Source organism: Nocardiopsis quinghaiensis (genome assembly GCF_008638365.1).
Taxonomy (GTDB): domain Bacteria; phylum Actinomycetota; class Actinomycetes; order Streptosporangiales; family Streptosporangiaceae; genus Nocardiopsis; species Nocardiopsis quinghaiensis.
Genome location: NZ_VWVU01000004.1, coordinates 1 through 56399, shown reverse-complemented (window position 1 = coordinate 56399; position 56399 = coordinate 1). Strand labels below are relative to the sequence as shown.

General features: G+C 70.8%; 54 protein-coding genes, 1 rRNA gene and 1 pseudogene (1 of these 56 running past the window's edge). 28 read left to right on the top strand and 28 right to left on the bottom strand.

What is annotated here, in order from left to right:
* The 7 genes from trxA to FYX01_RS10940 all read left to right on the top strand — a co-directional run.
* Positions 1-244 carry the 3' portion of a thioredoxin gene (trxA, locus tag FYX01_RS10970; RefSeq protein WP_150240234.1) on the top strand. Its footprint begins 140 nt before the window's first position, so 244 of the gene's 384 nt are visible here — the last part of the coding sequence; its start codon lies beyond the left edge, outside the window; its stop codon occupies positions 242-244.
* Positions 245-695: 451 nt separating this feature from the next.
* On the top strand, positions 696-1568 hold the full coding sequence (gene pstB / locus FYX01_RS10965; RefSeq protein WP_150240232.1) for a phosphate ABC transporter ATP-binding protein PstB: 873 nt from the start codon (positions 696-698) through the stop codon (positions 1566-1568).
* Positions 1569-1655: 87 nt separating this feature from the next.
* On the top strand, positions 1656-2447 hold the full coding sequence (locus FYX01_RS10960) for a response regulator transcription factor (RefSeq protein ID WP_150240230.1): 792 nt from the start codon (positions 1656-1658) through the stop codon (positions 2445-2447).
* Positions 2448-2850: 403 nt separating this feature from the next.
* Positions 2851-3984 carry a phosphate ABC transporter substrate-binding protein PstS gene (gene pstS / locus FYX01_RS10955; protein ID WP_150240228.1) on the top strand — a complete coding sequence of 378 codons (1134 nt, stop codon included), beginning with the start codon at positions 2851-2853 and terminating at the stop codon, positions 3982-3984.
* A 118-nt stretch (positions 3985-4102) separates the two neighbouring features.
* Positions 4103-5110: a phosphate ABC transporter permease subunit PstC gene (pstC, locus tag FYX01_RS10950; RefSeq protein ID WP_150240226.1), complete on the top strand. Its 1008-nt coding sequence runs from the start codon at positions 4103-4105 to the stop codon at positions 5108-5110.
* Positions 5107-6009 (top strand): phosphate ABC transporter permease PstA, encoded by a 903-nt coding sequence (gene pstA / locus FYX01_RS10945; protein WP_150240224.1) that lies wholly within the window; start codon positions 5107-5109, stop codon positions 6007-6009. Before pstC ends, pstA begins: the two co-directional genes overlap by 4 nt.
* A gap of 169 nt (positions 6010-6178) precedes the next feature.
* On the top strand, positions 6179-6397 hold the full coding sequence (locus FYX01_RS10940; RefSeq protein ID WP_150240222.1) for an EF-hand domain-containing protein: 219 nt from the start codon (positions 6179-6181) through the stop codon (positions 6395-6397).
* Between the two features lie 46 nt (positions 6398-6443).
* On the opposite strand, the gene FYX01_RS10935 is transcribed toward FYX01_RS10940, so the two are convergent.
* Entirely contained in the window at positions 6444-7175 is a 732-nt protein-coding gene (locus FYX01_RS10935; protein WP_150240220.1) for a spermine/spermidine synthase domain-containing protein, read from the bottom strand.
* A gap of 86 nt (positions 7176-7261) precedes the next feature.
* On the opposite strand from FYX01_RS10935, the gene FYX01_RS10930 reads away from it, so the two are divergent.
* Positions 7262-8077, top strand: coding sequence for a MerR family transcriptional regulator (locus FYX01_RS10930; RefSeq protein WP_150240218.1), 816 nt, complete (start codon positions 7262-7264; stop codon positions 8075-8077).
* 91 nt (positions 8078-8168) lie between these two features.
* Here FYX01_RS10930 and hisG read toward each other — a convergent pair whose 3' ends face one another.
* The 3 genes from hisG to FYX01_RS10915 form a co-directional block, all read right to left on the bottom strand.
* Complete coding sequence (gene hisG, locus FYX01_RS10925; RefSeq protein ID WP_150240216.1) at positions 8169-9023, bottom strand: ATP phosphoribosyltransferase; 855 nt, start codon at positions 9021-9023, stop codon at positions 8169-8171.
* Between the two features lie 70 nt (positions 9024-9093).
* The gene (locus FYX01_RS10920) at positions 9094-9357 is read right to left on the bottom strand and encodes a phosphoribosyl-ATP diphosphatase (protein WP_014913038.1); all 264 of its coding nucleotides are present in this window, start codon (positions 9355-9357) and stop codon (positions 9094-9096) included.
* Between the two features lie 172 nt (positions 9358-9529).
* Positions 9530-10375, bottom strand: a complete 846-nt coding sequence (locus tag FYX01_RS10915; RefSeq protein WP_150240214.1) for an SDR family NAD(P)-dependent oxidoreductase — start codon at positions 10373-10375, stop codon at positions 9530-9532.
* Between the two features lie 114 nt (positions 10376-10489).
* Between FYX01_RS10915 and FYX01_RS10910 the strand changes: the two genes are divergently transcribed.
* Together FYX01_RS10910 and FYX01_RS10905 are read left to right on the top strand one after the other, a co-directional pair.
* Positions 10490-11197: a class I SAM-dependent methyltransferase gene (locus tag FYX01_RS10910; RefSeq protein ID WP_150240212.1), complete on the top strand. Its 708-nt coding sequence runs from the start codon at positions 10490-10492 to the stop codon at positions 11195-11197.
* A 501-nt stretch (positions 11198-11698) separates the two neighbouring features.
* A complete protein-coding gene (locus FYX01_RS10905) occupies positions 11699-14068 on the top strand; it encodes a trehalase-like domain-containing protein (protein WP_150240210.1) in 2370 nt (789 codons plus the stop codon).
* Between the two features lie 451 nt (positions 14069-14519).
* Here FYX01_RS10905 and FYX01_RS10900 read toward each other — a convergent pair whose 3' ends face one another.
* From FYX01_RS10900 to FYX01_RS10880, 5 genes are all read right to left on the bottom strand, one after another.
* A complete protein-coding gene (locus FYX01_RS10900) occupies positions 14520-15290 on the bottom strand; it encodes a glucose 1-dehydrogenase (protein WP_150240208.1) in 771 nt (256 codons plus the stop codon).
* 81 nt (positions 15291-15371) lie between these two features.
* Entirely contained in the window at positions 15372-16226 is an 855-nt protein-coding gene (locus tag FYX01_RS10895; protein WP_150240206.1) for a helix-turn-helix transcriptional regulator, read from the bottom strand.
* Between the two features lie 144 nt (positions 16227-16370).
* The gene (locus tag FYX01_RS10890; RefSeq protein WP_150240204.1) at positions 16371-16883 is read right to left on the bottom strand and encodes a hypothetical protein; all 513 of its coding nucleotides are present in this window, start codon (positions 16881-16883) and stop codon (positions 16371-16373) included.
* A 325-nt stretch (positions 16884-17208) separates the two neighbouring features.
* Positions 17209-17403 carry a DUF397 domain-containing protein gene (locus FYX01_RS10885; RefSeq protein ID WP_150240202.1) on the bottom strand — a complete coding sequence of 65 codons (195 nt, stop codon included), beginning with the start codon at positions 17401-17403 and terminating at the stop codon, positions 17209-17211.
* Positions 17339-18211: a helix-turn-helix domain-containing protein gene (locus tag FYX01_RS10880; RefSeq protein ID WP_150240200.1), complete on the bottom strand. Its 873-nt coding sequence runs from the start codon at positions 18209-18211 to the stop codon at positions 17339-17341. Before FYX01_RS10880 ends, FYX01_RS10885 begins: the two co-directional genes overlap by 65 nt.
* Before the next feature lie 282 nt (positions 18212-18493).
* On the opposite strand from FYX01_RS10880, the gene FYX01_RS10875 reads away from it, so the two are divergent.
* Together FYX01_RS10875 and FYX01_RS10870 are read left to right on the top strand one after the other, a co-directional pair.
* On the top strand, positions 18494-19057 hold the full coding sequence (locus tag FYX01_RS10875; RefSeq protein ID WP_150240198.1) for an ATP-binding protein: 564 nt from the start codon (positions 18494-18496) through the stop codon (positions 19055-19057).
* 7 nt (positions 19058-19064) lie between these two features.
* On the top strand, positions 19065-19484 hold the full coding sequence (locus FYX01_RS10870; protein WP_150240196.1) for a hypothetical protein: 420 nt from the start codon (positions 19065-19067) through the stop codon (positions 19482-19484).
* Between the two features lie 122 nt (positions 19485-19606).
* On the opposite strand, the gene FYX01_RS10865 is transcribed toward FYX01_RS10870, so the two are convergent.
* The gene (locus tag FYX01_RS10865; RefSeq protein ID WP_150240194.1) at positions 19607-20203 is read right to left on the bottom strand and encodes a GNAT family N-acetyltransferase; all 597 of its coding nucleotides are present in this window, start codon (positions 20201-20203) and stop codon (positions 19607-19609) included.
* A gap of 179 nt (positions 20204-20382) precedes the next feature.
* Between FYX01_RS10865 and FYX01_RS10860 the strand changes: the two genes are divergently transcribed.
* The 5 genes from FYX01_RS10860 (at position 20383) to FYX01_RS10840 (ending at position 26990) form a co-directional block, all read left to right on the top strand.
* On the top strand, positions 20383-21498 hold the full coding sequence (locus FYX01_RS10860; RefSeq protein ID WP_150240192.1) for a winged helix DNA-binding domain-containing protein: 1116 nt from the start codon (positions 20383-20385) through the stop codon (positions 21496-21498).
* Positions 21499-21821: 323 nt separating this feature from the next.
* Positions 21822-23489, top strand: a complete 1668-nt coding sequence (locus FYX01_RS10855; RefSeq protein WP_150240190.1) for a hypothetical protein — start codon at positions 21822-21824, stop codon at positions 23487-23489.
* A 122-nt stretch (positions 23490-23611) separates the two neighbouring features.
* Entirely contained in the window at positions 23612-24412 is an 801-nt protein-coding gene (locus tag FYX01_RS10850; RefSeq protein ID WP_150240188.1) for a DedA family protein, read from the top strand.
* Positions 24413-24624: 212 nt separating this feature from the next.
* Entirely contained in the window at positions 24625-26025 is a 1401-nt protein-coding gene (gene lpdA / locus FYX01_RS10845) for a dihydrolipoyl dehydrogenase (protein WP_150240186.1), read from the top strand.
* Between the two features lie 227 nt (positions 26026-26252).
* The gene (locus FYX01_RS10840) at positions 26253-26990 is read left to right on the top strand and encodes a hypothetical protein (RefSeq protein ID WP_150240184.1); all 738 of its coding nucleotides are present in this window, start codon (positions 26253-26255) and stop codon (positions 26988-26990) included.
* Between the two features lie 97 nt (positions 26991-27087).
* Here the strand turns inward: FYX01_RS10840 and FYX01_RS10835 are convergent, their stop codons facing one another.
* From FYX01_RS10835 to FYX01_RS10825, 3 genes are all read right to left on the bottom strand, one after another.
* The gene (locus FYX01_RS10835; RefSeq protein WP_150240182.1) at positions 27088-28689 is read right to left on the bottom strand and encodes an OmpA family protein; all 1602 of its coding nucleotides are present in this window, start codon (positions 28687-28689) and stop codon (positions 27088-27090) included.
* A gap of 290 nt (positions 28690-28979) precedes the next feature.
* Positions 28980-30326, bottom strand: a complete 1347-nt coding sequence (locus FYX01_RS10830; RefSeq protein ID WP_150240180.1) for an MFS transporter — start codon at positions 30324-30326, stop codon at positions 28980-28982.
* 482 nt (positions 30327-30808) lie between these two features.
* Positions 30809-32053: an MFS transporter gene (locus tag FYX01_RS10825; RefSeq protein ID WP_150240178.1), complete on the bottom strand. Its 1245-nt coding sequence runs from the start codon at positions 32051-32053 to the stop codon at positions 30809-30811.
* Positions 32054-32242: 189 nt separating this feature from the next.
* Between FYX01_RS10825 and FYX01_RS10820 the strand changes: the two genes are divergently transcribed.
* From FYX01_RS10820 to FYX01_RS10810, 3 genes are all read left to right on the top strand, one after another.
* Positions 32243-32728 carry an Lrp/AsnC family transcriptional regulator gene (locus FYX01_RS10820; protein WP_150240177.1) on the top strand — a complete coding sequence of 162 codons (486 nt, stop codon included), beginning with the start codon at positions 32243-32245 and terminating at the stop codon, positions 32726-32728.
* A 197-nt stretch (positions 32729-32925) separates the two neighbouring features.
* A complete protein-coding gene (locus FYX01_RS10815; RefSeq protein WP_150240176.1) occupies positions 32926-33810 on the top strand; it encodes an amidohydrolase family protein in 885 nt (294 codons plus the stop codon).
* A gap of 43 nt (positions 33811-33853) precedes the next feature.
* Positions 33854-35425: a long-chain-fatty-acid--CoA ligase gene (locus tag FYX01_RS10810; protein WP_150240173.1), complete on the top strand. Its 1572-nt coding sequence runs from the start codon at positions 33854-33856 to the stop codon at positions 35423-35425.
* Between the two features lie 74 nt (positions 35426-35499).
* On the opposite strand, the gene FYX01_RS10805 is transcribed toward FYX01_RS10810, so the two are convergent.
* Positions 35500-36294, bottom strand: a complete 795-nt coding sequence (locus tag FYX01_RS10805) for a VOC family protein (protein WP_150240171.1) — start codon at positions 36292-36294, stop codon at positions 35500-35502.
* Between the two features lie 557 nt (positions 36295-36851).
* Between FYX01_RS10805 and FYX01_RS10800 the strand changes: the two genes are divergently transcribed.
* Positions 36852-37283, top strand: coding sequence for a DUF5946 family protein (locus tag FYX01_RS10800; protein ID WP_150240169.1), 432 nt, complete (start codon positions 36852-36854; stop codon positions 37281-37283).
* 92 nt (positions 37284-37375) lie between these two features.
* Here the strand turns inward: FYX01_RS10800 and FYX01_RS10795 are convergent, their stop codons facing one another.
* The 8 genes and pseudogenes from FYX01_RS10795 to FYX01_RS26605 all read right to left on the bottom strand — a co-directional run.
* A complete protein-coding gene (locus FYX01_RS10795) occupies positions 37376-37861 on the bottom strand; it encodes a hypothetical protein (RefSeq protein WP_150240167.1) in 486 nt (161 codons plus the stop codon).
* On the bottom strand, positions 37858-38187 hold the full coding sequence (locus FYX01_RS10790; RefSeq protein ID WP_150240165.1) for a plasmid mobilization protein: 330 nt from the start codon (positions 38185-38187) through the stop codon (positions 37858-37860). Before FYX01_RS10790 ends, FYX01_RS10795 begins: the two co-directional genes overlap by 4 nt.
* Before the next feature lie 73 nt (positions 38188-38260).
* Positions 38261-38512: a Smr/MutS family protein gene (locus FYX01_RS10785; RefSeq protein WP_150240163.1), complete on the bottom strand. Its 252-nt coding sequence runs from the start codon at positions 38510-38512 to the stop codon at positions 38261-38263.
* A gap of 49 nt (positions 38513-38561) precedes the next feature.
* Positions 38562-39017 (bottom strand): GNAT family N-acetyltransferase, encoded by a 456-nt coding sequence (locus FYX01_RS10780; RefSeq protein WP_150240161.1) that lies wholly within the window; start codon positions 39015-39017, stop codon positions 38562-38564.
* A gap of 102 nt (positions 39018-39119) precedes the next feature.
* Positions 39120-39971: a class I SAM-dependent methyltransferase gene (locus tag FYX01_RS10775; protein WP_150240159.1), complete on the bottom strand. Its 852-nt coding sequence runs from the start codon at positions 39969-39971 to the stop codon at positions 39120-39122.
* A 10-nt stretch (positions 39972-39981) separates the two neighbouring features.
* Positions 39982-40806 (bottom strand): SURF1 family cytochrome oxidase biogenesis protein, encoded by an 825-nt coding sequence (locus FYX01_RS10770; protein WP_190394272.1) that lies wholly within the window; start codon positions 40804-40806, stop codon positions 39982-39984.
* A 128-nt stretch (positions 40807-40934) separates the two neighbouring features.
* The gene (locus FYX01_RS10765; protein WP_150240157.1) at positions 40935-41981 is read right to left on the bottom strand and encodes a chaplin; all 1047 of its coding nucleotides are present in this window, start codon (positions 41979-41981) and stop codon (positions 40935-40937) included.
* Positions 41982-42597: 616 nt separating this feature from the next.
* A pseudogene (locus tag FYX01_RS26605) lies at positions 42598-42872 on the bottom strand (catalase); the annotation flags it as partial.
* Positions 42873-43308: 436 nt separating this feature from the next.
* On the opposite strand from FYX01_RS26605, the gene FYX01_RS10755 reads away from it, so the two are divergent.
* On the top strand, positions 43309-44436 hold the full coding sequence (locus tag FYX01_RS10755) for a CapA family protein (RefSeq protein ID WP_150240155.1): 1128 nt from the start codon (positions 43309-43311) through the stop codon (positions 44434-44436).
* A gap of 33 nt (positions 44437-44469) precedes the next feature.
* On the opposite strand, the gene add is transcribed toward FYX01_RS10755, so the two are convergent.
* On the bottom strand, positions 44470-45528 hold the full coding sequence (add, locus tag FYX01_RS10750) for an adenosine deaminase (RefSeq protein WP_150240153.1): 1059 nt from the start codon (positions 45526-45528) through the stop codon (positions 44470-44472).
* Positions 45529-45680: 152 nt separating this feature from the next.
* Positions 45681-47138: an aldehyde dehydrogenase (NADP(+)) gene (locus FYX01_RS10745; protein ID WP_150240151.1), complete on the bottom strand. Its 1458-nt coding sequence runs from the start codon at positions 47136-47138 to the stop codon at positions 45681-45683.
* 385 nt (positions 47139-47523) lie between these two features.
* On the opposite strand from FYX01_RS10745, the gene FYX01_RS10740 reads away from it, so the two are divergent.
* The 3 genes from FYX01_RS10740 to FYX01_RS10730 all read left to right on the top strand — a co-directional run bounded on the left by FYX01_RS10740 (position 47524) and on the right by FYX01_RS10730 (position 49956).
* On the top strand, positions 47524-48114 hold the full coding sequence (locus FYX01_RS10740; RefSeq protein WP_150240149.1) for a TetR/AcrR family transcriptional regulator: 591 nt from the start codon (positions 47524-47526) through the stop codon (positions 48112-48114).
* Positions 48108-48983, top strand: a complete 876-nt coding sequence (locus tag FYX01_RS10735) for an alpha/beta hydrolase family protein (RefSeq protein ID WP_150240146.1) — start codon at positions 48108-48110, stop codon at positions 48981-48983. The genes FYX01_RS10740 and FYX01_RS10735 overlap by 7 nt, the downstream gene beginning before the upstream one ends.
* A gap of 349 nt (positions 48984-49332) precedes the next feature.
* The gene (locus FYX01_RS10730; RefSeq protein WP_150240143.1) at positions 49333-49956 is read left to right on the top strand and encodes an HD domain-containing protein; all 624 of its coding nucleotides are present in this window, start codon (positions 49333-49335) and stop codon (positions 49954-49956) included.
* 18 nt (positions 49957-49974) lie between these two features.
* Here FYX01_RS10730 and FYX01_RS10725 read toward each other — a convergent pair whose 3' ends face one another.
* From FYX01_RS10725 to FYX01_RS10715, 3 genes are all read right to left on the bottom strand, one after another.
* A complete protein-coding gene (locus FYX01_RS10725) occupies positions 49975-50733 on the bottom strand; it encodes a sulfite exporter TauE/SafE family protein (protein WP_150240141.1) in 759 nt (252 codons plus the stop codon).
* A gap of 162 nt (positions 50734-50895) precedes the next feature.
* Positions 50896-51819, bottom strand: a complete 924-nt coding sequence (locus tag FYX01_RS10720; RefSeq protein WP_150240139.1) for an SPFH domain-containing protein — start codon at positions 51817-51819, stop codon at positions 50896-50898.
* Between the two features lie 448 nt (positions 51820-52267).
* A complete protein-coding gene (locus FYX01_RS10715; RefSeq protein ID WP_150240137.1) occupies positions 52268-53053 on the bottom strand; it encodes an ABC transporter ATP-binding protein in 786 nt (261 codons plus the stop codon).
* Between the two features lie 56 nt (positions 53054-53109).
* Between FYX01_RS10715 and FYX01_RS10710 the strand changes: the two genes are divergently transcribed.
* The 3 genes from FYX01_RS10710 to serB all read left to right on the top strand — a co-directional run bounded on the left by FYX01_RS10710 (position 53110) and on the right by serB (position 56014).
* The gene (locus FYX01_RS10710; protein ID WP_150240135.1) at positions 53110-53913 is read left to right on the top strand and encodes a hypothetical protein; all 804 of its coding nucleotides are present in this window, start codon (positions 53110-53112) and stop codon (positions 53911-53913) included.
* A 139-nt stretch (positions 53914-54052) separates the two neighbouring features.
* A complete protein-coding gene (locus FYX01_RS10705; protein WP_150240133.1) occupies positions 54053-54691 on the top strand; it encodes a DUF1707 SHOCT-like domain-containing protein in 639 nt (212 codons plus the stop codon).
* Between the two features lie 90 nt (positions 54692-54781).
* Positions 54782-56014 (top strand): phosphoserine phosphatase SerB, encoded by a 1233-nt coding sequence (gene serB, locus FYX01_RS10700; RefSeq protein WP_150240131.1) that lies wholly within the window; start codon positions 54782-54784, stop codon positions 56012-56014.
* Between the two features lie 261 nt (positions 56015-56275).
* On the opposite strand, the gene rrf is transcribed toward serB, so the two are convergent.
* Positions 56276-56391: ribosomal RNA gene (gene rrf, locus FYX01_RS10695) — 5S ribosomal RNA — on the bottom strand.
* Positions 56392-56399: the final 8 nt, after the last annotated feature.

Genomic DNA, 56399 nt, shown 5'->3' with positions numbered 1-56399 from the left:
CACCGGCATCGTGCACGCCAAGGTGGACACCGAGGCGCAGCGCGAACTCGCCTTCGAGTTCAAGATCCAGTCCATCCCGACCCTGATGATCGTGCGCGAGCGCACCGTCATCTACAACGAGCCCGGTGCGCTGCCCGCCGAGGCGCTGGAGAGCCTGATCACCCAGGCCCAGGAGTTGGACATGGACGAGGTCCGCCAGAAGATCGACGAGCAGGGCGCCGAAGTCCAGGACGCCCAGGAGTAGACCCACGTCCCGAGTGCCCCGGACACCCCGCCGCGGTGGGGTGTCCGGGGCACTCGTGTGTCCGGGGCCGAACGCGTGGACGCCGCTCCGCGGACCGCCCGGCGGGGAGTGGGAAATCCGTCCGGACGGAACGAAAGGTCACCAACGGGTTTGAACCCGGTCACCTGTCCGCACGCGCTCCCCTCCGTGGCGGGAGGGGGCCGGAAGGGCCCCGCGGGCGGACTGGTCGGCGCCGCCGCGGTGCGGGAAGCCCTCGTCGGACCTCCTCCGGTGACGGACGGACCACGCTCGGCACTCACGGGTCCGCCGAGTCCACCGCCCACGTTCATCTCGGTCACGGGGTTCGTTCACCCGCGCTTCACGCAGGCATATTTGCATGGGACACGACCGCGCTCCGCGGCTCCAGCCGCTCCTCCTTGGCGCATGCACGTTCCGACCCGGAAGTGGCCCCATGTCTGTCAGCAACACCGCCTCCCCTCGCGGCACCGAGATCGGTCGCGGCGTCGCCCCCAGTACCGTCCGGTACAACCGCGAGGTCCCCGGGCTCGGCGACCCCGTCTTCGAGGTCTCCGGACTCTCCATCCACTACGGCAGCAACAAGGCCGTACGCGACGTGAACCTGAAGGTGGGCCCTCGTCAGATCACCGCGATGATCGGCCCCTCCGGATGCGGCAAGAGCACCGTCCTGCGCACCCTCAACCGCATGAACGACCTCATCCCCGGCGCCCGTGTCGAGGGCAGGGTGACCTACCACGGCGAGGACCTGTACGCCTCCGACGTGGACCCCATCGAGGTACGCCGCCGGATCGGCATGGTCTTCCAGAAGCCCAACCCGTTCCCCAAGTCGATCTACGACAACGTGGCCTACGGCCCGAAGATCAACGGCGTCCGCGGCAACATGGACGACCTGGTCGAGGAGACTCTGACCAAGGCCGCCCTGTGGGACGAGGTCAAGGACAAGCTCAAGGAGAGCGCGTTCGCCCTGTCCGGCGGCCAGCAGCAGCGGCTGTGCATCGCGCGCACCATCGCGGTCAACCCCGAGGTGATCCTGATGGACGAACCGTGCTCGGCGCTCGACCCCATCGCGACCCTCAAGATCGAGGACCTGATGTACGAGCTGGCCAGCGAGTACACCATCGTCATCGTCACCCACAACATGCAGCAGGCGGCGCGCGTGTCCGACCGCACGGCGTTCTTCACCGCCGGTGTGGACGACGCGGGTGACCGCTACGGCAGCCTGGTGGAGTTCGACGAGACCGCGACGATCTTCAGCAAGCCCTCCGACCAGAGGACCGAGGACTACATCAGCGGTCGCTTCGGCTGAGCCGTCCGCCGTAGCCCTGCGAGCAGGTGTGGCCGCCGAGCGGCCCGGGACCATCCCCTCCCGCTCCTTAGACGAAGTGGACCTCCCATGCCCGCGCTCACCTCCTCCACCGCCGTCCCGTTCCCGAGCACTCCGGTCGAGGACGAAGCGGTGGAGCGCCCGGAACGGCCGGAAGGGCCGCTCCGCGTGCTGCTCGTGGAGCCGGAGTCCGAGCAGTCGCACCAGCTGGTGCTGTCTCTGAGCGGGCACGACGTGGACATCACGGTGTGCGTGGACGGTGCCGAGGCGCTGCTGCGGGTGGGGATGATGCGGCCGGACACCCTGGTGACCAGCGCGGACCCGCCCGAAGTGGACCTGGAGACGCTGGTGCGGGTGACCCGGCGGGCGACGGAGATCCCCATCCTCATCGGGGTGGGCCCCGGCGACTCGCAGCGGGCGATGCGCGCGCTGGCGGTGGGGGCCACCGCCTGCGTCAGCCGCCCCTACCGGATCCCGGAGCTGGCGGCCCTGCTGCGCGGCTCCCTGCCGGGCGCGGACGGCGGCGGCCCGAACGGTTCCGCCTCCCCCGCCGCGCTGCGCTCGGGCGCGCTGGAACTGGACGCCCTGGGGCACCGGCTGTTCGTGGACGGCAACCCGGTCAACCTGGCCCTGCGGGAGTTCGGGATCATGGACTTCCTGCTCAGGCACAACGGCAGGGTGGTCAGCCGCGAGGAGCTGTGGACCGAGGTCTGGCACAAGCCGCTGCCCCCGGTGAACAACACGATCGCCGTCCACATCCGTCGCCTGCGACACAAGCTGGGCGACTCCGAGGCCCAGCCCAGATTCATCCACACGGTCCGCGGCATCGGTTACCGCCTGGACACCGCGAGCGGTTTCTGACCCCGGAGGAAAAGTACGGAGGGAAGGTCGGGGAGTATCACACAGGGTCTTCCGGCTAACGCCGGTGAGGCCCGTTGTTCATGTTGACGTCACCTTCTATTCCGACGAACGTGAAAGTGAACTGCCAGGCAAACCACCCCGTCATCTTCGTTGCCGGAAGACAACCGTGGGACCCCCGAGGGGACGAGTGTACCCGCAGGTCATCACGGTGAGTCCAGAGCACATGACAGAACCGGACGGGGCCGGAACCACGCTGCCGTTATCCAATGGTTACCCCCATTCACCTCGCATTCATCGGGCTTCTACCAGCACGCCTCCATTTCGATGTCACCACGTCTTTCCGCGCACTTACTGTCGTTTTACGTCAGCCCGACAGCGGTGATTCAACAAGGAGAACCACGACATGCGCAACGGTCGTTCCAAGCTCGCCGTTCTGGCGGCCATCCCCCTGCTCGCGGCGGCGTGCAGCAGCGGCGGCGACAACGGTGACGGTTCCGGTGACGGGAGCGGGGGCGGCGACCTCAGCGCCTCCCTGACCGGTGCCGGCGCCAGCTTCCCCGATCCGCTCTTCCAGGACTGGATCTACACCTACTCCAACGACGTCCAGCCCGGCGTCAGCGTCAACTACCAGAGCGTGGGCTCCGGCGCCGGTGTCGAGCAGTTCCTGGAGCAGACCGTCGACTTCGGCTCCTCCGAGCAGTACCTGTCCGACGAAGAACTCTCCACCGCGGCCGAGGCCCGCGGCTGCGAGGCGGTGCAGTTCCCCGTCGTGTTCGGCGCGGTCGTCATCGCCTTCAACAACCCCGACCTGGACGGCCTCGTCCTGGACGCCCCGACCATCGCGGCCATCTACGACCGCGAGATCACCACCTTCGACGACCCGGCCATCGCCGATCTCAACCCGGACCTGGAACTGCCGAGCGACGAGATCATCCCGGTGCACCGGTCCGACAGCTCCGGCACCACCTACGTCTTCTCGCACTACCTCAGCACCGAGGTCGACACCTGGGCCGACAAGTACGGCGAGGGCAAGGAGCTCGAGTGGGCCGACGGCCTGGTCGGCGGCCAGCAGAACGACGGCGTCGCCCAGGGCATCACCCAGAACCCGGGCGGCCTGGGCTACGTCAACCAGTCCTTCGCCCAGGAGGCGGAGCTGTCCGTCGCCAGCATCGTCAACGAGGACGGCAACCCGATCGAGCCGACCCTGGACGCGACCATCGCCGCCTCCGAGGAGGCCGAGGTTCCGGAGAACTTCCAGTTCGCCATCGACGACATCGGCGGCGAGGGCTACCCGATCGCCGGCTCGAACTGGATCTTCACCTACACCTGCGGCTACGAGCAGGCCAGTGCCGACGCCATCATCGACTTCTGGACCTGGGCCCTGACCGACGAGGGCGCCCGCGACGTGGCCGGTGAGCTGGGCTACGCCCCCCTGAGCGACTCCCTGACCGACCGTGTCGTGGCCGAGCTGGAGAAGACCAACTCCCAGAACGACGCCGGTGGCGACGAGGACGCCGAGGCCGACTCGGGCGAGTAGACGCCCCTGCGGGGCCGGGAAGGCTTCCCGGCCCCGCACCCCTTCCTTCGGTCCCTTCCGTCCCCGTCCCGGGGCGAGCCGCTCTCCACTCCCCACGAAAGCCACAGAGGAGAAGCACATGTCCACCGAGGCCCCTGAGGCCCCCCAGGCCCCCGAGGACTCCCGAGGGGGGACGCTGCGGTCCGGCAAGGGGCGCCTGGCCGACCCGATCTTCAAGTGGATCGTCGCGACCTGCGCCACCATCGTGCTGGTCATCCTGGCGCTGATGGTGATCCGGACCACCAGCGAGGCCTGGCCGGTCTTCGTCAAGGAGGGCTTCTTCGGCTTCCTCCTCGGAGAGGAGTGGGTCAGCGGCAGCTCGCGCACCGAGATCACCGGTACCTACGGCGCCTGGCCGTTCATCTACGGGACCCTGGTCACGTCGGTCATCGCGATCGTCATCGCGTTGCCGCTGGCGATCATGGTCGCCGTCTACCTGACCCACCTGGCCCCGCGCCGCATCGCCAAGCCGCTGTCCTACACGGTCGAGCTGCTCGCGGCGGTGCCGAGTGTCATCTTCGGCCTCTGGGGCCTGCACTGGTTCCTGCCGAACGTGATGCGCCCCTTCTTCGCCTGGCTCGAAAGCGTCCTGGGCTGGCTCTTCCTCTTCGAGGGCCCGGTGCGCGGCGTCGGCTACCTGCCCGCCGGAATCGTGCTGGCCATCATGATCCTGCCGATCATGACGGCGATCATCCGCGAGGTCGTCGCCGTCCAGCCCGTCGAGCAGCAGATGGCCGCCTACGCCCTGGGCTCCACCCGGTGGGAGGTCGTCACCAAGGTGATCCTGCCCGCCAGCTTCTCCGGGATCGTGGCCGCCGCCATGCTGGGCCTGGGCCGCGCCCTGGGCGAGACCATCGCCGTGCTGATGCTGATCGGCGGCGCCCAGTCCTGGGGCGTCAGCCTGTTCAGCCCCGGAAGCAGCATGGCCTCGCACATCGCCGCGACCTTCGGTGAGTCCTCACCGGAGAGCCGCATCGCGCTGATGGCGATCGGTGTCGCCCTGTTCCTGGTCACGATGATCGTCAACATCCTGGCCCGTGTCGTCGTCTGGCGCCTGGGACAGTTCACGGGAGACGCCGCCGTATGAGCACCGCAACCACCACCCCTCCGTCCGCCCGGCACACCCCGCTGAGCCAGCGCCCGCCCGGCACGGGCCTGCGCAGGTTCAAGGACCGCTCCGCGTCGGTGATGCTGACCGCCGCGATGATCGTGGCGATGATCCCGCTGGTCCTCATCATCTTCGAGGTCACCCGGCGCGGCATCGGCGTCGTCAACCTCGACTTCTTCACCCAGACGGAGCCGCCGCCGAGGCGCGAGGGCGGCGGATACGCCGCCGGGTTCTTCGGCACGCTCTACATCATGGCGCTGTCGGTCCTGATGTCGATCCCGTTCGGGATCGCCACCGCGGTCTACGTCGTGGAGTACGGGCCCAACCGCATGACCTCGGCGATCCGCTTCTTCACCGACGTGATGACGGGCATCCCCTCGATCTTCGTCGGCCTGTTCGTGTACGGCCTTCTGGTGATCGGCTGGGGCGGCATGGGCTTCGGCACCTTCGCGGGCGCGGTGGCGATCGCGGTGATGATGCTGCCGATCGTCACACGGTCGGCGGAGGAGATGCTGCGGCTGGTCCCCGACGAGATGCGCAACGCCAGCTACGGTCTGGGCGCGCGCAAGTGGCAGACCATCATGCACACGGTGCTGCCCGCGGCCGCACCCGGCCTGGCCACCGGATCGATGCTGGCCGTCGCCCGCGGCATCGGCGAGACCGCACCGCTGCTGCTGACCGCGTTCGGGTCCGGCCTGCTCGTGACCTCGTTCCAGGGTGAGGCGCAGGGCGCCGTGCCGATGCAGCTGTACCGGGGCGCCACGCAGCCCTTCGAGGGCGGTGTCGACCGCGCCTGGGGAGCCGCCCTCTGCCTGTTCGCGCTGGTCCTGCTGTTCACCGTGCTCGCGCGGTGGGTCGGCTCGCGGGGATCGCGCTGAGCGGTCGCCCGGGACCGGTGTCCCGGAGGGGGCCGCGCGCCGGAGGGATCCGACGGACGCGCGGCCCCCTCCGCGTGTCCGCGGACCTCTCTCTCCGCTTCCCGAACCGGGACGTCCCCGATAGCCTTTCGCCGAGCCCGCACCCCGATTCCCTGGAGACGGACAGCAGATGCCCGACACCAACGAGTACGCGACGACCTTCGCGTTCGTCGACGCCGACAGCGACGGGCGCATCACCGCCCAGGAGTACGCCGACCTGATGCACCGCCTGGGGGACAGCTGCACCGAGGACCAGGCCCGGCAGGCGATCGCGACCATGGACGAGGACGGCGACGGGCTGATCACCCTGGACGAGTTCACGGCCTACATGTCCGACACCAGGGGCTGAGCCCGGTGGGCCCGCCTGGCGGTGACGCCGGGCGGCGCCGGCCGTGTCAGCGCGGATCGCGCGCCAGGTAGACGTTGTCGGGCACGCCTCCCCGGGCGACCGGGACCTCGGCGACCTCCACCGACGCGAACCGCTCGCGCAGCAGCTCCTCGAAGGTGGACACCGCGTTGGCGCTCCAGAAGGCCAGCACCCCGCCGGGGGCGAGCAGGCGGACGAGCTGGTCCAGCCCCGCCGCCTCGTAGAGGCGGTTGTTGTTCTCCACCACCGTCCAGTCGGGCCCGTTGTCGGTGTCCAGGCAGATCACGTCGTAGCGGACGGGCTTGTCGGCGGAGGCCGCCTTCTCCAGCCACGCCACGATGTCGGCGTTGAGCACCCGGCAGCGCGGGTCCCGGTGCACGTACTCGGCGGCCTCGCCCAGTTCGCCGTCGTGCCAGGCGATCACCTGGGGTTCGAGCTCCACCACGTCCACGATGGACACCTTGGGGTGGTCCAGCGCCTCGCGGGCGGAGAAGCCCACGCCCAGCCCGCCGATGAGCACACGGGAGCGGGAGCGGCCCGCGGGGAGCGCGGCGAGGCTGGCGCGCACCATCTCGCGCTCGGAGGTGCCGTCGCGGGTGTCCATGAGGAACAGCCCGTTGGAGTAGATCTCGTAGTGCGCGCCCGCCCGGCGCAGCACGAGGTCGCCGCCGGTCTCACCGGTCACCCTGGCCAGCGTGACCGTCTCTCCCTCGATGGCGTGGGGATCGGTTTCGGGAGCCTCTGGAGTTCGCTGGTTCATCCTCACATTGTGCCCGCGCGAATCCCCGGAACGGTCGGGGAACACCGGCTTGACCTTCCCCTCGGGGGAGGATCCAGAGTGGAGCCATGCTTCCCATCGGCACGTTCAGCCAATTCACCGGCCTCTCGGCCAAAGCACTGCGCCACTACCACTCCCAGGGCCTGTTGGTGCCGGCCAGAGTGGACGAGGAGACGCAGTTCCGCTGGTACACCATCGACCAGATCGGGCGCGCCGGGCGGATCCTCGCCCTGCGCCGCGCCGGCCTGGACCTGCCCCGGATCCGTCGGCTGGTCGACGACCCCGGCCTCGCGCCGGAGATGCTGCACCGGTACGCCGAGGACCTCCAGCGGGAGCGGCGCGAGCAGGACCGTGCGCTGGCGGAGGCGTCCACCGTCCTGGCGTGGGAGCCGGAGGTCGGGGTTCGACGCAGGCGGGCGTGCACCGCGGTCACGGCGGTGGCCTCCGAGTACGACGAGGACTACGACACGGACCGCGTGCGCGCCGACGCCTCCGCGATGGCGGACGTGCTCGGCGGTGTGGCCGACGAGCGCGGCTGGGACGTCGACGGCCGGTGGTGGAGGTCCCCGGAGCCGGTGGCGGGGAGCGGGGCGTCCCGGTTGTGCGTACGGGTGTGCGTACCGGTCGCGGCGGCGGGCGCGCCGTCGCCGCCGCTCTCCGAGGGTGTCGGGCTCGTGGAGTACGAGGAGGGAACCGAGTCGTACCTGCTGGTGCCGGGCCCCGAGACCCTCGGAAGCTTCGCCCTCGCGGTGTCCCACCTGTTCGGACACCAGGTCGAGGGGATGTTCGCCGACGTGGGAACCCTGCGGCAGGTCGATTACGACACCGGTGTGGAGTTCGCCGTCGGACTGCGCCCCCTGGACGCGGACCGTCACACCGGATGATCTTGCCCGTAGCGGCGTTGTCGGCGGTCGAGCACGCCGCTACGGGCAAGATCAACGGGAGAAAGGGCGCACAACGCTCGCGGCCGGTACGCTACAGGCGACAGGCGTAGATGTCGGTGACCAGGATGGCGCGGGCGCCGAGCTGCCACAGGTCGTCCATGATGCTCTGGGCGTCCTTGCGCCGCACCATCGACCGGACCGCGACCCAGCCCTCGCGGTGCAGCGGGGAGACCGTCGGCCCCTCCATGCCCGGGGTGAGCGCGACCGCCGCCTCCAGGCGCTCGGCGTGCACGTCGTAGTCCATCATCACGTAGTCGCGGGCGACCAGGACACCGCGCAGACGACGCAGCATCGTCTCGATCTGGGGGTCCTCCCCGGCACCGGTGGGCCGGATGACGACCGCCTCGGAGACCAGGATCGGGTCGCCGAAGGTCTCCATGCCCGCCTGGCGCAGGGTGGTCCCGGTGGAGACCACGTCGGCGACGGCGTCGGCGACACCGAGCTTGACGGAGCTCTCGACCGCGCCGTCCAGGTGGATGACGCGGGCGTCGACGCCCTCCCTGTCCAGGTAGGAGCGCAGGAGCCCGTCGAAGGACGTGGCGATCCGCTTGCCGTTGAGGTCGGACACCTTCATGTCCGCGCCGCCGGGGGCGGCGAAGCGGAAGGTGGACCCGCCGAAGCCCAGCGGGAGGACCTCGTCCACGGGGGCGCCGGAGTCGAGCAGCATGTCGCGGCCGGTGATCCCGGCCTGGAGGATGCCCTCGCCGACGTAGACGGCGATGTCCTTGGGACGCAGGAAGAAGAACTCGGTGTCGTTGTCGGGGTCGACCATGACCAGGTCGCGGCTGCTCTTGCGCTGCCGGTAACCGGCCTCGCGCAGCATCTCCACGGCGGGTTCGGAGAGCTGGCCCTTGTTGGGCACGGCGATTCTCAGCATGTCGGGCATGTTCACGGCTTTCTGTGGCTGCGGTTGCGGGGACGTCCGTCGGGGGCCGGTACGCATGGTGCGCGCCGACCTACAGATGCTTGTAGACGTCCTCAAGGCGCAGCCCGCGCGCCAGCATCAGGACCTGGAGGTGGTAGAGGAGCTGGGAGATCTCTTCGGCGGCCTGCTCGTCCGACTCGTACTCGGCGGCCATCCAGACCTCGGCGGCCTCCTCGACGACCTTCTTGCCGATGGCGTGGACACCGGCGTCGAGTTGGGCGACGGTCCCGGACCCCTCGGGGCGGGAGCGCGCCTTCTCGGACAGCTCGGCGAACAGCTCTTCGAAGGTCTTCATGGTGTCTTTCCTCGACCGGCGGATGCGCTACCAGCGTAGGCGGTCCGGCCGCCCGATGCCGCACCGGAGCGAGGATGTCTCAGCATGTGGTCGGCGGGATACGCCACACCGGGCCGCGCGGCACCGCGACGACGGGGAGGGACGGCCTGCCGGGGCTCCGCGGAACCCGGCCTCACTGGATCCTGCGGGCGGCGGCGCGCACGAGCGGCTTGGGCAGGAGGCGCAGGATGCCCGTGGCGGCCTTGTACTGGGCGCTGGGGACGACTCTGGAGCGCCCGGCGGCCCAGGCGGTCAGGGACTCGCGGACGACCCGCTCCTTGGGGACGAAGGCGAACGCGGGCATGCCGCTCTCCTGGACCTCGCGGGTCATGTCGGTGCGCACGAACCCGGGCAGGACCGCGGTGACGTGCACGCCGTACTCGCGGACCTCGGCGTCGACGCTCTCGCTCCACAGGCTGACGAACTTCTTGCTCGCCCCGTACACCGAGCCGCCGGGGTTGGAGACGACCTCGCCCGCGACGGAGGAGAGGTTGATGACGCCGAGCCCGGCCCGTGTGCGCCCCCGCCTCCGGCGGGCGATCTGCACCGGCAGGACGGCGCGTGTCAGATGGAGGACCGCGCGCACGTTGAGGTCGAGCATGGAGTCGATCTCGGCGGGGTCCTGCTCGGCGAAGGGACCGCCCTCACCGCGTCCGGCGTTGTTGACGAGCAGGTCGACGGGGGCCTCGCCGCCGCTGCCGTCGGCCGACAGGCGCTCGACGACCAGGGAGAGGCCCTCGTCGGTGCCGAGGTCGGCGGGCAGGGACTGGACACCGACCCCGTAGCTGAGGTGGAGCTCCTCGGCGAGGACTTCGAGCGCCTCGGCCCGGCGCGCCACGAGGACCAGGGAGTAACCGCGCTCGGCGAGCCTGCGGGCGTACTCCTCGCCGATCCCGCTGGAGGCTCCGGTGACCAGCGCGGTCCGGGGGTGGCCGGAGGCCTCGCCGGGGGTGTCGGAGGTGCTGACCGCTTCGCTCATACCCTCAGAGTAGGACGTGGCGGGGCGGATCCCCGAGGGTTCCCGGCCCGTCTTTTGACGGACACCGGCCGTGCCGCCTCCCCCCGGGCGGGGCCGAGGCGCTAGCGTTCGGGTATGTCCGAGACACACAGTCCTACCGGACCCTTCTCCTCCCTGAGGTTGGACGAGCGCCTGCGTGACACCCGGCTGTTCCTCAGCCAGGCGCTACGGACCTTCCACGCCACCGGTTCCATCGTTCCCAGCAGCGGTGCTCTGGCCCACGCGATGGCCGAGTACGTCCGCCAGCGACCCGAACCCGACCGGCCGCTGCGCATCCTGGAGGCGGGCGCGGGGACCGGCGCGATCAGCCGCGGGATCGCCGCGGCGATGCGCCCGGGGGACACCGCCGACCTCGTGGAGTCCAACCCCGAGTTCGCCGCCTACGTCGAGGGCCTCCTGGAGACCGACCCGGTCATGTCCAGGGTCTCCGACAGCACCAGGGTGCACGCCAAGCTCGTCAACGACATGGGCACCGACCGCTCCTACGACGTGATCGTGTCGGGCCTGCCGTTCGCGAACTTCGGCGTCGACGCCGTCCGGGAGATCCTCGACTACTACTTCGAGGTGCTCGAACCGGGAGGGACGCTGTCCTTCTACGGCTACCTCTACACCAAGGAGGTCAAGGCCGTCATCGCCCGCCGCGAGGACTACCTGCGCCAGGCGCGTACGAGCTGGCTGGTGCAGGACCGGATCGACCGGTACGGCATCGGCTCCGAGAAGGTGTTCGCCAACATCCCGCCCGCGTGGGTGCACCACCTCCGCAAGCCCGAGAAGAACGCCTGAGCCCACCCGGGCCGTCCCGCCGACGGCCCTCCCGGCCACCGGGCCCGCCACTCCACGTGGCGGGCCCTCCGACGTCCTGTGTGCTTCATGGCACGCCGCCCCGCGCCGGAGGCGGCCACCGGGGCCGGACGCGGCCGGTCCTCCGCGACAGCGGGTGATCCCGGGATCGCGCGAACCAGAGGACACGACCTTCCTGCCCTTTTGCAGCCGATTCGTGACCTGCATCACCGGAATCTGAGGTCGCAGGTACGGGCGGGACGGGGGTAGTCTCACGTTGACTTCTTGCGGACCAACTCTTTGCGTCTGGCATGACCTATTTGCCCGCACACACGTAAAAAGTTTCTGAGGGACTCGCCCCCACATCCCTGAAGTCCCGTCCCGCGCCACAAGCCCTGGGCCCACTCTTTCCACACCCACGTCAGTGTGAACCAGCACCATGCGCGCGGAATCCTACAGATCACCTATTTCCCCAGGTCATTGTGGACCAACGGAGGAGGCAACGTGACGCTCACCCAAGCGGTCGAAGCGGTTCCGGGGTTCCCGGAGAGTACCGTTCCCGCGGTCATGCCCGTGGACGTCCGGCAACGTGTCTCCGCTCTGGCCAGAACCTCGCGGCTGCTCGTCGCCTGCGACTACGACGGCGCCCTCGCCCCGATCGACCCCGCGCACGGGCGACCGCTGCCCGAGGCCCTGCGCGCGCTGCGCGACCTGGCCGACCTGCCCGGCACCGTGTGCGCGGTCATCTCCTCCCGCCCCCTGCGGGACCTGGCCGCGCTCTCGCGCCTGCCCGCCGAGGTGCGCCTGGTGGGCGCACACGGCACCGAGTTCGACACCGACCTGACCATCGGCCCCGGACACGCCGCGACCGGCCCCGACACCTCGCCCGCCGACAAGGCCGCCGCCCTGGAGCTGCTCCGCGAGCAGGTCGGGGCCAACGCCACCCTCTACATCGGCGGCGGCGACGGCGAGGAGCCCGTCTTCATGCGGCTGAACGGCGCCGACGCCGGTGTGCGGGTCGGTGAGGAGCCCACCGTGGCCCCCCACCGCGTGCCCGACACCCCGAGCGCCGCGTCCCTGCTGTCCGTGCTGGCCACCGAGCGCCGCTCCTGGGTGTTCGGCGAGCGCCCCACCCCCATCGAGCGCATGTCGATGCTCTCCAACCAGAACTCGGTCGCCCTCGTCGGACCGGACGCGCGCCTGCTCTGGTTCTGCCATCCCGAGCCCGACTCGGGCGCCCTGTTCGCGGAGGTCCTGGGCGGCCGGCAGGCGGGCGTGTTCGCCATCGCCCCCGCCCACGGCGGCCGGCCGCTGGGCCAGCGCTACCTGCCCGGCACCATGACCGTGCGCACCCGCTGGTCGCGCATGGACGTCACCGACTACCTCGCCCACGGCACCCCGCAGGGCCGCAGCGACCTCGTCAGGGTGATCGGCGGCGTCACCCCGGCGGCCGTCGAGTTCGCGCCCCGGCCCGACTTCGGCCGTACGCCCGTGCGCATCACCCGCCAGGACAACGGCCTGCTCGTGGAGGGCGCCGACTTCCCGATGGCGCTGCACTCACCCGGTGTGGACTGGGAGATCGTGCACGACGGCGTCGCCGACGTCGCCCGCGCGGTCGTCCACCCGTCCTCGGACCGGCCGGTGGTGCTGGAGCTGCGCTGCGGCACCGACTCCCTCGTGCACGGAACGCTGCCCGAGTCCGAGCGCCAGCGGATGGCCGACGAGCACTGGTCGACCTGGCTCGACGGCCTCACCCTCCCCGAGACCGCCCAGCAGCTGGCGGCGCGCAGCGCCCTCACCCTGCGCGGGCTGTGTACCTCGACCGGCGGTGTGATGGCCGCCGCGACCACGTCGCTGCCCGAGGAGATCGGCGGCGTCCGCAACTGGGACTACCGGTACTGCTGGCTGCGCGACGGCGCCCTGACCGTGCAGTCGCTGGTCTCCCTGGGCTCGACCGCCGAGGCCGAGGAGTTCCTGGACTGGGTGCACCGGGTCGTGGACTCGCTGCCCGGCCCGGAACTGCTGCGCCCGCTGTACTCGCTGCGGGGCACCAACCTGGGTCCGGAGGAGGTCGTGGAGTCGCTGTCCGGGTACGCGGGCTCGCGGCCGGTCCGGATCGGCAACCTGGCCGACCACCAGGTGCAGATGGACGTGTTCGGTCCCGTCGTGGAGCTGATCGAGAAGCTGTCGTCGGTGCGCGGCACGCTCGCCGACCGCGACTGGGACCTGGTGCGGTCGATGGCCGAGGCCGTCGCCCGCCGCTGGCACGAGCCCGACCACGGCATCTGGGAGGAGCGCGACGAGCCCCGTCAGCGCGTCTACTCCAAGGTGATGTGCTGGGTGACCCTGGACCGCGCCGTCGACCTGGCCGGGCGGTACGGCCGCGAGGTGGACCCGTCCTGGCCGGGACTGCGCGACGACATCGCCGCCGAGGTGCTGGAGCAGGGCTGGAACGAGGAGGCACAGGCCTTCACGACCGCCTACGACGGCACCGACCTGGACGCGGCGTCGCTGCACATCGGCCTGTCCGGGCTGATCGACCCGACCGACGAGCGCTTCCAGGCCACCGTGACGGCCGTGGAGGCGGAGCTGCGCAACGGCCCGACGGTCTACCGGTACCACCGTGACGACGGCCTGCCCGGCGGTGAGGGCGGTTTCCACCTGTGCACCACGTGGCTGATCGAGGCTTACCTGCTGACCGGCCGCCGCGCGGAGGCCGAGGAGCTGTTCAGGCACCTGGTGGACTGCGCCGGGCCCACCGGACTCATCCCGGAGGAGTTCGACCCGGTCACCGAGCGGGCCCTGGGCAACCACCCGCAGGCGTACTCGCACCTGGGCCTGATCCGCTGCGCCCAGTTGCTCGACCGCTTCTAGGTCGTCACCCGTCGAGGTTCCCGGGTGTCCCGACCGCCCCCGCGGATCGGGAAACCCAGGAACCTCGTCCGGCACACAGTTGCCCCACGACAACCTCTTCCAGTACGGAAGGGCACGGCCCCGGGAGGAGAGCCCGGAGACCGTGTGGGGCTCGCGGCTCCTCGCGGGAACCGCGTTCGACGCCAGGAGAACGCCGTAGTTCGTTACCTGCCCGTGATATTCGCTTCAAACCCTCTGAACGCACACGGATATCGCGCACCAGGGCCCGGCGGCGCAAAGGAGTGCGTTCGCAGAGCCCGAAGGCATACGAAACCCCTACTTATCGGGCCCGCCGTGGTGTGGAGCCCGCGCAGCCGGGCGCGCCGGGACGACCCCCCGGAGGGGTTCCCGGCGCCCCGTGCGGGCCCGCTCCCCGACCGACCGGGCGGCGGCGCCGGCCCGGCGGCCACGGCTATCCCGCCGCCATGGGGATGGAAGCGATCAGGCCGCCGTCGACGATCAGGTCCTGCCCGTTGACGTAGGCCGCCTCACCGGAGGCGAGGAAGGCGACCGCGCTCGCGACGTCGTCGGCGGTACCGAGACGGCCCGCCACCACGCCGGCGGCGACAGCGCCCTTCTGCTCGGCGGGGACGGAGGCGTCGAACATCGCGGTCTCGATATAGCCGGGGCTCACGGAGTTGACCCGGATCCCCCTCGGCCCCAGCTCCGCCGCGAGGGTGTGCGCCAGGTTGTGCACCGCCGCCTTGGTCGCCGCGTAGAGGGTGGCACCGGACATGCCGCGGTGCAGCGTCCACGAAGCGTTGATCACGATCGCCGCGTGGTCGGACAGCAGCGGGACGGTCTTCTGGACGGTGAAGAACACCCCCTTGAAGTTGACGTCCACGAGGCGGTCGAACTCGGCCTCGGTGACGTCGCCGTTGGACTGGAACGAGGCGACGCCCGCGTTGGCGAAGACCACGTCCAGCCGCCCGTACCGGTCCTGGATCCGGTCCGCCAGCGCGTCGAGGTCGGTGAGGCTCGCCGCGTCACCGCGCACCGCGAGGACGCGGTCCCCGCCGCCCAGGTGCTCGACCGCTGCGTCCAGCCGCTTCTCGTCGCGTCCGGTGATGACCACCCGCGCGCCCTCGGAGAGCAGCCTTCGCGCGGTGGCCAGTCCCATGCCGCTCGTGCCGCCGGTGATGAGAGCGGTCCTGTCGTCGAATCGGGAAGTGTCGTGTGTCATGGGAACCAACGTTCCAGCCGGAGCGCGGTACCGACAGGGCGCGTTTATCCGGTGAGCGGCACCACCAGGTTCGGCGGGCTGTCAGGCCGGGGCGCCGAGCCGGACGCGCGTCAGCCGTTCGAGCCGGTCCCCGGTCCCGGTGCCGGGACGCGGGTTGTACAGCTCCAGGTGCCAGTCCGGGCGGTCGGCCACCGTCAGGGTCGTCTTGTCGAAGATCAGGTCCCCGGCCTCGGGGTGAAGGACCGCCTTCACCGCCTGAGCGTGGTCGCCCACGTCGTGGCGGGCCCACAGCTCGGCGAACTCGGGGCTCACGGTGCTGAGGTCGTCGACCAGCCGGGCGAACTCCGGGTCGTCGGGGAAGCGCGCCGCGTCGGCGCGGAAGGCGGCGACGACGTCCGGGGCGACCGATGCCCAGTGGACGTGCACGTCGCGGTACCGGGCACTGGTGAAGAACGTGACGAGGCAGTTGTGGTCGGTGTCGCCGTAGCCGAACGCCGTCCGCGCCGCGTCGTTGACCGCGAGCAGGTTCCAGTGCCGGTCCCGCAGCATCGCGGGCCGCGGCGTCCACGCGTCGATCAGGTTCCGCAGCTCCGGAGTGACCGAGGCTTCCCGCGCCCCGCCTGCCCGTGGCGGGTTGAGGCCGGCCAGCGCGTACAGGTGCGCGCGCTCGGGTCCGGTGAGGCGCAGCGCCCGGCTGATCGCGTCGAGCACCTCGACCGAGACGTTGATGTCGCGGCCCTGTTCGAGCCAGGTGTACCAGGAGACACCGACCCCGGCCAGCACGGCGACCTCCTCGCGCCGCAGGCCCGGTGTCCGGCGCCTGCCGCCCTCGGCCATGCCGACGTCACCGGGTGTGAGTCGCGCCCGGCGGGTGCGCAGGAAGTCGCGGAGCTGCTCGCGGCGGTTCCGCGCCACCGCGGGGGATTCGCTGGTCATGCGCCATGGTAACCGCGGCCGGCTCACCGGGCGGCCGGACCGCCGGAGAGCGTCAGCCGAAGAGGTCCCCGGCCAGGTCCCGGCGTGCGGTGGACAGGTCGGCCGGGCCGCGTCCGTAGGCGCGGGGCTCCCGGTAGAGGAGGCTCACGCGGGCACCCCCCGGCGCCGCTGGTCCAGCCAGGTCCGGGTGAGCCCGGCGAGTTCGTCCCACTCGGAGGGGCCGGAGAGCAGGTCACCGGACGGTGCGGGCGTGGCCGCCCACTCCTGGACCAGGGCCCTGGCCCGTGCCTGGACCCGGGCGAACTCGCGCTCCACCTCGGTCGGCTCCGGCGCCCGTGGGGGCCGGTGTCCACGGGGCGGGGGGACCGTGGCCCGGGGTTTCCGGACACGCTTCCGTCCACTCTCGTGTCCCGGCACAACATAGGGCCGGACCAGGGCGACGCCCTCGGCCGGGACGGTCCGGCTCGGAGGGGCCGGGCGGGGCGCGGGAGCGGGCGAGGCCCCGGGAGCGGGGAGGGGGGAAGGCACGTAGCGGCGGACGCGGGTGGAGCGGCGGCGGCGACCGGCCACCGCGGAGTGGCGTCCGCACGGGGAGGAGAAGAGGCCGATCACCGGGCCGAGGGCACGGCTGAGGAGGGCAGCGCTAAACTGGCGCATGCTGGCAATCCTTGTGTCTTGAAGTGATGGAGTTGCTGGCCACGGCCCCGAGCGGTTGACGACCGCTGCGGGGTCATTGCGTGGGTTCAGTTGTGTGTTCGGGAAATATGTTAGGGGGCAGGGGTGGGTGGTGGCGACGGTACCGGTAAGTAATAGCGGATATTTCAAAAAAGATTGTTGTGGCAGACCAGAAGGAGGGAACCTAACCCACAGACCCTCGAATCATTGGTCTATATTTGCCCGAATTGATGGGATTAGCGAGCCTTTTCGGGCAACAGAAAACGGCTGGCCATAAAATCGGCCAGCCGTTGCGCTTCAGCGAAACCTAGGGGTACTGGAGCCTCACACCGCGAAGGAAGGACGCCCAGGCGTCGGCGGAGTACTCCACGTGCCCGAGGTCGCGGTTCCGGGTGTCGCGCACCAGCACGCTCCGCCCCTCCGCCACCTCGACGCAGCTACCCTGCGCCGCACTGTAGCTGCTCTTGTGCCACGGTCGATCGCCGTGATCGTGCCTGTTCATCAATGCTCTTCCCGACCTTCCTGAGCAGTTCCACGCTGGCCTCCGTCGACAGCGCCTCGGCCTGGAGAAAACCGAAGGTGGTCATGCACCTCTGCACCGTCTCCCGCTCCTCCATCAGCACCTCACCGGCCGCGTACTCGGCGGAGGCCAGCGGCGGATTGTCGGGGAAAGTGTAGATCCGGAACGGCCCGGCTGCCCCATGGTGGTGGCGGACATCCGAGGGCACGACCTGCAGGCGGATCCTGCCTCGCCCCAGGAGGTCGAGCACGCGGTCCAACTGTGCGGCCTGGGTGTGTTCGTCACCGACCACGCGACTCAGGACGAACTCCTCCACCACGACGGACACGAGCGGAGAGCATGTCTTCTCCAGGATCTCCTGGCGCTGCATTCGGGCCTTGACCATCTGCTCGACCTCGTCCTCTGAGGCCCACGGTGCCGTGTCCCGGATGGTGGCCTTGGCGTACTCGGAGATCTGGATCAGGCCGGGGACGAGCTGGCACTGGTACTCCCGTAGCTCGGAAACCCGCTGTTCAATTTCGGGGACCTGTTCGTACCAGATTGGTAGCGAATCAGGTGTATTGGCCGCCTCATAAGCGCGTTCGAACCGCCCGTTGGCGTTGAGTGCCTGGTCGAGTCGGCGGGCCTGGATCCGGGTCATCCCGCGTATGCCGTTCTCCCACGCCGAGATCTGGGCGGGAACGACTCTGGCGTACGGCGCCAGCCCCGCTTGCGTCATCAGGGCCCTCTTGCGAAGCGCCCTCAACTCGGTTCCCAGCCTGCGCCATTTCGGCCTGCCGCGTCGTTCCACCCGTCCACCCGATCAACCAGAGGAAAACCAGTTCGCCCACTCTCCTACAGGCAAACAACCGGCAACAACCAATTCACCAGTTCCTCACCAACCTGGTTGCTTTCCTGGAGTTTCGACCCGGAAGCGTTCATGGTGTTGTGCATGGACACGCGACGACCGGGCGGCAGCCGCTCTCGGAGGCGTCCGCGCTGCTCAGGGCGTGTCCGAGACCAGCGAGGCACTCTCTTCGCCCCAGGGCGGGAGATCCGGGAAACAGGGGTTCGGGTGGGATCAGTGATCCGTATGGAGCAGCGTGAAAACGTCCTGGGCGGGGACGCGGCAGAGGAGAACCAGGCCACCCGGTTGCCCCGCCGCACGACCGACCCCCGCGACCGCGCGGCGATCCTGGTGGAACGCGCGCCCGGGAACCCGGGCCACTCCCTGACCCTGGCCGGGGTGCCCGAGCAGGCCGCCGTGCTCCGGCGCCGGCTCGCCTCCGCCGCCGCGCTCCCGCCCCGGTCGGCCGAACTGGTCCAGGAACTGGCCAGCGAACTTTTCAACAATGCGGTCACACACTCGCGCAGCGGGTGCAAGGATGGGGAAGTGGCCGTCACGCTGCACCGTCTACGGGGGCGGGTACAGGTGAGGGTCACCGACCAGGGGCCGCGCGCCCCAGGAGCGGCCACGCCGCACCTGCGGCCCCTGGACACCTCCGCCGAGAGCGGCCGCGGGCTGCGGCTGGTGGCGGCACAGGCCAGCAGGTGGGGGACGCTGCACGAGGACGGCCGGACGACGGTGTGGTTCGAGCTGGACCGGCGGCCCGCCCGCGGTCGCGGCTCCCGCCCCGGCTCCGCGGTCGGGGGGTGAGGCGGCCGTGGGCTGGGACTACGCGGACGACCACGAGCGGTACCAGGCCGCGCGCCGGCTCAACAGCCGCCGCGGACGGCACTGGATGGTGATGTGGGCTCCGGCGCTGCGCGCCTACGTCGGTTTCTACCTGGGCCCGGAGGCGATGCCGTGGCTGGCGTCGCCCACCGCGGAGGGCCTGTCGGAGCGGATGGGACGGGTGGAGCGGGAACTGGCCGCCGGTGCCGCCACCGACGCCCCCGAGGGCTTCTGGAGCTGCCCGGCCCCGGGATGCCTGTGGTCCTCGGTCGGCCCCGTGCCCCACCCGTGCCCCGTCCGGGTACCCGCGCCCAGGGATCCGAACGATCCCGTCGACGGTTCGACGGGAGTCCCGTCCGCACGGCGGCCTCCGCTCCTGTCCGGTCGCGATACGCCCCACGCGCCGTGACGCTTCCATGTCAGGCGGCAGGTCGAGTCCCGTGCGTCACACCCGCGACGTCTCCGGATCACTCACCAGGCTCCCCGGCCCGGGCCGCGAACGGCCAGGGCCACGGGCGGCAGGCGCGAACCTCAGCGGAAGTTCGGGCCCTCCTCCAGGAGTTCCCGTACGCCCGGCCACTCGGCCTTGAGCACCGAGTAGTACACCGCGTCCCGTCGGTGCCCGTCGGGCATGGGGTTGTAGCTGCGCAGCACGCCCTCCTCCGTGGCGCCGATGGCGCGCAGGCCCCGGCGGGCGCGCTCGTTGAGCACGTCGGTCTTGAACTCGACCCGCTCGGCGCCCATCTCCTCGAAGGCGTGCCGCATCAGCAGGTACTTCGTCCAGTGGTTGATCCCGCGTCCACGGAACTCGCGCCCCAGCCAGGAGCTGCCGATCTCCAGGCGCAGGTCGTCCTCGGACATGTTCCCGTAGCTCGTGCTGCCCGCGACGCGTCCGCTCGCCTTGTCGGTGATGGTGAACGTCGTACGTTTCCCGTTGTCACTGGCGGCCAGGTAAGAGTAGAAGAACCGGACGAAACTCGCCTCGTCGTCCACACGGGTCACGAAGTACGTCCAGATGTCGGGGTCCATGGCCTGTTCCCGCCATCCCTCGCGGTCCGTCTCCACCAGCGGGGTGAGTATCACGTGCTCGGTCTCCAGCTGGACTCGCGACTGTTCGGACCACGACATGAGCACTCCTCCGGTATACGTCGTTATGTCCGTTGTGGATTGTAGTGTCGAGCAACGAACCGGCAGGCGGAGGGGCGTCCCTCCCGGACCACCGCGCCCACCGCTCCGCCTCCTCCCGGTGTGTCGGACCCCGCCGATAGTGTTCCCCCACTGACCGGGAGCCCTGGAGGAACCAAGCGATGGCCGCCACCGACACCGCCCTCTCCCGACGCGCGCTGAACCGCGCCACCCTCGACCGCCAGCTCCTCCTCCGGCGCGTGGACCGGCCGGTCACCGAGGTCGTCAGCCACCTGTTCGGGCTCCAGGCGCAGACCACGCACACCTGGTACGTCGGCCTCCAGAACCGGATCGAGGGCCTCGACCCCCACACGGTCGGGGGCCAGCTCACCGACGGCGAACTCGTCCGCCTCCCGCTGATGCGCTCGACCCTCCACCTGGTCACGCCCCGGGACTGCCACTGGCTGCGCCCCACGGTCCAGGACGCCATCGCCGGGGACCTCGCACGCGGCGGCCACGGGAGGGCCACCGCCGGACTCGACCTGGACGCCGTGGTCTCCATCGGTCGGGCCCTCCTGGAGCGGGAGCCGCTCACCCCCGCCGAGCTGGGCGCCCGCCTGGCCGAGCGGTGGACGGACACGCCCGCGGGCGACCTCGCGTACGTGGTCCGCTGCCTGCTCCCGACCGTCCAGGTGCCCCCGCGCGGGGTGTGGGGCGCCTCCGGGGCGCCCGCGCTCGCGCCCGCCGACGTCTGGACCGGGCTGCCCATGGACGCCGAGCCGGACCCGGACACGCTCGTGCTCCGCTACCTGGCCGCGTTCGGGCCGGCCACCGTGAAGGACGTGCAGGCGTGGTCGGGACTGACCCGGCTGCGCGGGGTGGTGGACCGCCTGCGCGAGAGGCTCGTGGTCCTGCGCGGCGAGGACGGCGCCGAGCTGTTCGACCTCCCCGAGGCCCCGCGCCCGGGGCCGGACGTCCCCGCGCCCGTGCGCTTCCTCTACGACTTCGACAACCTGCTGCGCGGCCACGCCGACCGCGGCCGGATGGTCTCCGCGGAGAACCTGAGGCGGCTCGCCTCGCGCAACGGGATGCCCCTCGCCACGGTGCTCGTCGACGGCGAGGTGCGCGGCGCGTGGAGGGTCGTCCGGGAGAGGGGAGCCGCGACCGTGGAGGTGAGCCCCTTCGCGCCGATCGGGAGCGCCGACCGCGAGGAGGCGGAGGCCGAGGGCCTGCGGCTGCTGGAGTTCCTGGCGCCCGACCGCGACAGGCACGGGGTCCGGTTCGCCGGGTCCGCCTGACCCCGCCCCGCCCGGACCGCCTCTCCCGTTCTCCCGTACCGCCTGGGACCGCCTCGGACCGCCCGAGACCGCCTCAGGTCGCCTCAGGTCGGCTCAGGCCGCCCCGGGCCGTCTTTTCCGGACCCGGTTCCAGGGCCGCCCCTGGCCGTCTCCCCCAGACCGCCTCAGGGCCCGCGCGCCGCCCGGGGCTGGCTTTCGCGGGCCGGCCCCGGTCCTCCCGACCCGCTGACACAAGTCCGATTTGCGCGGTTTTTCCCGGTGTCCACCATGGAGGCATGTAGCCAAACCTCGGACATTACGTGCGGGTATGGAAGGATTCACGAGTGACCGAAGAGTTCCGTGCCGCGTTTCAACGCGTGCTCGACACCGCAGCCAGCCAGGCACCCGACTTCCCGGCGGCCGTGCACGACGTGTTCCGGCTGTCCTCCCAGGTGCCCGTGGAAGAACTCGCCACCGCCATGGAGGCGCTGGCGCCGGTTCTGAGCGACACCGAACCCGCCGCGGGAATCGCGGCCGACCTCGCCGTCCTGGCCGGGGCCCTGGTGGAATCCGGGGCGCCCGCGGGACAGGTGGGGCTGGAGGTGCTGCGTCAGCTCGGCAGATACGGGCAGGCCGCAGCCGCGTTCATGCACGCGTGGGACAAGACGGGCGGCGGATCGCCGCCCTCGCCCAACGACGTGTCAGAGGCCGACGAGCAGCGGGTCGAGGAGGTCCTCGGGGAGAACGCGCCCCTGGCCACAGCGGGCTGGTGGACGTCGCTGCGCTACGGGCTGGCCGCCAAGGCCATGCTGGGCGACCCCGAGGTGCGCGCCGCCGTGCGCGCCGACTCCAGCGCGCTGGAGGGGCTCACCCAGATCGTGCACGCCCTCTCCACACAGCTCAGCGACTTCGTCGAGCTCAACGAGCTGCTGCGGATGGCGGAGGCGGACACCCTCCTGGTACTGGAACGGTCCTCGTGGCGGGGCTTCCGGGTCCGCTTCGACGGGATCGGCGACAACTTCCAGCTGCACACGCTGCTCGCGGACGCGCTGATCGGCAAGGAGGGCATGCGGGTGCCGGGCACCCGCCCCGACCCCCGGTGGACCGCGGCGTGCCTGGACGCCCCCGCGGACCCGCTGGCCGACGTGGTGCGCGGCGAGTGGGACCTGGTCGGCGGCGACGGCACGTGGGTGGGCAACGAGGCCTACCCCGGTGACGTCCCGGTGGTGGACGGTGAGCGCGTGCTGGTGCTGGAGCCGCAGTCGCTGACCCACTCCTGGCGCGCCGGACGCAGGCACCCGCACATCACCGGGTCGCTGGAGGTGGTGGAGGAGCTGAGCCACGGAGAGGTGGCCGCCTGGTGGTCGCGGATCCATCCGGCCGGCACGGTGCGGCATCCGATGGCGCCGCCGATCGAGCACGACGAGACCGGAACCCACCGGGCGCCCCGCCACTTCGGGGTGGCCGCGCACTTCGCCGAGGTGGACTCGGGGCCGATGTCGGCGACCTTCAAGGCCCTGGACCCGGAACCGGAGGAGGAGGTCCCCCCCGCCGGGGCCGACGCCGCTCCGAGCTGGCCGCTGGCGCAGTCGTCCTCGTCGGAGCCGTGGGGCATCCCGCTGGAGTACCAGGACGAGTCCGCCATGGCGGAGGGGGCGTCCGAGCCGAGCCCGTGGAGGACGCCGTCGGACTACCGGGACGAGCCCGCCCCGGCACGGGAGGCACCCGAACCACACCCGTGGGCCGAGCCGCCGGCCCCCCTTCCCGTTCCCGACCCCGCGGGGGCCGCGGGGCCGAGGCACGAGGCACGGCACTCCACGGAGCCGGCGGAGGACGCGGGGGCCACGGAGGCGCGGCACAAGGCGAGGCACTCCGCGAAACCGGTGGAGGACGCCGACGACCGGAGTCCCGGCGCGCACCTGCTGCCGCCCATGCCGCCGGGCGTCTCGGACAGCTGGTCGTGGGCGCCCGGTTGGAAGCGCCCCGCCACGCCACCCGACTCCTCGCGCTGACCGACACTCCCCGCCCCTCCTGCCGCATGACATGCGTCATGCCTCGGGACCCCCGGTTCTCACACCGAACCGCTGACTTCCACGACTACGAGCACAGCACCCGATCCGGGAGACTCGGTCACATGGCGACGACAGCGAACGGCGACCGCACGGGAGAGGATCCGGCGACCCGCCAGACCGAACAGCACTCCCCGCTGGGGGCCGAGGGGCTCCCCACGAAGGAGGAGCGGAAGAAGGAGGAGGCCCGGGCCGCCCTCCGCTCCCTGAAGCCCTGGCAGGGCAGGGCCACGCGGCAGGACAAGGCCCTGATGGCCACCTTCCTCGGGCTTCCCGTCTTCTTCATGGCGATGACTCCGCTCAAGCCCTTCCTGATCGCCCACCACCCGGTGCTGCTGGAGTTCGTCACCGGCAGCACCTCGGCGATCGGCGCGGCCGCGGCCTTCTCCCGGGTCGGTGAGATACCGCTGTGGCTCGTCATCGTGGCGGGCGTCTTCGGCAAGGTGAAGCTCGACTGGCTGTTCTGGTGGGTGGGCCGGCGCTGGGGCCGCGGCATCGTCAACCTCCTGGCCCCGGGGGAGAAGGCCCAGCGCTTCGCCGACGGGGCGCAGGACATGAACCCCTGGATCATCAGGACCGTCCTCCTCCTCAACTACGTGCCGGGTGTCCCCTCCGCCCTCGTCCACGTCACCGCGGGCTGGACCGGGATGCGCCTGAGGACCTTCCTGGCCCTGGACGCCGCCGGGGCCCTGCTCCTCACCGCGACCGTGGCCTCCATCGGCTACGCGGCGGGGCGGACCGGGGTCGACATCGTCCTCATGGTGGACAGGTACGCCCTCTGGGTCTCCCTCGGCATCATCCTGCTCATGGCCTTCGTCCCCGTGGTCAGGCAGAGCCGGGCGGCCAGGGCGACGGCGCGGAAGTGACACCGCGGGGAGCCGTGACCGGACCGGGAACGACCGCCTCCGGCCGGGTGTGACCTGCGGCGACCAGTCGGCACCTCGGAAAGTGGGAGCGGGAAAGCGCCTGGTCACCCACGTGCGGCGGGCACCCGACTAGGCTGGCGTTCGGCAATCCGACAACCCGGGCAAGCCGACTGCGCTGGGTGCGTCACAAACACACTCAAGGAGATCCCGTCATGGGACAGCGACACTTCGATCTGGTGGTTCTCGGCGCGGGGCCCGGTGGCTACGTCGCCGCCGTCCGCGCCGCACAGCTCGGCCTGGAGACCGCCGTCATCGAGGAGAAGTACTGGGGCGGGGTCTGCCTCAACGTGGGCTGCATCCCCTCCAAGGCCCTGCTGCGCAACGCCGAGCTGGCCCACCTGTTCCACAACGACGCCGACCTCTTCGGCATCAGGGTCGACGGGAAGGTCGAGTTCGACTTCGGCAAGGCCCACAGCCGCAGCCGTGAGGTGGCCGAGGGACGCGTCAAGGGCGTCCACTACCTCATGAAGAAGAACAAGATCACCGAGATCGACGGGCGCGGCACCTTCACCGACGACCACACGATCCAGGTCAGCGGCAAGGACGGCAACGAGACCGTCACCTTCGACCACGCGGTGATCGCGGCGGGCTCCTCCACCAAGCTGCTGCCCGGCACCGAACTCTCCGAGCGGGTCGTCACCTACGAGGAGCAGATCCTCACCGACACCCTGCCCGGGAGCGTCGTCATCGCCGGTGCGGGCGCCATCGGCGTGGAGTTCGCCTACGTCATGGCCAACTACGGCGTGGACGTCACCATCGTCGAGTTCCTCGACCGCCTCGTGCCCACGGAGGACGAGGAGGTCTCCAAGGAACTGGCCCGGGCCTACAAGAAGCTCGGCGTCAAGGTCATGACCTCCACCCGTGTGGAGTCGGTCGAGGACACCGGCCAGGGCGTCCGCGTCACCGTCAGCGGTGACGGCGGGGAGCAGACCCTGGAGGCCGACAAGCTCCTCCAGGCCATCGGCTTCGCTCCCAACGTGGAGGGCTACGGCCTGGAGAAGACCGGCGTGGAGCTGACCGAGCGGGGCGCCATCGCCATCGACTCCCGGGGCCGCACCAACGTCCCGAACATCTTCGCCATCGGCGACGTCACCGCCAAGCTCATGCTGGCCCACACCGCCGAGGCCATGGGCATCGTCGCCTCCGAGACCATCGCGGACGCGGAGACCCAGGAGATCGACTACAGGTTCATCCCGCGCGCCACCTACTGCCAGCCGCAGATCGCCAGTTTCGGCTACACCGAGAAGGAGGCGCGGGAGGCCGGTTTCGACGTCCAGGTCGCCAAGTTCCCGTTCATGGCCAACGGCAAGGCGCACGGCCTCGGGGACACGCGCGGTTTCGTCAAGATCCTCTCCGACGGCAAGTACGGGGAGTTCCTGGGCGCCCACCTGATCGGCCCGGACGTCACCGAGCTGCTGCCCGAGCTGACCCTGGCCCAGCAGTGGGACCTGACCGTGCACGAGGTCGCCCGCAACATCCACGCCCACCCGACGCTCAGCGAGGCGGTCAAGGAGGCCGTGCACGGCCTCGCCGGCCACATGATCAACATGTGACGACCCGCGTCCACGGGTTCCCGCCTCCCCCGCGGAGGCGGGAACCCGCCCCCGCAGGCGCCGTTTCCCGCGCGCGGAAGCCGCCCCGGGCCGCCGGGGCGTCCGGCGGACACACCCCGGGGACGGCCGCCACCGCGCTGGGGTCACCGGGGACTTGCTAGGTTTCCTGTGTCCCCCGCCGGAGCCCCCTCCGACCGCCCGGCACTCCCCCGACCCGAAAGCCACCCATGCGACTGATCCCGTCCACTCCCCTGTCGTGCCTGGGCACGGCCGCCGCCGTCGTCGTCATCGGCGGAGTCGTCCTCATCGGCTTCGACGTGGTCGCCCCCGACGAGTTCGACATGGACCTCAGCCTCTCCTGGGAGGACGGCTTCCCCTGGGGAGACGGCTTCTCCTGGGGGAGCGACGAGGAGGCCCCGGACGAGGAGCCCGGTGCCGGCCCGAGCCCCGAGGAGGAGCCGGCGGAGGAGGAACAGGCCGCGTCGGGCTACGGCCTGCCCGAGTCGTGCGAGGCCGCCGGCGCCGCCGAGGCCGTCGGCGACCTGGCGCCGGGAACCGTCCTCACCGAGGAGATCGGCGAGGTGGAGGGGATCGACGGCGCCGAGCAGGTGATGTGCTCGTTCAGCGACGGCGGCACCGGGCCCGGCTCCCCCTCGTTCACCCTCGTGTTCACCCAGAACGTCGACCCGAGCGCCAACCCGGACGTGGTACGGGTGCCCGGCGCGGAGGAGGAGATGAACTGGGAGGTGGACATCGACGTGGACGTGGACAACTACCACACCGACGAGGCCGACTCCCTGGGCGGCGAACTGGAGTACGTGGGCGCGGTGGACGGCTCCAGCCGCAACCTGTACCTGTCGCTGCCCGGAGACCTGTACGTCACGGCCATCGCCCACTCCGACGAGGTGCCGCGCGAGGACCTGGAGCGGGTGGTCATGCTGGCCGCCGAGCAGATCCGCGGCTGACGGGTCCGCCGCGAACGGCGGAGGGGGCCACCGGTGGTGGCCCCCTCGTGTTGTCGGGCGGGTACCTGCCAGTCCCCGGTACCTCCCCGGAGCCGCCCTAGTACCGCACCGGGATCTCCTCGAACTCGCCGAACGGGCCCGCCCTCAGCGTCAGCTCCTCAACGTCCACCGGCGGCGCGGGGAACACCGTGACCAGGTTGTAGGTGTTGCCGGGCTGGAGCATGTGCACCTCGTCGGCGAAGCTGCTGTAGCGCCCCTCGCCGAAGTCCATCTGCGCCACGTACCGCACCAGTGCGCCCTCCGGCTCCAGCAGCTGGAAGCCGCCGAGCGTGCCCTTGCTGAACTGCTCCGGGGCACCGTCCTGGATGGCCTCCTGGCCGCCCATGTCGGGGATGGTCGGCTGGTCGGTGGTGTTGGTCAGCGACACGGTGCCGATGACGTACGCGCCGTCGCGGCGCAGCGGGTAGACCTCCAGACGCACCCCCTCCAGCTCGCCCTCGGCCACCACGGACCCCGGGTCGTCGCTGTAGGGCGCGGGCCAGGTGGCGTTGCGCTGGGCGGCGCCCAGACCGTCGTCGTCGTACTCCTCCTCGGTGGCCTCCGCCGTGGTGTCGAAGACGTAGGAGAACTCCACGCGCCGGTTGCGGGCGCGGGCCGCCTCGTCGTCGGAGCCGCCCTCGCGGGCGATCGGCTCGTGCTCGCCGCGGCCCTCCACCTCCAGGGTGTAGTCGGTGCCGAGCTCCTCGGCGAGCAGGTCGCGCACGGTCTCGGCGCGCTTCACCGACAGGTCGTCGTTGTAGGCCTCCTCGCCGAGGCTGTCGGTGTGGCCGATGACGGTGATGACGGGCTCGTCGGGGTCGACGTTGTCGGCCAGGGTGGTGGCCGCGCGGCGCACCACGTCCTCGGCTTCGGAGGTCAGGTCCGAGCGGTCGAACTCGAACATGACGTCGGAGTGCAGGGAGATGATCTCGCGGTCGCCGTCACGGGTGGTGGAGGCGACCTCGGAGTCGACGAAGCTCTGCACCCAGCCCTCGTCGGCCACGGCCTCCCCGTCGGGGCGGCGGTTGGCGAAGGTGAGGTTCTCGCCGTTCGGCGGCGGGTCGTCCGGGGTGAGGTGGTCGGCCCCGTTGGGGTTCTCCGGGTCCGGCCGCTCCTCCTCCACGTCCTGGACGGGGATGCCCGTCATGGCGCCGAGCCCGCTGCCGACGAAGGTGATCTGCGCGACCTCGTCGGGAAGGCGCGGGAAGTAGCGCACGTACTCGTTGGTGACCCCGTCGTGGACCGGGTACAGGCCGTCCTGGTTGGGGCTCTCGGAGCCGTACTTGAGGCCCCCCTCGTCCAGGAACTGCCGGTAGACCCGGCCGGTGAGCGGGTCCACGAGGGTGTGGGCCATGCTCAGGTTCCGGTTCGGGCCGGAGAACTCGTCGGGGTAGCTGATCTCGTAGTACATGACGGTGTAGTCGTCCGTGCGTTCCAGACCGGTGACGGCGAAGCGCATCTCGGCGTCCTGGCCGGTGTCCTGGAAGATGCGCCCCTCGCGTACGTAGGGGAACTCCTCCTTGACCTCGGGCGGCCCCGAGGCGTCGCCGAACGTCTCCGACCACCAGTCGGATATGTCCGCGGTGACCGTGCAGCCGCTGAGCAGGAGGCTGCCCGAAACCATCAGCGCGACCACGGTGAGGGGCGTCTTCCGCGCCATGTGGGGGAACTCCGATCGTTGAGAAGACGTACGGGCAACATCTTCCTGCACCTGCGGAGTCGAACCGACCGCCCCGTCCCCTGTTGGCTGGATACGGAACCCTTGGGCAGGGTGTGTCCTGGCAGGAGCCGTGGCGGGAGATCCCCCGAGGGTTTCCCGTGCGGCCCCTCCATGTCCCCGCCGCCTTCCCCGCCCCGGCCGCCTTCCGCACCTTGGCCGCCTTCCACGTCCCGGAGGCGAGGGGTGACACGGGTGGGTGCCCGGTTCCCGCGAGGGACGAAGCCGAGGGCTCAGGCCACGGACACGTCCTCCGGCCGGGGCAGGTCCCGCATGACCGGCGAGAGGCTGAACAGGGCGGCGAGCGCCGACACCAGGGCCATCGTCAGGAAGACCCAATCGGGCCCGGCCCGGTCGAAGATCACCCCGATCCCGAGGATGCCGATCGGCTGCGAGACCAGCGCCATGAACGTGACCGCGCCCAGCACGCGTCCCTGGTAGCCGTCGGTGACCGACGCGGCGACGTAGCCGTGGAACACGGCGTTCACGCACGGCACGATGGCGAACACACAGCCCATCAGCACCCCGAGTGACATCACGTTGGGCGCGGCCAGCAGCGCCAGAGCACACACGGGAGCGGACCATGCGGCGGCGAGGAAGGTCGTCGACGGGCGCACCCACCTGACGACCAGTCCGGCGAACAGGGCGCCGACCAGACCGCCGGTCCCGGCCAGGGAGACGGTCAGCCCGATCTGGAAGTGGCTGGCGCCCTGGCTCTCGGCGGTCGCGATGAGGGCCAGCGAGGCACCCGTCTGAGTGAAGGTGAGGTTGAATCCGACGATCCACAGGATCATCGGGCGCAGGATCGGGTTCCTGGCCAGCACGGCGAACCCGCTGACCGTGTCTCGCAGGGTCCACCGCTCCGGCACCTCGCACTGGTGGCTCTGCAGGGGGCGGCGGATGAACAGCACCAGCACCGCGGACGCCAGGTAGCTGAGGGCCTCGGCGGCGAAGGGGAAGGCCCGGCCCAGGGTGAAGAGGGATCCGGTGACGGGCGCGCCGAGGGCCGTGGTGGTGAAGAAGCGGATCTGGTTCTGCGCGGAGGCCTCGGCCACCTGTGAGGCGGGGACCAACTGTTTGATGGAGGCCATCGCGACGGGGTTGGAGACGCCCATCATCGCCGCGGAGCCGACCGCGACGCCCACGACGAGGGGGAACGTGACGTTCTGGGTGACCAGGAGGGTGACGAAGAGGGCCAGCAGTGTGAGGCGCCCGAGGTCGCAGCACAGCAGGACGGCCCTGCGGTCGACCCGGTCGGCGAGCGAGCCGCCGATGACGGCGGTGATCATGGCGGTGGTGACCTGGGCGGCACCGATGACACCCGCCTGCGTGGCCGATCCCACGAGGAGGAGTGCGAGGAGGGGGTAGGCGACCTCGCCGCTCTCCTTGCCGAGCCCGGCGAGGAACCGACTGGTCCAGAGGAGTTGGAAGTCGCGGTTGCGGATGAGGGGGGCGAACTGCTCCGCGCTGTCGACCGGGGGGTCCTGACCGGGGGGTCGCGATGGGGTGGGCTGTCGTGCCGTCGTCACGACCGGCTGCCCCGTCCGCAGAACCGGACGGGAGGCCTGTCGAGGGGTCATGTCGTCATTATGCGCGCATTACCCACATCAGCGAAGCTTCGATGGTTCTGTGCTCCGTACGACGGAGATCGGATGGAAAATCCGCTCCGGAAGTGGTGTAGGCGACTGTCCTCCCAAGGGCGGGAGCGGGTGGCTCGCGGCTACTCCATGGAACCTTGCGCACCCGCTGAACAGGCACGGCGGAGGAAGCGGACCGGTGTGGGCCCTGCGTGGAGAGCCGAGTGCCACGGGCCTGCCGAGATCGGTGGGACCGGTGGGGTCCGCGAGGAAGGAAGGCGGCTGCCAGGAACGACGGTGGAGGGGATCCGGGGGCCGGCTTCACGCGTCCGGCGGGGATGGCCGGGTTCGGCCACGGGGCCCGTCCGTGACGGTCCCGTACCCGTGGCGAGCTCGTACTCGTGGCGGGGTCCGACGCCCGGTACCCGCCGCGGGTACGGGAGCACGGCGCACGGACACGCGCGGGGAGGGCGCACGGACACGCGTCAGGAGGGACGCCGCCCCGCCGCCGCGGCCTCGATGCTCCACGGGACGCGCTCGACATAGGCCACGACGAAGGCGACCGCCAGCGAGCCGCCGGCCACCAGGAGGTAGGAGGCGGTCCAGGTCCCGGTCAGCTCGTTGAGCAGGCCGAACAGCAGCGGACCGCCGAGGGCGAAACCGCTGCCCACGCCCTGCACGAACCCGGACAGGTCCGCCGCGCCCCGCGAGGTGGTGCTGCGCGCGTTGATCATCGTCATGGTCACCACGAACAGGCTGGTCCCCAGGCCCAGGAAGACCACCCACAGCGGCGTCAGCTGGGGAGCCAGGGCGATGCCCGCGTAGCCGACCGCGTACCCGGTCAGGCCGGTCGCCACGATCGGGAAGGTGTTCGAGGAGCGCAGCGTGAGCGTGGGCGCCGCCAGGCCGAACAGCAGGCTGGTGCCGACCATCAGGGAGACCATGCTCCCGGCCACGGCCGGGCTGTGCCCGGCGTCGGTGATCAGGGTGGGCAGCCAGGTGAACAGGGTGAAGACGTTCCAGGTGACCATGCCGAAGAGCAGGGCCGTCCGCCAGGCCATGCCGACCCGCCAGATCGGGCGGGCCAGGGCGGGACCGCCGTTCGGGAGGGCCGCGGCCGCCGGGTGCGGACGGCCGCGCTGGAGCGCCCACAGCAGGGCGGCGGCCAGGGCGATCACCGACCAGCAGCCCAGGGCGAAGCGCCACCCCGCGACCTCGGCGAGGGGTACGGCGACCAGCGGCGGGAACAGGGCGCCCACGTGGATGGCCACCATCTGGACGGTGCTCAGGGAGGCCAGGCGGTCGGGGAAGTACTGCTTGATCAGCGGCGGGATCACGACGTTGCCGAGCGCCGCGCCGGTGAGGGCGACGCCGGTGAGTACCAGCAGGGTGCCGGTGTCCGGGGCGAAGGCGCGCAGGGCCTGGCCGACGCCGGCCAGCAGCATGCTGAGCACGGCGGTGGACTCGGCTCCCAGGCGGCGCATGATCGCGGGAGTGACCAGGCCGAAGACGGCGAAGGCGACCAGGGGCAGGGTGCCGAGGACACCGATGACGGTGGCGGTGAACCCGAACTCCCCTCCGATCGTGGTCAGCAGGGGCGACAGGGAGGTGACCACCAGGCGCAGGTTCAGGGCCGCGCAGACGATGGCGGCCAGGGCCAGGGTGCGGCCGGTGAGGCGCGGGCGGACCGACGATCGGTCGGTGGCGGCCGCGACAGGGGAAGGTCTCATGGTAAGGACGTCCCTCGTGTTCTGCGGTGGTGCGTCATCGCACCCGAGCGGGGCCGAACGGCGGGGCGACTCTGCCTGCCTCGGAAGGATCGCTTCCAGGCGAGCCAAATACGATCTTTTCCCTCAAATGTTATGCATATAGCGGTCTGCTAAACAACATTCCGAACTTAGTACGGCTAGAGTGGCAGAATGCCTGATCTTGACGAGCTTGATACGGCGATCCTGGCCGAACTCCAGTCAGACGCACGGAAAACCAACCGCGATGTGGCCGCCGCGGTCGGCGCATCGCCCACGACGACCCTGGATCGGACCCGTGCGCTGCGGGAAAGGGGTGTGATTCGGGGCTCACTCCTGGACGTGGACCTGGAGAGGATCGGCCGCCCGGTCCAGGCGCTCATCACCGTGAGCGTGGTGAAGCCCTCGCGCCACAACATCGAGGCCTTCCGCGACTGGGTGCGCTCACTGCCCGACACCCTGTCGGTGTTCGTGACCTCGGGCAGCGAGGACTTCCTCATCCATGTGGCCCTGCCCGACAACAACAGCCTGTACGCGTTCGTCATCGACAAGCTGACCGAGCGCCCCGAGGTCGCCGACGTGCGCGCGTCGATCGTCTACGAGCACCTGCACAACCACCGCATCGCCCCGACCAACGCCCGCACCCGCCGCGGGGCCTGATCCCCGGGCGGGCTCGCGGCGTGGGCGGAGGCGGGAGCCCCCGTGCGCGGGCAGCGGGCGCGGCGGGGAGAGCCGTCCACAGGCTGGGCACAGGGGCGGTGGGCGGCGGTGACGACCTCGCCGCCCGCACCGCCGCAGTCACGCCACCCGGGTCCGCCCGTGGCCCACGACCGGACCCGCCCCGTATCGTGTCCGTTGTGACACGCGTCTCCACCAGTGCCGAGCCCGAGTCCGCCGCCGTCCGCGCGATCTGGCGGGACCTCGGCCTCCCCGGGCTCATCGACGTGCACACGCACTTCATGCCCGCCAACGTGCTGAACAAGGTGTGGGACTACTTCGACGCCCTCGGCGGCCTGTGGCCGATCACCTACCGGGGGGACGAGGACGAACGCCTGGCCCTCCTGCGCGGGTTCGGGGTCCGGCACTTCACCGCCCTCTCCTACCCCCACCGGCCCGGCATGGCCACCTGGCTCAACGAGTGGGCGTCCGGCTTCGCCGACCGCAACCCCGACTGCCTGCGCAGCGCCACCTTCTACCCCGAGCCCGGGGCCCGCGGCTACGTGGCCGCCGCGGTCGAGGCGGGAACCCGCGTGTTCAAGGCCCACCTCCAGGTCGGCCGATACGACCCGCGCGACCCCCTGCTCTCCGACGTGTGGGGGACCCTCGCCGACGCGGGCACGCCCGTGGTCGTCCACTGCGGTTCGGGCCCCGCACCGGGACCCTTCACCGGCCCGGGGCCCTTCACCGAGGTCCTGCGCGAGCACCCCCGCCTCACCGCCGTCATCGCGCACGCCGGGGCACCCGAGTACGGCGCGTTCCTGGACCTGGCCGAGCGCCACGAGCGCGTCCACCTGGACACCACGATGGTGTTCACCGGCTTCACCGAGCGCTGGGCGCCCTTCCCCGACGGGGAGCTGCCCCGTCTGAAGGACGTCGCCGACCGCGTCCTGCTCGGCACGGACTTCCCGAACATCCCCTACCCCTACCTCGAACAGCTCCAGGCCCTGACCGGCCTGGACCTGGGCGCGGACTGGCTGCGCGCCGTCCTGTACGGCAACGCCGCCCGGCTGTTCGACCTCTGACCGCCGCCCCGACCCCGCCGACGCAGAAAGGCACCACGGCACCATGGAACTCGCCCTGACCCCCCTGGAGTTCGCCCGCCGCACGCGCAGGCTGCACCCGCAGCGCGAAGCGGTGGTCGACCGGGACCTGCGGCTGACCTACGAGGAGTTCTTCGACCGCTGCGACCGCTGGTCGTCGGTCCTGCAGCGCATGGGGGTGGTCAAGGGCGACCGCGTCGCCTACATCGCCCCCAACACCCACGCCCAGCTGGAGTCCTTCTACGCGGTGCCGCAACTGGGCGCGGTGCTGGTGCCGGTCAACTTCCGGCTCTCGGCGGACGACTTCGCCTACATCGTCAACCACTCCGGGGCGAAGGTGCTGTGCGTGCACGCCGACCAGCTCGACACCGTGGACGGGGTCCGCGACCGGATGCCGGGCGTGGAGCGGTTCGTGGCCCTGGAGGGCGCGCGTCCGGGGTGGGAGGACTACGAGGCCCTCCTCGCGGAGGCCGGCCCGGACTTCACCCGCCCCGGGATCGCGGAGGGGGACCTGCTGACCATCAACTACACCAGCGGCACCACCGCCCGCCCCAAGGGTGTGATGATCACCCACCGCAACGCCTACATGAACTCGGTGGGCACCCTGCTCCACCTGAGGATCGGCATCGGCGAGCGGTACCTGTGGACGCTGCCGATGTTCCACGCCAACGGCTGGACCTACACGTGGACGGTGACCGCCGCGGCCGCCACCCACGTGTGCCTGCCCGCGATGGACCCGGCCACCGTGTACGAGCTGGTCCGCGCCGAAGAGGTCACCTGGCTGTGCGCGGCGCCCACCGTGCTGATCATGCTGGCCAACACCCCCGAGGAGGTGCGTGGCGAGGTGCCGTCCGGCGTGCACGTGGTCACGGCGGGCGCCTCGCCCGCCGCCGACACGATCGAACGCCTGGAGGACGGTTTCGGATGGACCGTCACCCACGTCTACGGGCTGACCGAGACCACGCCGTTCATCACCGTGTGCGAACCGCGCACCGAGCACGACGGTCTGTCCCCGCGTGAGCGCGCCGCCGTCAAGGCCCGCCAGGGGGTCGAGCTGATCACCTCCGGCGAGCTGCGCGTGGTGGACGCCGACGGCGCCGAGGTGCCCTGGGACGGGAGGACCGTCGGGGAGATCACCGTGCGCGGCAACGTGGTGATGCAGGGTTACTACAACGACCCGGAGGCCACGGAGGGGGCCATGGGCGACGGCTGGTTCCACACCGGGGACGCGGCGGTCACCCACCCGGACGGGTACGTCGAGATCCAGGACCGGATCAAGGACGTCATCATCTCCGGCGGTGAGAACATCTCCTCCGTCGAGGTGGAGGGAGTGCTGCTGCGTCACCCGTCCGTCCTGGAGGTGGCCATCGTGGGCGTGCCGCATGAGCGCTGGGGCGAGACCCCGAGGGCGTCCGTGGTCCTGCGCGAGGGGGCCACGGCCACGGAGGAGGAGCTCATCGGCTTCGCCCGGGACAACCTCGCGCACTTCAAGGCGCCCACGCGGGTGGAGTTCGTGGATCAGCTGCCGAAGACGGCCACCGGCAAGATCCAGAAGTTCGTCCTGCGCGGCGGCGCGTCCGCCGTGTCCCGACAGTAGCGTCGGCCTCCGCCCCTCATCCTCAGGGCGGAGGTCCCTGCCCGGCGGTGGCCCGGCCGCGGTGGTCCGCCGGATCACTCCGAAGGCGGTTGGAGCAGGACGAAACCGGCCCCGAAGGGGTCGGAGCACACGGCGAGCCGTCCCACGCCCAGAGTGTTCTCCGGCCCCGTGTACACCTGGCCGCCCTCCTCCCTCACCGTCTCCACGGCGGTGTCGCAGTCGGCGACCGCGAACACCGGGTGCCACTCCGCGGATCCGTCGGTGTCGGTCAGGCGGGCGGGATCGACCGCCATGAGACCGCCGTGCGCGCGCTCCTCGCTCTCCCCGGCCGGGGTGAGGACCGTGTACGTCCCGGACCCGTCCGGCAGGTCGAAGGCGGTGAGGCCCCATTTGAAGAGGTCGGTGTAGAACTCGCGGGATCCGTCCCCGTCGGGGGTCCACATCTCGACCCAGCACAGGCTGCCCGGCCGGTCGGCGACCTCGATACCAGGGATGGAGATGGTCTGCCAGACGCCGAAGCGGCCGCCCTGGGGATCGAAGAACTGTGCCGTGCGGCTGTAGTCCAACACGTCGAACGGCTCCACCAGCAAGGTCCCGCCGAGCCGTTCCACGGTCGGAACCGCGTCGTCCACGTCGGGGACGGCGAAGTAGACCGTCCACTCGGGACGCTCGCTCTCGCCCAGGACCGGGCTCAGCCCGCCGACGCCCGCGCCGTCCAGGCGCAGAATCACGTATCCGGCGCTGTCGGGTCCCGGGGGCACGGCCTCCCATCCGAACAGTCGCCGGTAGAAGGCCGCCGAGGCCTCGACGTCGGGTGAGGACACCTCGATCCAGCAGGGTGATCCGGGCATGAAGTCGGTGGTGATCATCGCTGTCCTCCTCCGTAGGTGCACACACCGTTACGGATTCCTTCCCTGCCTGACGGATCTTCGGGGATCGGCGCGGCAAAGTCTCACACAACTCACCATTGCCACGACCTCGAAAAACGGCGTTCCAGGAGCCCGTTCGGGGCCGCGGAAGGCGGTCGCCCCCGCACCCCGCCCCACACCCGCCCTGTGCACGCTCCGTGTACGCGTCGCCCTCAGGTACGCCCGGGAAGGGCCACGTGGATCCGGTGCGGACCGCCGTGGTGGAGGCCCTCCCCCGCGTCGAGGAACCCCAGGCGCTCGGCGCTGATCCGCTTCTGCCGCTGGTTCATGCCGCAGAGCATGGCACGAGGGGGTCCGTCGGCGCCGGAGAGGCAGGAGTACCCGGATCGCCCTCGTACTTCGGTTCGGAGAGGCAGGAGGGGAGGAAGGTCCAGGAGAACTCAGTGCCTGAAGTGGATGAACAGGCGGCCAAGATACGTGCCCGGGTTCACTTCCGAGCCGCGCGCGTCCGCGGAAATCGACTCGCCCTCCAGGGCCGCGTGCGCGAGTATCGCGGCATGGACACATGTGCACAGTGCGGAGCAGTGAGCGAAACTCCCTGCGAGGAGTTGTTCCAGCAACTGTTGGCGCTGGACCACTCCCGCCAGGAGCCGTGGGGCCCGCTGCACGGCGTCGCCGTCGCCTGTTACCGCCTCCAGCACCCGGGCTCCCTCTCCGAGGGTGCACACGAGTTCCCGCTGGAACTGCTGCGCGCCCACCTGGAGGACGGGTCCGCGGCCTCCCACAAGCTCACCGAGCGCGCCCGGCGCGGCAACTCCCACCGGGTCCACCGAGAGCGCGGGGTCCGCACCTCAACCACCCCCGAGGCACCGAGCGGGTTCGGGTTCACCATCGCCGAGGTCGCTGCGGACGGCGGTTTCCCCGCCGAGGGCCACCCCGAACGCGTCCGCGCCTGGGCCCGGGCCACCCTGACCGCCTGGTCCGCCTGACCTGCCCGGCTCAGTGCCTGAAGTGGATGAACAGGCGGCCGAAATACTTGAGTGCGCACACTTACCGACGACCCGCACGGGAGCCATGGGGCTCATACCGTGACCAGGTGGACGTCATCGGCACCGATCGCGTCCACGTACGCGGCGATGTCACCAGGGTCACTGGTGAACACCACGGCGCTTCGGTGCTTCACGGCCGTCCAGGCGACAAGGGCGTCCACCGCGTCCGGACGCCTCTTCGCGGGGAGGGCCGCCACCCCCAGGACCGCACCGATACGCCGCCAATCGGTGATGTCCGGAGCAGCCGCACACGCGATGCACTCCGGCTGTCCCGCGCTCGTGGACCGCAAGGCAGCTGGAGACGACCGGGCTTGGGGAACCGTGCACTCCTTCAGGACCGTGCTCATGGCGTGCACGGTCGCAGGATCCGGGCGCCATACCTGAGCCAGGACAGGGCCGGGGATCACGGGACGGTGCGGGGACCGTACGAGCCCGCGGTGCATCTGTACCGCCTTAGACTTACGCGCCGCCAAAGCGATGAGCATCCCCGTGTCGTAAACGGGTACGCGAGCGCTCACGCCACCTCGCCCCGGCTTCGGATCCGGGTTTCCCCAGCACCGTAGACCAGGCTCATCGCCTCGTCGACCTCACGGCGCTCATCCGCGCTCAGAGAGTCATCACCGGTCTCGTCAACAGGTCCGTAGTGCTCGGCTCGCCCTTCGGCATCGGCGATCAGCGCGTCGACTCCCGCGAACTCCGCCTCGGCCAACTCGGCATCGCCCATCTGACGGATCGCGGCGTTAACGAAGTAGGACGACACGTCCATCCCCGCACGGTCCGCGTGTGACCTGACGCGCTCGGCTTCGTCCGGGTCAAGGCTGATACTGATTCTCACCTTCGCCATACCGCAATCGTAATACGAGTATTACGCAATGTCCACCAAGCACTGAGCGTCAGGATTCTCCGTCTTCCCCCTATCAGTGACGAAAATGGATCCACAGGCGGCCGAAGTTCTTGGAGTCCTTCTCGACCCGGTGGTAGCGGGCCTTGACGTCCTTGCGGTCGAGGAACCGCAGGACCCGCTTCTTGAGCTGTCCGGACCCCTTGCCGGGGATGACCTCGACGGTCTTGGCCCCGGTGCGCTCGGCCTCGTCCATGATGTCGTTGAGGGCCCGGTCGATGTCGCGGCCCTTGTTGAAGATGTCGTGCAGGTCGAGTTTGAGCCGCACCGTGCCTCCTCCGCGTCCGATAGCCCGGATCATACGCGGGGCCCGGGACTCACTCTCCGAGGCGCAGCGTGAAGACCGTCCGGTCCACCCCCGGGCCGTCGTAGTCGGTGTGCGGTCCGGTGACCTCGAATCCGTAGGAGCGGTGGAAGGCGATCGAGCGCTCGTTGGCCGGTGACGTGACCGCCCGGACCACCGTGCGCCCCTCGGCCCGCGCCCCCTCGGTGAAACGGTCGTACAACCGGCCCGCCAGCCCTGTTCCGCGGTACTCCGGAGCCACCCCCGCGAAGTGCACGTAGGCCTCCCCGGACACGGACGGCGAGGGGAAGCCGACGAGGAAGCCCGCCAGGTCCCCCTCCGCCTCGGCGATGAGGCTGGTGGAGTGGAAGTGGTCCAGGAAGAGCCGGGGGAGGATGTGCGACACGGGGCGCTCCCACCACTCGTCGCAGACCGCCACGACGCGCGGATGGTCGGAGGGGAGGGCGGTTCGGACACGGACGTCGGCCACGCTGGAGGCTCCTTCGCTCGGTGCGCCGATGCGGCGCCTGACCCGCTATACCCGGTCGGACGCTCCCGAACAGACACGGCGGAGGGCATCCGACGGGTCCGGTCAGCCCGCCTCCGGCGGGGCCGCCCCCTTGTCCGCCGAGAAGATCGCGGTGCCGGGGAGCACCCGGCCGCGCACCGGTCCCCAGCCGCCCCACACCCGGTCCAGCCCCTCGGGCCACTCCGGCTCGACCACGTCCCGCAGCACCAGGCCCGCACGGGCGATCCCGCGCACCCAGTCGCCCACCGTGTGGTGGTGCTCCACGTAGACCGCTTCGCCGTCGTCGTCCTCCTCCACGTAGGCGCGGCGGTCGAAGTAGGACTGGTGCGCGGTGAGCCCGTGCTCGCTCGGGTCGTCCGGGAAACCCCACCGGATCGGATGCGTCACCGAGAACACCAGCCGTCCTCCCGGACGCAGCACCCGCGCGGCCTCGGCCAGGGCGTCGTCGGCGGAGGGAACGAAGGGAAAGGCCCCGAACGACGAGAACACCACGTCGAAGGAGGCGTCGGCGAACGGGAGCCGCTGGGCGTCGGCCTGCACGGTGGGCAGTGTGTGCCCGGTCTGCTCATCGATCCGGCGTGAGTGCTGGAGCTGGCGATACGACAGGTCGAAGGCCACCACCTCGCCCACCCCCTGAGCGCGCAGCCACCGGCCGCACTGGCCCGCGCCGCAGCCGACCTCCAGGACCCGGGACCGCCGGAGCCCCTCCGGTTCCCCGAGCAGCCGCGCCCCGGCCTCGGTCAACCCCTCCGGGCACCACACGAACTCGGCGTCGCCGAGGAAGGCGCCGTGCTCGGCCTGGTAGGCGTCGGCGGCGCCGTCCCACCACACACGCCCGGCGCGGGCGCTCTCCCGGGCGTCCACTGCCCGGCGCTCGACGCGCCCGGGGTCCGGATAGCCGTCCTCGTCGTGCATCGCCCCGCCCCTAGACCGTTTTCTCGGTGTTCTCGGACCTCACCGTGTCCCCGGTGTCCCCCGTGTCCCCGGCCGCCTCCGGTCCGGCGGCGGCCTCACGGGCGTCACTGATCTCGCGGCGGACGAGGAAGACCCACCCGCCGATGGCCACGAGGGTGAACACCCACCACTGCACGGCGTAGGACAGGCTCATGCCGGAGTCCGTCTCGTGCACGGCGACCGGCTCGGGCGCCGCGTCCGGCACCGGTTCCTGGCCGGTGAGATCGACGTACCCGCCGTAGACCGGATACGGCAGCCCATCGGCGATCATGTCCACGTCGACCATCATGATCTGCCCCTCGGGCAGGCCGTCGCGGTTGCTCAGCCCGGTGTTCTCCTCGGTCTCGGAGTAGTGGATGCGTCCGGCCACCTCCACGGTGCCCTCGGGCGCGGGCGGCACCTCGGGCTGGTCGAGGGCGGTCTCGCCGCGCTCGACCCACCCGCGGTTGACCAGGACGGCGGGCCCCTCCCCGGTGACCAGCGGAGTCAGCACGTGGAAGCCCACTCCCCCGGACCCGTCGCGGTTGCGCAGCAGAAGCTCGTGTCCGGTGTCCCAGGTACCGGTGGCCTCGACGGTGCGCCACCGGTCGGCGGGGTCGACGTCCTCGCCGACACCCGTCAGTTCGGCGACCGGCACGGGGTCGGCGGCGAGGTTGCCCTGTTGCAGGTCGACCGACGCGCTGCGCTGTTCCCACCGGTCCAGCTGCCAAAAGCCCAGCCAGACGAAGCTGGGCACGATCACCAGCACCAGCGCGTGGAAGGCCAGCATGCGTTGCGAGAACAGGACTTTGAGCACGTCTTCGAGGTTAGGAGACGATTCCGGCCACCTCGCACCGCCCCTTCCCATGCGGGCGAAGCCCCCCGCGCACACGTGCGGGGCCGCCGGTCCGGCGGCCCCGCGTGGATCCGGGGGAACCCCTGCCGCTACTCCTCGTCGCCCGCCGCCGCGGCGGCGGCCTTGCGCTTGCGGGCGAAGTACAGGCCCGCGCCGCCGGCGCCGACCGCGGCGATCCCGGCTGCGACCAGACCGGTCAGGGCGCCACCGGTCACGGCGAGCTGCTCGTCGGCCTGCGGCTCGGGGGAGGACTTGTCGCCCTCGGTGCTGGAGTCGTCCTCCTCGGGCTTCTCCTCCTCCGGCTTCTCGGGCTCCTCGGGGTTCTCCTCCCCGGGCTCCTCGGGCTCCTCGGGGTTCTCCTCCCCGGGCTCCTCGGGCTCCTCGGGGTTCTCCTCCTCCGGCTTCTCCTCCTCGGAGATGACCTCCAGGCAGGAGGCCTCGGACAGGCCGAGCACGGACACGGCGTTGCCGCAGATGTCGACGGCCGCGTCGACCGGGACCACGACCTGGTTCCCGCTGCCGATACCGCCGGAGCCGTCGGTGGAGACGTCACCGCCCTCGTTCTCGGAGGAGCCCTGGATGACGTTGATGATGGTGGTGCACTTGGAGCTGGAGCCGCCCAGGATGGCCACCGAGTTGCCGCAGACGTTGATGGCGGCGTCCACGGGAACGATGATCTGGTTCCCGCTGGCCACACCACCCGAACCGTCGGTGGTGGTCCTGGGCTCGTCGGCGCTCTCCTTCTCCAGGGCCTCGACCACCTCGACGCACTCGGACTTGGAGATACCGCCGACGGAGGCCGCGTTGCCGCAGGCGTCGATGGCGGCGTCCACGGGAACGATGATCTGGTTCCCGCTGGCCACACCACCCGAACCGTCGGTGGTGGTGTCGCCCTTGCCGCTGGCCTCGTAGAGGACCTCCGAGACCTGCGTGCACGTGGCCTTGGAGATGCCGAGGACGGCGATCGAGTTGCCGCACAGGTCGGCCTCGACGTCCACGGGCACCACGACCTGGTTTCCGCTGCCGATGCCGCCGGAGCCGTCGGTGGAGGTGTCGGCGAAGGCCGCCGCGACGGGGGAGACGACCAGCCCCGCCGTCATGACGGTGGCGAAGGAGTAACGGAGTGTGTTGCGCATGTGCGGATGTGACCTTTCGCGGATACAGCCTGGGGATCGCGTCGGTTGTGACGCTGTGCCGTGGCGGACCGGTGCCCGCGTCAGTGGACGCGGCCCCGTGGACCACGGGCGGGGCGGGTCCGTCACCGGAGAAAACGGTGCAACGGCGGGGTGACCCGCGTGTGTGGAGTCGCGTTCCGGTTCGAAGTACGTTCCGTGGAACCGCCAACGGACCGAACGTTAGCAAGCCACTGGAGGTTCGCATGCGTTTTCGGAAAATGCCCTTCTCCGCTGCAAATACTCTTGGTTACCATACATGCACATATTGAGATGAGCACAGCTCACAGGAGTGACACAAGCAACACACGGCAACTGAATCAACACCCAAGGTGTCAAAGCGAAAAGAAATTTTTCCGGGTAAACCAGCCAAACGAACCAACGAAGCAGGTTCGTATATTCACTTCGCTGCCTTCGTCGAGCACTGTGAACTCGATGTCGGACTTTCCCTTCATGCGGAGAACGTCCTTTATGCCTGAAATACGATTAAGGCCCGAGAAACGAAGACCCCGGCCGGGTCAGACTTGTGGAGCTCGTACGCCGAGCGCACGGTCTCACCGGCGACGTGGTACTCCGAGCCCTTGTCCGGGCTCATCGCGACACCGGGGACCAGGTGGGAGGGCTCGAAGGCGGCCTGCTCGGTCTCGGCGAAGTGGTTCCGCGGGTTCCTGTTGGGGACGAACCGGCCGATGGTGATCTCCGGGTGGTCCTCGTGCGGCCACACCTTGGTGGGGTCGAACGGGTGAACCTTTAGCCGGCGGCGTCCTCGAAGGGCATGACCTGGACGTCGACGGTCCAGCCCGGGTGCTCGCCCCGCTCGATGGCCTGCCACAGGTCGCGGCGGTGCGCGTCCGGGCGGAGGCCGGCGGCGTCGCCCATGCCGCACAGCGGCACAGGAAAAAGATTGGAATGGCTCAAGAAAACGGGTCGCCCCAGTCTGCGCGGCCCCGCTTGCCGCCCATATGGACCCCCCAACCACGGGCATTCACCCACACCACACGCATCACCGCCCATACCAAAGGCAGCAAAAGCGCTGGTCATGTGCGCGTACCCTGGACCCGGCGAGCCGTCCCCCGCCAGGCCCGGCGGACCGTCCCGGCCGACGCGCCGTCGGTGCCGAGACCCGGTGCCCGGACTGCTCGACACCACATCGAACGCCCGCGTCCATTCCCGGTGACGGCTCAGGATGCCCTTCGGCATCCATCCAGTCACGACGGCCAACCGGAAACGTGTGACATGCGTCCTCACACCAGGACATGCCCCCCGTTTCCCCCGCCCTACTGGAGCATGCATGCACCCTGTATCCACGCGTCCCCGCACCCGTACGACGCTCTCGGTCAGCGTCGCGGCCCTCATACTCCTCCTCGCCGCCTGTTCCTCGGGCGAGGAGGCCTCGGACCAGAACGAGGGCGCGGCCGCTCCCAGCGACGAGGCCACCACCCCGGCGTCGCCCAGCACCGACCCCAAACCGGCCGGTGAGCCCTTCACCGTCGCCTTCGGCGGCGACGTGATGTTCGAGGGCGTCCTCGAACCGCGTCTGGCCGACCCCCAGACCGCGCTCGGCCCGATCTCCGAGCAGCTCTCGGCCGCCGACCTGGCCATGGTCAACCTGGAGACGGCCGTCACCGAGGGCGGCACGCCCGCCCCCGGCAAGCAGTACGTGTTCCGTGCGCCCGCGAGCTCCCTGGACGCCCTGGAGGCAGCCGGTGTGGACGTGGCCACCATCGCCAACAACCACGGCATGGACTACGGCGTGGAAGGCCTGACGGACACCCTGGAGAACGGTGACGCCTCCCCCGTCCAGCTGGTCGGCGCCGGGCGCGACATCGAGGAGGCCTACCGGCCCCACGTCTCCGAGGTCAACGGCCAGAGCGTCGCCATGTTCGGCGCCGCCGACGTCCTGGACGACCACCTCATCGACGCCTGGACTGCGGGCGAGGGCAAGCCCGGCATGGCCTCCACCAAGGGCGAGATGAAGCAGCGGATGCTCACCGCGGTCTCCGAGGCCGCCGCCGAGCACGACAACGTGGTGGTCTTCCTGCACTGGGGCCTGGAGGGCGCGCACTGCCCGCTCCCGCACGCGCCCACCCTCGCCGAGGAGCTGATCGAGGCGGGCGCGTCCGCCATCGTCGGCGGCCACGCGCACGTGCTGTCCCCGGGCGGGTTCATGGGCGACTCCTACGTGCACTACGGGCTGAGCAACTTCGCCTTCTACAACTTCAGCGGCCCCACCGCCGAGACGGGCGTGCTCACCCTCACCTTCGACCAGGGCAGCGTGACCCAGGCCGACTGGGCCCCCGCGCAGATCCAGGGCGGTGTCCCCATTCCCTACGAGGGCGCCGCGGCCGAGCAGGCCGAGCAGACCTGGCTGGACATGCGCACCGAGTGCGGGCTCCCGCTGACCGACTCGCCCGCGTAGGCGGTCCCGCGCGGGGAGTTCCTCCGAGCTCCGCTACCGCGGCGAGGAGGTCCCCGACGCGGCGACCCCGTGACGCGCGGCGACGTCCGCGATCTCGGCCAGCAGCCTGTGGCGGCGGGCCACCCCCAGGTAGGAGGCGTGCACGCCGTTCGCGGCGAGCCGGACCAGGTCCGCGGCGTCCAGGCCCAGCCGGTGGGCGGCGCGGTACTCGTTGGTCAGGTCGGTGCCGAACATGGTGGGGTCGTCGCTGTTGAGGGTGACCAGCAGCCCGGCCTCCAGCATGCGGGGCAGCGGGTGGTCCTCCAGCCGCGGCACCGCACGCGTGCGCAGGTTGGAGGTGGGGCTGACATCCACGGGGATCCGCCCCTCCGCGAGGCGTTCGACCAGGGCCCGGTCCCGCATGGAGTCGATGCCGTGGCCGATGCGCTCGGCGCCGAGGGCGTCCAGGGCCTCGCGCACCCGCTCCGGGCCGCCGTGCTCACCGGCGTGCGGCAGACTGGCCAGTCCGGCGGCGCGGGCCCGGCCGAACACCCCGGCGTACTGCTCCAGCGGGGTCTCCACCCCGCCGACGCCGAAGCCGACCACGCTGGGCGGCGCCTCGCGCAGGACCGCGTCCACGGTCGCCTCTGCGCTCTCCAGCCCGAAGTCGGCGGGGAAGTCGGGGATCCACCGCAGCTGGATTCCGTGCTCGGCCTCGGCCGCGCGGCGCGCCTCCTCGATGCCGTCGAAGACCACGCGGGCGGGCACCCCGCGCATCAGGTGGGCGTAGAGGCTGACGTGAACCTCGGCGTAGCGCACGTTCTGCGCGGCCAGGCGCTCGGCGACCGCCGACACCAGGAGGGCGAAGTCCCCCTCCTCGCACAGGGTCCGCACCGAGGCCAGGTAGACCTCGACGAAGTGCGGGAAATCGGTGAAGGCGTACCAGTCCCGGAGCTCCTCCAGGCCGCCGGGGACGTCCTCCACCCCGTGTCTGCGTGCCAGCTCGAACAGGGTGTCGGCGGGCATCGAGCCCTCTAGGTGGACGTGCAGTTCGACCTTGGGCAGCTCCCTGACGAGGGCCTCGACGTCGGCGGGGATGGCGTGGATGTCCATGGCGCGAGGCTACGCGCGCGCGTGCACCGCCCCAAAGCCGTTTCCGGCCAAGTTCACGGCCGTCCGTCAGAAGCCCCGTCGGAACCCCGCCGGAAGCCCTCCGGGAGGGGAGGGGCCGGGCGCGCGCCCCGGCGCGCCCGGCCCCGTGGCGGTCAGACGGAGGGCGCGCCGCCGTTCACCCGGCGCGGCACGCCGAGCGGGTTGTCGTCGCGCAGCTCCGGGGGCAGCAGCGACTGCGGGACCGACTGGTAGGTGACCGGGCGCAGGAAGCGCCGGATCGCGGTGGTGCCCACCGAGGTGTGCAGCGGCGCGGTGGTCGCGGGGTAGGGACCGCCGTGGGTCATCGCGTAGGTGACCGCCACCCCGGTCGGCCATCCGTTCCAGAGCACCCGTCCGGCCAGGGACGCGCCCAGGGCCAGCAGAGCGGGCGCGATCTCGTCGTCCTCCTCGCCCTGCACGGTGACGGTGAGCTGGCCGCCGAACACCCCGGCCGCCTCCAGCAGCCGCCGCTCGTCGGCGTAGGTCACCACGAGGGTCGCCGGGCCGAAGCACTCCTCCAGGAGGGTGTCGGCGTTCTCCAGCAGGGAGTCCAGGTCAGTGCGCAACAGGGACGGCGTCCAGTCGTCGCCGGTCCGCTTCCCCTGGACCAGGACCTCGGTGGCCGGGTGGCCGCTCAGGGTGTCCAGGTTCCGGGCGAAGCCCTCGGCGACCCGCTCGTTGAGCAGGGGGGCGGCCGCCCGCGCGGAGAAGTCCTCGACGAGGGCGTCGAGCTTGGTCTCCTCGGGCAGGAACACCACCCCGGGCTTGGTGCAGAACTGGCCCGCGCCCATGGCGGCCGATCCCGCGTAACCGCTGAGGATCTCGTCGCCGCGCGCCGCGGCGGCCCCGCGGGTGACGAACACCGGGTTCACGCTGCCCAACTCCCCGTAGAAGGGGATGGGGTCGGGCCGGGAGGCGGCGAGGTCGAAGAGGGCCCGCCCGCCGGGGATGGAACCGGTGAAGCCGACGGCCCTGGTGAGCGGGTGCGTGACCGCACGCTTACCGGCCTCCAGCCCCTCGACCAGGGCGAAGGCGCCCTCGGGCGCCCCGGCGTCGGCGAGCGCGGCGACCACGGTCTCGGTGGTGCGCCGGGCCAGCCGGGGGTGTCCGGGATGGGCCTTGACGACCACCGGGCATCCGGCGGCCAGGGCGGAGGCGGTGTCCCCTCCGGCCGTGGCGAAGGCGAACGGGAAGTTGCTCGCCCCGAACACCACCACCGGTCCGAGCGGGACCAGCAGGCGGCGCACGTCCGGGCGCGGGGTGCCCCAGTCGGGGTCGGCGGGGTCCACGGCCGCCTCCAGGTAGGAGCCGTCCTCCAGGGCCTCGGCGAACAGGCGCAGCTGGAAGGTGGTGCGGCCCAGCTCACCGCGGCAGCGCGCCTCCGGGTAGTGCGCCTCCTCCATCGCGATCGGCACGAGGTCGTCGGCGGCGGAGTCCAGGGCGTCGGCGACGGCGCGCAGCAGTCGGGCGCGCTCGGCCGGGGCGAGGGCGGCCAGGAACGGAGCCGCCGCTGCGGCCCGTTCCAGGACGGAGTCGAGTTCCTCCGGTGTGGTGTCCGGGACGGTGGTCATGGCTCAGCCTCCAGGAGGGTGTGTACGCTGCGTCGACCCGATCCAACCATGCTAGGACCTATCTGGAAAGCGCTATCCAACCGGGTCGGGCATCGTCCTCCCGCACAGCCGGACTCCCGGCCCCGCCAGGGGCTCAGGCCCCTTCCTCCAAGGGACCTCGGCACGAAACTGGAATTTCCCCGGAACCAGGTGATTCCATAAAGGCATCATAGGAGCCGTGACGACAAACTCCCGAAGCTCAACTCCCCCGAGGTCGCGACGGTCCCCAGGCGCCACGGGGAGTACCCGCGCGTCACGCGAGACCCGTGGACGGACCGGCGCCTCCCACGACGAACTCGCCTTCGCCCAGGCCCCCCTGCGAAGACTGCCCGCCCAGCAGCGCAGTATGCTCAGGGTCCAGCGTATGCTCGACTGCTGTGCCGAACTCCTCGACGAGGTCGGCTACGACAACCTCTCGACCACGAGGATCGCCGAGCGCGCCGGGGTCGCGATCGGCTCCGTCTACCAGTTCTTCCCGGACAAGAAGGCCATCACCCAGGCACTAGGGCTGCGCTTCCTCGACCAGTTCGGCTCGCGCGTCACCGAACGCCTGGCCGAGGCCTCCTTCAGCCACTGGACCCACGCCGTCGACGCCGTCGTCGACGAGTACGTCGACATGCACCGCCACGTGCCCGGCTTCCGCAGCCTGCACTTCGGTGACGTCGTCGACCCCCGCCTCCTCCACGGGGGCGCCGACAACAACCGCGTCATCTCCGTCCGCCTGCGCAGGATCATCGTTTCTGTCACAGGCATCCCCGATGATGAAGGACTGGACCGGGCCATCCACGTCGCGGTCGAATCCGCCGACGCCGTACTCAAGCTCGCCTTCCGGGGCGACCCCGACGGCGATCCCGTCCTCATCCACGAGGCCAAGCGCCTGGTCAGCAGTTACCTGTCCCACTTCTCCCGACACAACGGAGGCGACCATCCGTGGTAGCCGACGCCGGCACCCTCTCCCAGCCCGTCACCGGTACCGCCGCCGGAGTACCCTTCCTGGCCCTGCCGCCCGCCAACGGTGACGTCCCGGCCCCGCTCGTCCTGGGCCTGCACGCCTTCGAGCCGCCACGCGCCGAGTCCGCCCTCGCCGGAACCGCGCCCATGGCGCCGCTCCCGGCCTGGCGGGTCTACCTCGGCCTCCCCCTGTTCGGAGCCAGGCTCCCCGAGGGCGGCGTCGCCGAGGTCAACCGGCGCGGCGAGAGCGACTACCTCGTCGAGCTGTTCGGCCCGGTGGTGGAGGAGGCGGCCGCCGAGCTGCACCGTGTCACCGCCGAACTACGCGCCGCCTTCCCCGTCACCGACGACCCCGTCGGCCTGGTCGGCGTGGGCGCCGGGGCCGCGGCCGTCCTGCTCAGCCTCGCGGAGGGACGCGTGCCCGTCGGCGCCGCCGCGGTCATCAACCCGGTCGTGGACCCGGCCCTGGTCATCGCCGCCCGCGAGCGGCACACCGGCGCCCACTACGAGTGGACCGAGCAGGCCTGGAACACGCGCGGCTGGCTGGACTTCGGCAGCCGCGCCGAGGAGGTCGCCCGGAACGGCGTCCCCCTGCTCGTCGTCAGCGGGGGGCAGGACGAGGTCGTGCCCCCCGAATACGGGCGATCGCTGCACGACGCCCTGGCCTCCCACGTCCCCGGGCACGCGCTCCGTCACATCGTGGTACCCGACCTGGCCCACTCCATCGGGCCGGAACCCGGCCTCCGTCCCGGTCCGCTCACCCCGGCCGGGGTCCTCACCGACCGCGCGCTGACCGAGTGGTTCCACCTGCACCTGACGTCCTCCTCCCAGGCCCGGGGGGCCGGGGAAGCCTAGTGCGGTGACCGCGGGGGTTCGGCGGGGCGTGCCCGGCCACGGTGATCTTGCTCCCAGTGGCACTGTCGGCGCTCCACGGAGACGCCAGGAGCAGGACCAGCGCGGAGGGGACCCCCTGGTTCGCACCCGCGACGCCTTCGGCCAGCCCACTGGGCCGGGCCGCCCGTGCCCGCGGCCCGTCCGGGCGGGGCACCGACCGTTCACCGCGTACACTCCGCCGCATCCTCCGGCGGCCTCCCGGCGGACGCCGCCGTGACAGCCGGCACGCGTTCCATGGGACCATCCAGTGGCGACCGCCCCGAGCGGTCCGCCTGACCGTTTCGACTCATCCCTCAGGAGGGCGAACCACGTGACGGAACCGGCACCGGTCTTTGCCAGCGGGGTCGACAACGAGCGGTTGAACGCGCAACTGCGCTTCCTTCTGGAAGTCGACAAACTCAAGCGCATCCTGCGGCAGTGCCTCCTCGTGGACGGCTCCCGCCGTGAGAACTCGGCCGAGCACTCCTGGCACCTGGCACTGTCCGCCCGCACCTTCGCCGAGTACGCGCCCGAGGGCACCGACATCGACCGGGTCGTCGAGATGCTGACACTGCACGACATCGTAGAGATCGACGCCGGGGACACGTTCCTCTTCGACGAGGTCAGCGCCGAGGCCCGGGCCGAGCGCGAGCGCGCCGCGGCCGACCGCATCTTCCCCCTGCTGCCCGAGGACCAGGCGGAACGGGCCCGCGAGCTCTGGGAGGAGTTCGAGGCACGCGCCACACCCGAAGCCCGTTTCGCCCACGCGGTCGACCGGTTGTCGCCCATGCTCGCCGACTGGCACAACGAGGGCGGCTCCTGGGTGCGCTTCGGCGTCACGCGGGCGCAGGTGATGGCGAAGGTCAAGCAGATCCAGGAGGGGTCGGAGGCGCTCGGAGCCTACGCGACCGCCCTGGTGGACGACGCCGACCGCCGGGGCTACCTCCGCACCTGACCCCGCCCGGGCGGAGGCTCAGACCCGGCCCATGAGGAGCTGGACCACCGCGGACATGCCCACGAGCACCAGGCACGCGCGCAGCGCCGTCGAGCTGAGCCTGCGCCCGAACCTCGCGCCGAGGTAGCCCCCGACGACGGTCCCGACCGCGATGAGGCCGACCACCGGCCAGGCGGGCGAGGCCAGCACGATGTAGAACACCGCGGCGGTGCCGTTGACGATGGTGGTGAGCACGTTCTTCAGCGCGTTGAGCCGCTGGATGTCGTCGTCCAGCGCGGTGCCGAGGAGACTCATCAGGACGATCCCCTGCGCGGCGGCGAAGTAGCCGCCGTAGGTCCCGGTCGCGTAGACGCCCAGCGGCAGCAGCGGACCGCCGTTCCTGCGGGCGGGCCCGCGGGCGCGCATCCACCTGGTGATCCGGGGCTGGACGAGGATCAGCACGCAGGCGAAGCCGATCATGAACGGCACCACGACCTCGAACACGCCCGGAGGCAGGTAGATCAGCAGCAGGGCGCCGGTCACCGCGCCGAGGAAGGACATGCTGCCGAGCCGCAGGACCCTGGCGCGCTGGTCGACCAGCTCCCGGCGGTAGGCGATGGTGCCGCTGAGCGTCCCGGGGGCCAGGCCGATGCTGTTGGAGATGGTCGCGGTGATGGGCGGGTAGCCCAGTGCCAGGAGTACGGGGAAGGTGAACAGGGTCCCCGACCCGGCGATGGCGTTGATCCCGCCCGCGGCCACACCGGCGAGGAGGATGAGAGCCGCTTCCCAGAGTTCCATCCACCCAGCCTTCCTGCTCCGTGCTCCCCGGCGGTCGAGGGCCACAACAGCCTACGAGGACGGGTTTCGGAGCCTTCACGCCGGGAGGCGCCCAACGCCGGGAACGGGGCCCCGCGGATCGCGGAACCCCGTTCTCGGTACGCGTGTCGCCTCCGGGCCGGGTCAGGGAACCCGGACCACGTCCTCACGCAGCCGGTCGAAGGCGGCGCCGACCCCCTGGAGGGCCTGTCCCATCTCGGACGGGACGATCCACACCTTGTTGGCGTCGCCCCGGGCGATCTCCGGAAGCTTCTGGAGGTAGTGGTAGGCCAGCACGTCCGGGTCGACCCGGCTGGTGTGCAGGGCCTTGAACACCAGGTGGATGCTGTCGGCCTCACTGCGGGCCCGTATCGTCTGGGCCTCGGCGTCGGCCTTGGCGGTGATCGCCTGTGCCTCGGCGCTGCCCCTGGCCCGCAGCACCGCCGCCGAGCGCTCACCCTCGGCGCGCAGCACCGCGGACTGCTTCTCGCCCTCGGCGCTGAGCAGCTGGGCGCGCTTCTCCCGGTCGGCGCGCATCTGCATCTCCATCGCCTCCTGCACGGAGGAGGGCGGTTCGATGCCCTTGAGCTCGATGCGGCTGATCTCTATGCCCCAGTCGCGGGTGGCCTCGTCCAGCACCGTCTTGAGCTCGCGGTTGATCTGGTCGCGGGAGGTGAGCGTGCCCTCCAGGTTCATACCGCCGATGACGTTGCGCAGCGTGGCCAGGGTCAGCTGTTCGACGGCCTGGATGAAGTTGGCGACCTCGTAGGTGGCCCGGTAGGCGTCGATGACCCGGATGTAGACCGCCGAGTCGACCTCGACCGCGAGGTTGTCCTCGGTGATGGCCGACTGCGGCGGGAAGCTCACGACCTGGACGCGGCGGTCGATCCGCTCGCGTACCTGGTCCACCCCGGGTATGACGACGTTGAAACCCGAACTCAACGTCCGGTGGAACTTACCGAAGCGCTCGACGACGTCCTCCATCGAATGCGGAACGATACGCACGCTCCGCCAGAAGATGAGCAACAGGACGGCGACGAAAAGCGCCACGATGATGATCATGGTCATGGGGCCACCCCGGTCTCCGGACTGGGGGCGGCGTTCAGCATCGGCATCTGGGCGGCTCCGGATTTCCTGACGGGGGTGACAGGGCGGCGCGGGCACGGACCGCGTACCGGCGGCTCCGCCCACCCGAAGATCATAAAGCGCGCCGAAACAGAGCGATCCGCTCACCGAGCGCTGACGCTACCCCATATGTGTCGGGGCGACCACATTCGGACAGAAATCCTATTTAAGGACAATAGGCCGGACACAAAAGACAGCGACCATAACAACCTGACATGGTGGTAGGCGGTAAGCGGGCTCTTCCCCCGTACCGGGATCCGCATACGGCACCTGGTTCGCAGGACACGCTTTTCCCGACCATGAGGAACCGCCTCCTCAGCCCGCGCGCCCTCTCCGACCGGGCCGGCCCGTGGGGGCCGTCGAACCCGTAGGAGGGGAGCGGGGAGGAGGATCAGACGGCCCGCGCGGTCCAGCGCTCACCGTCGCGCTCCACCTTCAGCGGCAGGCCGAAGGCCTCCGACAGGTTCTCGGCGGTCAGGACCCCGTCGATCGGGCCGGCCTGCACCACCGCGCCCTCACGCAGCAGCAGCGCGTGCGTGGTCCCGGCGGGGATCTCCTCCACGTGGTGGGAGACCACCACCAGCGAGGGCGCGGCCTCGTTGCGGGCCAGGTTGCCGAGCCTGCGCAGCAGGTCCTCGCGACCGCCCAGGTCCAGCCCGGCGGCGGGCTCGTCCAGGAGCAGCAGCTCGGGGTCGGCCATCAGCGCACGGGCGATCAGCACACGCTTGCGCTCGCCCTCGGACAGGGTGTGGAACCGGCGGTCGGCCAGGTCGCCGACTCCCCAGTGGCCCAGCAGGGCGCGTGCACGACCGTAGTCAGGGGTCCCGTACTCCTCGCGGAAGCGCCCCACGTAGCCGTAGGCGGCGCTCAACACGATGTCGAGGACCTCGGTGTCCTCCCCGATCCGCGACGCCACCGCGGCGCCCGCGTAGCCGATGAGCGGGCGCAGCTCGAACACGTCCACCCGCCCCAGTCTCTCCCCGAGGATCTCCACCTCTCCGCTGGTGGGATGCGTCTGGCTGTACACCACGTTCAGCAGTGTGGTCTTGCCCGCACCGTTGGGGCCGAGGACCACCCAGCGCTCTCCCTCCAGCACCGTCCAGTCCACGCCGTCCAACAGGTTGGCGTCACCCCGTCGAACCGTGACCCCGTTCAGGCCCAGAACCCGCCCGTCCATCGTCCTCCCTCACATCACGTCCCACGCCGGTGCACGGGCCGACCTACCCTGAAGCAATGCATCTCACGTCCGCACCACTCGTCGCCTGGGGCAACGCCTGGCTGTCCGGACACGTCGGACTCGACGACGCCGTAGACGCCGTCGAACGGCTTGGCGGCCCCAGCCTGATCGGGACAGTACCCGCAGCGGACCTGCTCTTCGACAGCGGTGTACCGCTGCGGGTCGCACTGGCACGGCTCCGTGGCCTGGGGTTGTCCGCGTTCCGGTTGGCGCTGCCCGCCTGGGGGGATCCCCTCGGGCTGGTGGGCCCCAAGGAACTCAACCAGGCCGCCATCGAAGCGCAGGAGGGAGTGCTGACGCAGCTCGCCGACCGGCAGGTGGGCCTGGTGCCCGCCGCCGACCGACGTGGTTCATCCTATGTGGGCGTCGCCTGGACACCGTATCCGGCGAACGACACCCCTCCCCAGGTACCGGACCTGGCCGAGGCGGAGCAGGCCCTGAAACTCACCCTCATCGAGGTCGCCGAGCTGATGGAGGGCGTGAACGACATCGCGTCGTTCGCGCCGGGCGTACACCGCCGGCTGGGAGGGCTGGACGGCGGTGGGACGCCGCCGTCCCTGGCGCGCGGATACCCGCCGCGCGCCCACCGGGTGGCGGCGCAGGCCGAACGGCTGGCGAAGGTGGTGGAGCTGGCCGAGCCGTCGTCGGGGCGGGGGATGACCGCGCAGCAGGTGTCGGACCGCGGCGAGGCACTGCGGCGGCTGGACTCCGCGGTACGCAGGGCCCTGGTGGCCGCGCACGCGGCGATCGCCCTGCCCTCTCCCGGTTCGGGGCGCCGGAGGGCCGAGGAGGGGCAGTAGAAGGAGTGGGGGAGTAGGGGGAGTCTCCGGGTAACGCCAGGGAAGATACCTGATCCACAGGGGCGGGGGAACGCCGATACTGGATGTGTGGCAGGCCGGGACCCCGGCCCCACGGATGGAAACGAGGAGACCCGTCATCATGCAGCCCGAGCACATCCGAGCCTCCGACGCGGACCGGGACAAGGTCGCCGAACGGCTGCGGGAGGCCCTGGCAGAAGGACGCCTCAGCCCCGTGGAGCACGAGGAGCGGCTGGACACCCTGTACAGGGCCAAGACCCTCGGCGAACTCGCCCCCATCGTGGAGGACCTGCCCTCCCCCGGTTACGACTACGCGTCCATGGAGCGGCGCTCGACGACGCCCAGCGGCATGGAGGTCCTGGGCAGCGAGGCCCGCGACCTGGCCGGGCAGAGCAAGGGGGCGGAGAACCTGGTCGCGGTGTTCGGCGGCTGCGAGCGCAAGGGCCGCTGGCTGGTCGAGCCCCGGACGAACGTGTCCGTGCTGTGCGGCGGGGTCAACCTGGACCTGCGCGAGGCCGTGCTCAGCCAGCACGAGGTGACCGTCCAGGTCGCGGTGATCATGGGCGGGGTGGAGATCATCGTGCCGCACGGGGTCAGGGTGATCAACAACACGTCGGCGATCCTGGGCGGCACGGACCTGCACGGAACGGACCAGGTCACGGACCCGAACGCCCCGGTCGTGCGGTTGACGGGCACCTGCATGCTGGGCGGGGTGGACATCAAGGCCAAGGATCCCAAGCGCAGGAAGAAGAAGAGGTGACCACCAGCTGTCCACATGGTGGACTAGCTGGGAAAAGAGCCCGCCCTGCACGACTGCTCCACATCTGGGCCGAGTACCGTGGGTGGCGCCATGAATGAGAAATCCACGTTGCTGGTGACGGTGACCGGCCACGACCGTCCGGGCATCAGCGCCCGTCTCCTGAGCACCCTCTCCGTCTTCCCGGTGACCATCGTCGACCTCGAACAGGTGGTCCTCGCGGGACGCCTGGTACTGGGCGCGGTCCTCGGTGTGGACGAACGGGTGGCTCCCGGTGTGAGCCGCCAGCGGGTCTTCGAGGAGGTCCGCAGCGCGCTCGACAAGACCGCGATCGACCTCGACATGGAGGTCGGCTACGGCGAGGGCAACGGTCGTGTGAACGCCTTCGGCCCCGGCCACCTGCACGTGACCGTCCTGGCCGACCCGCTGCGCCCCGGCGCCCTGGGCGCCATCACGTCGTGCGTGGCGCGCGCGGGCGCGAACATCGACCGCATCGAGCGCCTGTCCAGCTACCCGGTGACCTCCGTGGAGATGGAGATCTCCGGCGGCCACGCCGACCAGCTGCGCGCCGAGCTGGCCATGGAGGCCTCCACCCAGGGGGTGGACGTCGCGGTGCAGCAGAGCGGCCTGCACCGGCGCGGCAAGCACCTCATCGTCATGGACGTGGACTCCACGCTGATCCAGGGCGAGGTGATCGAGCTCCTGGCGGCCCACGCGGGCTGCGCGGACGAGGTCGCCCGGGTCACCGAGGAGGCCATGCGCGGGGAGCTGGACTTCGAGGAGTCCCTGCGCCGCCGCGTCTCTCTGCTGAAGGGCCTGGACGCCTCCGCCATCGGCAAGGTGTGCGAGGAGATCCAGCTGACCCCGGGCGCCCGGACCCTCGTACGCACCCTGAAGCGCCTGGGCTACGAGTTCGGGATCGTCAGCGGCGGCTTCACCCAGATCACCGACGTACTCGTGGAGCGCCTGGGCCTGGACTACGCCGCCGCGAACACCCTGGAGGTCGTCGACGGCAAGCTGACGGGCGAGCTGGTCGGTCCGATCATCGACCGCAAGGGCAAGGCGACCACCCTGAAGCGGTTCGCCGCGGATGCCGGCGTGCCCCTGGAGCAGACGGTGGCGGTCGGCGACGGCGCCAACGACCTGGACATGCTCCAGGTCGCGGGCCTGGGCGTGGCCTTCAACGCCAAACCGGTCGTGCGCCGGCAGGCCGACACCTCGGTGAACGTGCCCTACCTGGACACGATCGCGTTCATCCTCGGCATCACCCGCGAGGAGATCGAAGCCGCCGACCTGCACGCCCAGGCGGAGTCACCCTCCCTCTGATCAGCGTGCGCCCACAGCGGTAGCCCGCCCCAGGGGGCTGGGGAAGCCTGTGCAGGTGGTTCGTCGTCGTGTGCTCCGCCCCCGCGCGACCGGAACCCACCCCACCCACGCACGGCCGACCGTTCCCCACCCCGGAACACCCCCACCCTTTGTTCACACGTTCACAAACCCGGGCGGACAAACACCCCACACACCCACACCACCCACCCCCACACACAAAAAAAGGGGGGCCACCCCGCAAGGCGACCCCCCCAAAACAAACCGTGGCAGCAACCTACTCTCCCACCCCACCACAGGGCAGTACCATCAGCGCAAAGAGACTTAACGACCGGGTTCGGAAAGAGACCGGGTGTGACCCTCCAGCAATAACCACCACGGAAACCCA

Coding starts and splice junctions, on each gene's coding strand:
- pstB (WP_150240232.1), top strand. CDS start 696: ATGTCTGTCAGCAACACCGCCTCCCCTCGCGGCACCGAGATCGGTCGC.
- FYX01_RS10960 (WP_150240230.1), top strand. CDS start 1,656: ATGCCCGCGCTCACCTCCTCCACCGCCGTCCCGTTCCCGAGCACTCCG.
- pstS (WP_150240228.1), top strand. CDS start 2,851: ATGCGCAACGGTCGTTCCAAGCTCGCCGTTCTGGCGGCCATCCCCCTG.
- pstC (WP_150240226.1), top strand. CDS start 4,103: ATGTCCACCGAGGCCCCTGAGGCCCCCCAGGCCCCCGAGGACTCCCGA.
- pstA (WP_150240224.1), top strand. CDS start 5,107: ATGAGCACCGCAACCACCACCCCTCCGTCCGCCCGGCACACCCCGCTG.
- FYX01_RS10940 (WP_150240222.1), top strand. CDS start 6,179: ATGCCCGACACCAACGAGTACGCGACGACCTTCGCGTTCGTCGACGCC.
- FYX01_RS10935 (WP_150240220.1), bottom strand. CDS start 7,175: ATGAACCAGCGAACTCCAGAGGCTCCCGAAACCGATCCCCACGCCATC.
- FYX01_RS10930 (WP_150240218.1), top strand. CDS start 7,262: ATGCTTCCCATCGGCACGTTCAGCCAATTCACCGGCCTCTCGGCCAAA.
- hisG (WP_150240216.1), bottom strand. CDS start 9,023: ATGCCCGACATGCTGAGAATCGCCGTGCCCAACAAGGGCCAGCTCTCC.
- FYX01_RS10920 (WP_014913038.1), bottom strand. CDS start 9,357: ATGAAGACCTTCGAAGAGCTGTTCGCCGAGCTGTCCGAGAAGGCGCGC.
- FYX01_RS10915 (WP_150240214.1), bottom strand. CDS start 10,375: ATGAGCGAAGCGGTCAGCACCTCCGACACCCCCGGCGAGGCCTCCGGC.
- FYX01_RS10910 (WP_150240212.1), top strand. CDS start 10,490: ATGTCCGAGACACACAGTCCTACCGGACCCTTCTCCTCCCTGAGGTTG.
- FYX01_RS10900 (WP_150240208.1), bottom strand. CDS start 15,290: ATGACACACGACACTTCCCGATTCGACGACAGGACCGCTCTCATCACC.
- FYX01_RS10895 (WP_150240206.1), bottom strand. CDS start 16,226: ATGACCAGCGAATCCCCCGCGGTGGCGCGGAACCGCCGCGAGCAGCTC.
- FYX01_RS10890 (WP_150240204.1), bottom strand. CDS start 16,883: ATGCGCCAGTTTAGCGCTGCCCTCCTCAGCCGTGCCCTCGGCCCGGTG.
- FYX01_RS10885 (WP_150240202.1), bottom strand. CDS start 17,403: ATGAACAGGCACGATCACGGCGATCGACCGTGGCACAAGAGCAGCTAC.
- FYX01_RS10875 (WP_150240198.1), top strand. CDS start 18,494: ATGGAGCAGCGTGAAAACGTCCTGGGCGGGGACGCGGCAGAGGAGAAC.
- FYX01_RS10865 (WP_150240194.1), bottom strand. CDS start 20,203: ATGTCGTGGTCCGAACAGTCGCGAGTCCAGCTGGAGACCGAGCACGTG.
- FYX01_RS10860 (WP_150240192.1), top strand. CDS start 20,383: ATGGCCGCCACCGACACCGCCCTCTCCCGACGCGCGCTGAACCGCGCC.
- FYX01_RS10850 (WP_150240188.1), top strand. CDS start 23,612: ATGGCGACGACAGCGAACGGCGACCGCACGGGAGAGGATCCGGCGACC.
- lpdA (WP_150240186.1), top strand. CDS start 24,625: ATGGGACAGCGACACTTCGATCTGGTGGTTCTCGGCGCGGGGCCCGGT.
- FYX01_RS10840 (WP_150240184.1), top strand. CDS start 26,253: ATGCGACTGATCCCGTCCACTCCCCTGTCGTGCCTGGGCACGGCCGCC.
- FYX01_RS10835 (WP_150240182.1), bottom strand. CDS start 28,689: ATGGCGCGGAAGACGCCCCTCACCGTGGTCGCGCTGATGGTTTCGGGC.
- FYX01_RS10830 (WP_150240180.1), bottom strand. CDS start 30,326: ATGACCCCTCGACAGGCCTCCCGTCCGGTTCTGCGGACGGGGCAGCCG.
- FYX01_RS10825 (WP_150240178.1), bottom strand. CDS start 32,053: ATGAGACCTTCCCCTGTCGCGGCCGCCACCGACCGATCGTCGGTCCGC.
- FYX01_RS10820 (WP_150240177.1), top strand. CDS start 32,243: ATGCCTGATCTTGACGAGCTTGATACGGCGATCCTGGCCGAACTCCAG.
- FYX01_RS10810 (WP_150240173.1), top strand. CDS start 33,854: ATGGAACTCGCCCTGACCCCCCTGGAGTTCGCCCGCCGCACGCGCAGG.
- FYX01_RS10805 (WP_150240171.1), bottom strand. CDS start 36,294: ATGATCACCACCGACTTCATGCCCGGATCACCCTGCTGGATCGAGGTG.
- FYX01_RS10800 (WP_150240169.1), top strand. CDS start 36,852: ATGGACACATGTGCACAGTGCGGAGCAGTGAGCGAAACTCCCTGCGAG.
- FYX01_RS10790 (WP_150240165.1), bottom strand. CDS start 38,187: ATGGCGAAGGTGAGAATCAGTATCAGCCTTGACCCGGACGAAGCCGAG.
- FYX01_RS10775 (WP_150240159.1), bottom strand. CDS start 39,971: ATGCACGACGAGGACGGCTATCCGGACCCCGGGCGCGTCGAGCGCCGG.
- FYX01_RS10765 (WP_150240157.1), bottom strand. CDS start 41,981: ATGCGCAACACACTCCGTTACTCCTTCGCCACCGTCATGACGGCGGGG.
- FYX01_RS10755 (WP_150240155.1), top strand. CDS start 43,309: ATGCACCCTGTATCCACGCGTCCCCGCACCCGTACGACGCTCTCGGTC.
- add (WP_150240153.1), bottom strand. CDS start 45,528: ATGGACATCCACGCCATCCCCGCCGACGTCGAGGCCCTCGTCAGGGAG.
- FYX01_RS10745 (WP_150240151.1), bottom strand. CDS start 47,138: ATGACCACCGTCCCGGACACCACACCGGAGGAACTCGACTCCGTCCTG.
- FYX01_RS10740 (WP_150240149.1), top strand. CDS start 47,524: ATGCTCAGGGTCCAGCGTATGCTCGACTGCTGTGCCGAACTCCTCGAC.
- FYX01_RS10725 (WP_150240141.1), bottom strand. CDS start 50,733: ATGGAACTCTGGGAAGCGGCTCTCATCCTCCTCGCCGGTGTGGCCGCG.
- FYX01_RS10720 (WP_150240139.1), bottom strand. CDS start 51,819: ATGACCATGATCATCATCGTGGCGCTTTTCGTCGCCGTCCTGTTGCTC.
- FYX01_RS10715 (WP_150240137.1), bottom strand. CDS start 53,053: ATGGACGGGCGGGTTCTGGGCCTGAACGGGGTCACGGTTCGACGGGGT.
- FYX01_RS10710 (WP_150240135.1), top strand. CDS start 53,110: ATGCATCTCACGTCCGCACCACTCGTCGCCTGGGGCAACGCCTGGCTG.
- FYX01_RS10705 (WP_150240133.1), top strand. CDS start 54,053: ATGCAGCCCGAGCACATCCGAGCCTCCGACGCGGACCGGGACAAGGTC.
- serB (WP_150240131.1), top strand. CDS start 54,782: ATGAATGAGAAATCCACGTTGCTGGTGACGGTGACCGGCCACGACCGT.